The 55933-nt window shown below is 63.5% G+C and carries 53 protein-coding genes and 2 pseudogenes (2 of these 55 only partly in view); 19 read left to right on the forward strand and 36 right to left on the reverse strand.

The features are described from left to right. From AU381_RS21975 to AU381_RS21995, 5 genes are all read right to left on the reverse strand, one after another. Positions 1 to 1340 carry the 5' portion of a bifunctional sugar phosphate isomerase/epimerase/4-hydroxyphenylpyruvate dioxygenase family protein gene (locus AU381_RS21975; protein ID WP_064243838.1) on the reverse strand. 550 nt of this gene lie to the left of the window's left edge, so the window shows 1340 of its 1890 coding nt (coding positions 1-1340); its start codon is at positions 1338 to 1340; the stop codon falls past the left edge of the window. A gap of 259 nt (positions 1341 to 1599) precedes the next feature. After that, a complete protein-coding gene (locus tag AU381_RS21980; protein WP_064244191.1) occupies positions 1600 to 2460 on the reverse strand; it encodes a shikimate dehydrogenase in 861 nt (286 codons plus the stop codon). 79 nt (positions 2461 to 2539) lie between these two features. Beyond that, a complete protein-coding gene (locus tag AU381_RS21985; protein ID WP_064243839.1) occupies positions 2540 to 3556 on the reverse strand; it encodes a TRAP transporter substrate-binding protein in 1017 nt (338 codons plus the stop codon). 117 nt (positions 3557 to 3673) lie between these two features. Then, entirely contained in the window at positions 3674 to 4954 is a 1281-nt protein-coding gene (locus AU381_RS21990; protein WP_064243840.1) for a TRAP transporter large permease subunit, read from the reverse strand. Between the two features lie 10 nt (positions 4955 to 4964). Further along, positions 4965 to 5528 carry a TRAP transporter small permease gene (locus AU381_RS21995; RefSeq protein ID WP_064243841.1) on the reverse strand — a complete coding sequence of 188 codons (564 nt, stop codon included), beginning with the start codon at positions 5526 to 5528 and terminating at the stop codon, positions 4965 to 4967. A gap of 293 nt (positions 5529 to 5821) precedes the next feature. On the opposite strand from AU381_RS21995, the gene AU381_RS22000 reads away from it, so the two are divergent. Beyond that, complete coding sequence (locus AU381_RS22000; RefSeq protein ID WP_064243842.1) at positions 5822 to 6484, forward strand: TetR/AcrR family transcriptional regulator; 663 nt, start codon at positions 5822 to 5824, stop codon at positions 6482 to 6484. 231 nt (positions 6485 to 6715) lie between these two features. Here the strand turns inward: AU381_RS22000 and AU381_RS30820 are convergent. Then, positions 6716 to 6811, reverse strand: a pseudogene (locus AU381_RS30820) (type II toxin-antitoxin system VapC family toxin); the annotation flags it as partial. Between AU381_RS30820 and AU381_RS30115 the strand changes: the two are divergent. After that, positions 6768 to 6932, forward strand: a complete 165-nt coding sequence (locus tag AU381_RS30115) for a hypothetical protein (RefSeq protein ID WP_162273442.1) — start codon at positions 6768 to 6770, stop codon at positions 6930 to 6932. The pseudogene AU381_RS30820 and the gene AU381_RS30115 sit on opposite strands and share 44 nt — an antisense overlap. Positions 6933 to 7455: 523 nt before the next feature. On the opposite strand, the gene AU381_RS28905 is transcribed toward AU381_RS30115, so the two are convergent. The 3 genes from AU381_RS28905 to AU381_RS22015 are packed head-to-tail and all read right to left on the reverse strand — an operon-like array spanning position 7456 to position 8265. Beyond that, on the reverse strand, positions 7456 to 7704 hold the full coding sequence (locus AU381_RS28905; protein ID WP_082910276.1) for a hypothetical protein: 249 nt from the start codon (positions 7702 to 7704) through the stop codon (positions 7456 to 7458). A 43-nt stretch (positions 7705 to 7747) separates the two neighbouring features. After that, on the reverse strand, positions 7748 to 7966 hold the full coding sequence (locus tag AU381_RS30825; protein ID WP_082910277.1) for a hypothetical protein: 219 nt from the start codon (positions 7964 to 7966) through the stop codon (positions 7748 to 7750). An 11-nt stretch (positions 7967 to 7977) separates the two neighbouring features. Next, entirely contained in the window at positions 7978 to 8265 is a 288-nt protein-coding gene (locus AU381_RS22015; protein ID WP_064243845.1) for a hypothetical protein, read from the reverse strand. A gap of 616 nt (positions 8266 to 8881) precedes the next feature. On the opposite strand from AU381_RS22015, the gene AU381_RS31035 reads away from it, so the two are divergent. The 4 genes from AU381_RS31035 (at position 8882) to AU381_RS22030 (ending at position 10648) form a co-directional block, all read left to right on the forward strand. Next, entirely contained in the window at positions 8882 to 9004 is a 123-nt protein-coding gene (locus tag AU381_RS31035; protein WP_280137783.1) for a hypothetical protein, read from the forward strand. A gap of 157 nt (positions 9005 to 9161) precedes the next feature. Further along, positions 9162 to 9464 carry a hypothetical protein gene (locus tag AU381_RS22020; RefSeq protein WP_064243846.1) on the forward strand — a complete coding sequence of 101 codons (303 nt, stop codon included), beginning with the start codon at positions 9162 to 9164 and terminating at the stop codon, positions 9462 to 9464. Positions 9465 to 9832: 368 nt separating this feature from the next. Beyond that, the gene (locus AU381_RS22025; protein WP_064243847.1) at positions 9833 to 10048 is read left to right on the forward strand and encodes a hypothetical protein; all 216 of its coding nucleotides are present in this window, start codon (positions 9833 to 9835) and stop codon (positions 10046 to 10048) included. A 126-nt stretch (positions 10049 to 10174) separates the two neighbouring features. Beyond that, a complete protein-coding gene (locus AU381_RS22030) occupies positions 10175 to 10648 on the forward strand; it encodes a VOC family protein (RefSeq protein WP_064243848.1) in 474 nt (157 codons plus the stop codon). 129 nt (positions 10649 to 10777) lie between these two features. Here AU381_RS22030 and AU381_RS22035 read toward each other — a convergent pair whose 3' ends face one another. The 4 genes from AU381_RS22035 to AU381_RS22050 form a co-directional block, all read right to left on the reverse strand. Then, complete coding sequence (locus AU381_RS22035; protein ID WP_064243849.1) at positions 10778 to 12283, reverse strand: tripartite tricarboxylate transporter permease; 1506 nt, start codon at positions 12281 to 12283, stop codon at positions 10778 to 10780. Positions 12284 to 12293: 10 nt separating this feature from the next. Further along, on the reverse strand, positions 12294 to 12755 hold the full coding sequence (locus AU381_RS22040) for a tripartite tricarboxylate transporter TctB family protein (protein ID WP_064244192.1): 462 nt from the start codon (positions 12753 to 12755) through the stop codon (positions 12294 to 12296). A gap of 347 nt (positions 12756 to 13102) precedes the next feature. Continuing rightward, positions 13103 to 14080, reverse strand: a complete 978-nt coding sequence (locus tag AU381_RS22045; protein ID WP_064243850.1) for a tripartite tricarboxylate transporter substrate binding protein BugD — start codon at positions 14078 to 14080, stop codon at positions 13103 to 13105. Between the two features lie 404 nt (positions 14081 to 14484). Then, complete coding sequence (locus AU381_RS22050; protein ID WP_064243851.1) at positions 14485 to 15273, reverse strand: pseudouridine synthase; 789 nt, start codon at positions 15271 to 15273, stop codon at positions 14485 to 14487. Positions 15274 to 15474: 201 nt separating this feature from the next. On the opposite strand from AU381_RS22050, the gene AU381_RS22055 reads away from it, so the two are divergent. Both AU381_RS22055 and AU381_RS22060 read left to right on the forward strand, forming a co-directional pair. Then, complete coding sequence (locus AU381_RS22055; RefSeq protein WP_064243852.1) at positions 15475 to 16851, forward strand: DUF3300 domain-containing protein; 1377 nt, start codon at positions 15475 to 15477, stop codon at positions 16849 to 16851. 17 nt (positions 16852 to 16868) lie between these two features. Next, positions 16869 to 17816, forward strand: a complete 948-nt coding sequence (locus AU381_RS22060) for a DUF2950 domain-containing protein (RefSeq protein WP_064243853.1) — start codon at positions 16869 to 16871, stop codon at positions 17814 to 17816. Positions 17817 to 17986: 170 nt separating this feature from the next. On the opposite strand, the gene AU381_RS22065 is transcribed toward AU381_RS22060, so the two are convergent. After that, positions 17987 to 18463, reverse strand: a complete 477-nt coding sequence (locus tag AU381_RS22065) for an Lrp/AsnC family transcriptional regulator (RefSeq protein ID WP_064243854.1) — start codon at positions 18461 to 18463, stop codon at positions 17987 to 17989. A gap of 125 nt (positions 18464 to 18588) precedes the next feature. Here AU381_RS22065 and alr point away from each other — a divergent pair, with 125 nt between their 5' ends. Genes alr through AU381_RS22080 form a run of 3 tightly spaced genes read left to right on the forward strand, consistent with a single transcriptional unit; the run spans position 18589 to position 21412 of the window. Then, entirely contained in the window at positions 18589 to 19722 is a 1134-nt protein-coding gene (alr, locus tag AU381_RS22070) for an alanine racemase (protein WP_064244193.1), read from the forward strand. A 25-nt stretch (positions 19723 to 19747) separates the two neighbouring features. Then, on the forward strand, positions 19748 to 20998 hold the full coding sequence (locus tag AU381_RS22075) for a D-amino acid dehydrogenase (RefSeq protein ID WP_064243855.1): 1251 nt from the start codon (positions 19748 to 19750) through the stop codon (positions 20996 to 20998). 36 nt (positions 20999 to 21034) lie between these two features. Next, on the forward strand, positions 21035 to 21412 hold the full coding sequence (locus tag AU381_RS22080) for a RidA family protein (protein ID WP_064243856.1): 378 nt from the start codon (positions 21035 to 21037) through the stop codon (positions 21410 to 21412). Between the two features lie 104 nt (positions 21413 to 21516). Here the strand turns inward: AU381_RS22080 and AU381_RS22085 are convergent, their stop codons facing one another. The 3 genes from AU381_RS22085 to AU381_RS22095 all read right to left on the reverse strand — a co-directional run bounded on the left by AU381_RS22085 (position 21517) and on the right by AU381_RS22095 (position 24024). Then, positions 21517 to 22260: an SDR family oxidoreductase gene (locus AU381_RS22085; protein WP_064243857.1), complete on the reverse strand. Its 744-nt coding sequence runs from the start codon at positions 22258 to 22260 to the stop codon at positions 21517 to 21519. Continuing rightward, the gene (locus tag AU381_RS22090; protein ID WP_064243858.1) at positions 22253 to 23002 is read right to left on the reverse strand and encodes an SDR family NAD(P)-dependent oxidoreductase; all 750 of its coding nucleotides are present in this window, start codon (positions 23000 to 23002) and stop codon (positions 22253 to 22255) included. The genes AU381_RS22085 and AU381_RS22090 overlap by 8 nt, the downstream gene beginning before the upstream one ends. 131 nt (positions 23003 to 23133) lie before the next feature. Beyond that, positions 23134 to 24024, reverse strand: a complete 891-nt coding sequence (locus AU381_RS22095) for an aminotransferase class IV (RefSeq protein WP_064243859.1) — start codon at positions 24022 to 24024, stop codon at positions 23134 to 23136. 165 nt (positions 24025 to 24189) lie between these two features. On the opposite strand from AU381_RS22095, the gene AU381_RS22100 reads away from it, so the two are divergent. The 3 genes from AU381_RS22100 to AU381_RS22110 all read left to right on the forward strand — a co-directional run bounded on the left by AU381_RS22100 (position 24190) and on the right by AU381_RS22110 (position 28822). After that, positions 24190 to 24864: a GntR family transcriptional regulator gene (locus AU381_RS22100; protein WP_064243860.1), complete on the forward strand. Its 675-nt coding sequence runs from the start codon at positions 24190 to 24192 to the stop codon at positions 24862 to 24864. A 122-nt stretch (positions 24865 to 24986) separates the two neighbouring features. Continuing rightward, positions 24987 to 28028 (forward strand): D-2-hydroxyglutarate dehydrogenase YdiJ, encoded by a 3042-nt coding sequence (ydiJ, locus tag AU381_RS22105; protein WP_064243861.1) that lies wholly within the window; start codon positions 24987 to 24989, stop codon positions 28026 to 28028. Positions 28029 to 28096: 68 nt separating this feature from the next. Next, positions 28097 to 28822, forward strand: coding sequence for a FadR/GntR family transcriptional regulator (locus tag AU381_RS22110; RefSeq protein ID WP_064243862.1), 726 nt, complete (start codon positions 28097 to 28099; stop codon positions 28820 to 28822). A gap of 127 nt (positions 28823 to 28949) precedes the next feature. Here AU381_RS22110 and AU381_RS31040 read toward each other — a convergent pair whose 3' ends face one another. The 12 genes from AU381_RS31040 to AU381_RS22160 all read right to left on the reverse strand — a co-directional run bounded on the left by AU381_RS31040 (position 28950) and on the right by AU381_RS22160 (position 40907). After that, the gene (locus AU381_RS31040; protein ID WP_082910325.1) at positions 28950 to 29045 is read right to left on the reverse strand and encodes a GntR family transcriptional regulator; all 96 of its coding nucleotides are present in this window, start codon (positions 29043 to 29045) and stop codon (positions 28950 to 28952) included. Between the two features lie 18 nt (positions 29046 to 29063). Then, positions 29064 to 29687 carry an SDR family oxidoreductase gene (locus AU381_RS22115; protein ID WP_082910278.1) on the reverse strand — a complete coding sequence of 208 codons (624 nt, stop codon included), beginning with the start codon at positions 29685 to 29687 and terminating at the stop codon, positions 29064 to 29066. A gap of 175 nt (positions 29688 to 29862) precedes the next feature. Next, positions 29863 to 30804, reverse strand: coding sequence for a LysR substrate-binding domain-containing protein (locus AU381_RS22120; RefSeq protein WP_064243863.1), 942 nt, complete (start codon positions 30802 to 30804; stop codon positions 29863 to 29865). A 62-nt stretch (positions 30805 to 30866) separates the two neighbouring features. Next, positions 30867 to 31409 (reverse strand): NAD(P)/FAD-dependent oxidoreductase, encoded by a 543-nt coding sequence (locus tag AU381_RS31255; protein WP_425288629.1) that lies wholly within the window; start codon positions 31407 to 31409, stop codon positions 30867 to 30869. Beyond that, complete coding sequence (locus tag AU381_RS31260; RefSeq protein WP_425288630.1) at positions 31298 to 32071, reverse strand: NAD(P)/FAD-dependent oxidoreductase; 774 nt, start codon at positions 32069 to 32071, stop codon at positions 31298 to 31300. Before AU381_RS31260 ends, AU381_RS31255 begins: the two co-directional genes overlap by 112 nt. Next, positions 32068 to 32886 carry an NAD-dependent epimerase/dehydratase family protein gene (locus AU381_RS22130; RefSeq protein ID WP_064243864.1) on the reverse strand — a complete coding sequence of 273 codons (819 nt, stop codon included), beginning with the start codon at positions 32884 to 32886 and terminating at the stop codon, positions 32068 to 32070. Before AU381_RS22130 ends, AU381_RS31260 begins: the two co-directional genes overlap by 4 nt. Positions 32887 to 32899: 13 nt before the next feature. After that, positions 32900 to 34105, reverse strand: coding sequence for a pyridoxal phosphate-dependent aminotransferase (locus tag AU381_RS22135; protein ID WP_064243865.1), 1206 nt, complete (start codon positions 34103 to 34105; stop codon positions 32900 to 32902). Continuing rightward, positions 34105 to 35721, reverse strand: coding sequence for a hydantoinase B/oxoprolinase family protein (locus AU381_RS22140; RefSeq protein ID WP_064243866.1), 1617 nt, complete (start codon positions 35719 to 35721; stop codon positions 34105 to 34107). Before AU381_RS22140 ends, AU381_RS22135 begins: the two co-directional genes overlap by 1 nt. Positions 35722 to 35724: 3 nt before the next feature. Next, positions 35725 to 37797 (reverse strand): hydantoinase/oxoprolinase family protein, encoded by a 2073-nt coding sequence (locus AU381_RS22145; protein ID WP_064243867.1) that lies wholly within the window; start codon positions 37795 to 37797, stop codon positions 35725 to 35727. Next, a complete protein-coding gene (locus tag AU381_RS22150) occupies positions 37794 to 39470 on the reverse strand; it encodes a thiamine pyrophosphate-dependent enzyme (protein ID WP_064243868.1) in 1677 nt (558 codons plus the stop codon). Before AU381_RS22150 ends, AU381_RS22145 begins: the two co-directional genes overlap by 4 nt. A 33-nt stretch (positions 39471 to 39503) precedes the next feature. Then, entirely contained in the window at positions 39504 to 40091 is a 588-nt protein-coding gene (locus AU381_RS22155; RefSeq protein ID WP_064243869.1) for an SDR family NAD(P)-dependent oxidoreductase, read from the reverse strand. Between the two features lie 231 nt (positions 40092 to 40322). After that, positions 40323 to 40907 (reverse strand): winged helix DNA-binding protein, encoded by a 585-nt coding sequence (locus AU381_RS22160; protein WP_064243870.1) that lies wholly within the window; start codon positions 40905 to 40907, stop codon positions 40323 to 40325. Between the two features lie 104 nt (positions 40908 to 41011). Here AU381_RS22160 and AU381_RS22165 point away from each other — a divergent pair, with 104 nt between their 5' ends. Next, entirely contained in the window at positions 41012 to 44620 is a 3609-nt protein-coding gene (locus tag AU381_RS22165) for a hydantoinase B/oxoprolinase family protein (protein ID WP_064243871.1), read from the forward strand. Between the two features lie 168 nt (positions 44621 to 44788). Here AU381_RS22165 and AU381_RS22170 read toward each other — a convergent pair whose 3' ends face one another. Continuing rightward, the gene (locus tag AU381_RS22170; RefSeq protein WP_064243872.1) at positions 44789 to 46333 is read right to left on the reverse strand and encodes a flavin-containing monooxygenase; all 1545 of its coding nucleotides are present in this window, start codon (positions 46331 to 46333) and stop codon (positions 44789 to 44791) included. 134 nt (positions 46334 to 46467) lie between these two features. Between AU381_RS22170 and AU381_RS22175 the strand changes: the two genes are divergently transcribed. Together AU381_RS22175 and AU381_RS22180 are read left to right on the forward strand one after the other, a co-directional pair. Continuing rightward, positions 46468 to 46938 (forward strand): hypothetical protein, encoded by a 471-nt coding sequence (locus AU381_RS22175; RefSeq protein ID WP_064243873.1) that lies wholly within the window; start codon positions 46468 to 46470, stop codon positions 46936 to 46938. After that, positions 46935 to 48269, forward strand: coding sequence for a GAF domain-containing protein (locus AU381_RS22180; protein ID WP_064243874.1), 1335 nt, complete (start codon positions 46935 to 46937; stop codon positions 48267 to 48269). The genes AU381_RS22175 and AU381_RS22180 overlap by 4 nt, the downstream gene beginning before the upstream one ends. 15 nt (positions 48270 to 48284) lie before the next feature. Here AU381_RS22180 and AU381_RS31045 read toward each other — a convergent pair whose 3' ends face one another. Then, complete coding sequence (locus tag AU381_RS31045) at positions 48285 to 48410, reverse strand: hypothetical protein (RefSeq protein WP_280137784.1); 126 nt, start codon at positions 48408 to 48410, stop codon at positions 48285 to 48287. A gap of 93 nt (positions 48411 to 48503) precedes the next feature. On the opposite strand from AU381_RS31045, the gene AU381_RS22185 reads away from it, so the two are divergent. Beyond that, entirely contained in the window at positions 48504 to 50255 is a 1752-nt protein-coding gene (locus AU381_RS22185; RefSeq protein WP_244520107.1) for an adenylate/guanylate cyclase domain-containing protein, read from the forward strand. Between the two features lie 33 nt (positions 50256 to 50288). On the opposite strand, the gene AU381_RS22190 is transcribed toward AU381_RS22185, so the two are convergent. Beyond that, entirely contained in the window at positions 50289 to 51338 is a 1050-nt protein-coding gene (locus tag AU381_RS22190) for a GlxA family transcriptional regulator (RefSeq protein WP_064243875.1), read from the reverse strand. A gap of 158 nt (positions 51339 to 51496) precedes the next feature. Between AU381_RS22190 and AU381_RS22195 the strand changes: the two genes are divergently transcribed. Further along, on the forward strand, positions 51497 to 52573 hold the full coding sequence (locus AU381_RS22195) for a class I SAM-dependent methyltransferase (RefSeq protein WP_064243876.1): 1077 nt from the start codon (positions 51497 to 51499) through the stop codon (positions 52571 to 52573). 72 nt (positions 52574 to 52645) lie between these two features. Here the strand turns inward: AU381_RS22195 and AU381_RS22200 are convergent, their stop codons facing one another. The 4 genes and pseudogenes from AU381_RS22200 to AU381_RS22215 form a co-directional block, all read right to left on the reverse strand. Further along, a complete protein-coding gene (locus AU381_RS22200) occupies positions 52646 to 53524 on the reverse strand; it encodes an MBL fold metallo-hydrolase (protein ID WP_064243877.1) in 879 nt (292 codons plus the stop codon). 278 nt (positions 53525 to 53802) lie between these two features. Beyond that, positions 53803 to 54147, reverse strand: a pseudogene (locus AU381_RS22205) (cupin domain-containing protein). A 70-nt stretch (positions 54148 to 54217) separates the two neighbouring features. Beyond that, the gene (locus AU381_RS22210) at positions 54218 to 55129 is read right to left on the reverse strand and encodes a dihydrodipicolinate synthase family protein (protein ID WP_064243878.1); all 912 of its coding nucleotides are present in this window, start codon (positions 55127 to 55129) and stop codon (positions 54218 to 54220) included. A gap of 47 nt (positions 55130 to 55176) precedes the next feature. Then, a protein-coding gene (locus AU381_RS22215; RefSeq protein ID WP_064243879.1) for an SMP-30/gluconolactonase/LRE family protein crosses the window boundary here: on the reverse strand, positions 55177 to 55933 show its 3' portion. It continues 122 nt past the right edge of the window; the window shows 757 of its 879 coding nt (coding positions 123-879); its start codon lies beyond the right edge, outside the window — the gene reads right to left on this strand; it ends in the stop codon at positions 55177 to 55179.

Raw genomic sequence — 55933 nt, forward strand, 5'->3', positions numbered from 1 at the left:
TATTTGACCGTCTGGGCGACGTGGTCGATGGCGGTGAGGCCGGCGGGTGCCGCCGGGGCGTCATCGGTCACCGGATCGAATTCGATCTCCCAGATCTTCGCGAGCTCGGATTTGTCGTCGAGGAAATAGATGAGGCCGCCGCCGACACCGCGGATCGCCGGGACCAGGAGTTCCCCCGGCCCGACCGCCTGTTCGAAGGGCTCGGCGCCGAGCGCCCGCGCCCGTTCTGCAGTCGCTGCCGCATCGTCGACCAGCAGGCCGAAGGCGTAAGCCGAAGTGCCATGCACCAGATAGGAGGCACTGGCGAAGCCTTCGCGCTCGGTATTGATCACCAGGTTGATCGACCCCTGGCGGTAGACGAGCACCTGTTTCGTCCGGTGCCGCGCGGCCTTCTGGAAGCCGATCGTGCGGATCAGCGCTTCGAGCTCGACCGCTTCCTCTTCCGAGGCGGTGAACTCGACGAAGGCGACGCCCTTCACATCGACGCGCGGCGGCATCGCCGGAACCGGCAGCCGGATGTCCGGTTCGGCGCGCTTCACCTGGTCGCCGAGATAGATCAGCGAGCGGTAGCCGTCGACGGCGATCGCATTGGCGTTGCCGCCGCGGAACTGGTCGTTGAAGATTTCGAGCGACAGGTAGCCGTCATAGCCGGTCGCCGCCACCGCGCGGGTGAACTCGGTCACCGGCAGGTCGCCCTCGCCCGGCATGTTGCGGAAATGCCGGCTCCAGTAGAGCAGGTCCATGTCGATCAGCGGCGCATCGGCGAGCTGGACGATGAAGATCTTTTCCTTCGGGATCGAGCGGATCGAATTGACCTCGATCTTGCGCGACAGCGTATGGAAGCTGTCGAGGATCAGCCCGATATTCGGATGGTCGGCCCGCCGGACGATCTCCCAGGCGTCGCGGTGGTCGCTGATATGGCGGCCCCAGGCGAGCGCCTCGTAGCCGACGCGCAAGCCGCGTTTGGCGGCGCGTTCGCCGAGCTCGCGGAAATCGGCGGCGGCCCGGTCGATGCCGCCGAGTGCGGCCGGCGAGACGTTCGAGCAGACGAGGACGAGGTCGGTGCCGAGCTCCTGCATCAGGTCGAACTTGCGCTCGGCCCGGTCGAAGGTGCGCGTCCTCAAGGGTTCCGGCATGCCTTCGAAGTCGCGGAACGGCTGGAACAGGCTGATCTCCAGGCCGAAGTCGCGCACCATCCGGCCGACCTCGCGCGGGCTCTCGTCGAAGGCGAGGAAGTCGTTCTCGAATATCTCGACGCCGTCGAAGCCGGCCTTGGCGATGGCGCGCAGCTTGTCGCTCAGGTCGCCGCTCAAGGAAACTGTCGCTATCGAGGTCTTCATCGTCCTGTCCTCGCTTCTAGATTGCGATATCGGGAGGCGGGCGTGATACCCCCCTCTGCCCTGCCGGGCATCTCCCCCGCAAGGGGGGAGATCGCCGAGCTGCGGGCTCCCCGTTCCCTCTCATCGGCAAGGCTAGCCTCAGCCAGCCCCTTGCGGGAGTTGCGTTGGCGGCGGCGCCTCCTGCCAATCTCCCCCCTTGTGGGGGAGATGCCCGGCAGGGCAGAGGGGGGTGCCTCCGCGAAGCCAACCGATCAAATCCTCACCCGGTCATCGCCTTGAAATGCTCGAGCATGCGCGCCGCATCCGGTTCGAGCCCGGTGAACAGGCGGAAGGCGCCGACCGCCTGGAACACCGCCATGCCGCCGCCGTCGAGGGTGCGGCAGCCGCGCCGCCTGGCTTCCTTGAGCAGCGCCGTTTCGAGCGGGAAATAGACGATCTCGGCGACCCAGTGGCGCGGCGCGAGGAAATCGGCGTCGAGCGGCAGCCCGGGATATTTCGCCATGCCGGTTGGCGTCGCATGGATCAGCCCTGCCGCCTCCCGCATCGCCGCGGCGAGATCCGTGCCGGCGGTGATTTCGGCTTCGGGAAAGAGCGGTGCAAGCATCTCGGCGAGCGCCTCGGCCCGTTCCGGCTCGCGGTCGAAGACGGCAAGCTGGCGCAGGCCGAGCGAGAGGCCCGCATAGGCCGTCGCGACGCCGGCGCCGCCGGCGCCGAGCTGCACGGCGGCGGAAAGGTCGGCGTCCGGCAGGCCGCGCCTGAATCCTTCGGCAAAACCCCACCAGTCGGTGTTGTGGCCATAACGCCGCCCGCCCTTCAGCACCACGGTGTTGACGGCGCCGAGCCGCCGCGCGTCGGGGGCAAGCTCGTCGAGATGGGCAATCACCGCCTGCTTGCAGGGATGCGTGATGTTGAGACCGGCGAGCCCGCGGGTTTGCGCATCGGCGAGCAGCCGCGGCAGATCGCCTTCCGTGGCGCCGAGCGCCTGCAGATCGATCAGCTCGTACTGATAGCTGAGCCCCTGGGCGGCGCCCTCGGCCATATGCATCGCCGGGGTCAGCGAGGCCTGGATGCCGGCGCCGATCAGGCCGGCCTTCAAGGGTCTTACAAGCGTTTCGGTCATGTTTTCCGGTTCCACTTTGTCCATCCCGTCGCGCTTCGTCCGGCCCGCCCGTTGGACGGACCGGTAACTCGGCTGGTTGTTACTGGCCGCGTGCCGCGCCGATCTCCTTGAAGAGCGCCTGCACCGTTTCGGTGCCGATCTCGGCGCTGAACTTCTCGATCACCGGCTTGACGGCATCGCGCAGCTTCTGCGTCTCCTCGGGGCTGAGTTCGCTCACCTCCATGCCGGTCTTCTTGATTTCCTCAAGCGCCTCGGCGTCCTTTTCGCGCGAGACCTTGCGCTGGAAGTCGCGAGCTTCGGTCGCGGCCGACTGCAGCACGCCCTTCTCCTCGTCGTTCAGCCCGTCCCAGAACTTCTTGCTGACCAGCACGATCTGCGGGTTGTACTGGTGACGGGTCAGCGTCATATACTTCTGCACTTCATAGAACTTGGCGTTGAGGATGTTGGCGGCCGGGTTCTCCTGCCCGTCGACCGTTCCGGTCTCGAGCGCCGTATAGAGTTCGGTGTAGGGCAGCGGCACGGCATTGGCCCCGAGCGTGTTGAAGATTTCAAGCGGGATCGGCGACTGGACCGTGCGGATCTTCAGGCCCTTGATGTCCTCGAGCTTGGTCACCGGATGGCGATTGTTGGTGAGGTTGCGGAAGCCGAGCTCCCAATAGCCGAGCCCGACGAGGCCGGTATCGGGCAGCAGCTTCATCAGGCTCTCGCCGAAGGGACCGTCCATCACCTTGTCGGCTTCCTCGCCGCTGTTGAACAGGAAGGGAAGGTCGACGGCGCCGAACTGCTTGACGTTGTTGGCGAGGATGCCGGCGTTCAGCACCGTCATCTCGATGACGCCGCCCTGCAGCGCCGAGACCGTCTGGACGTCGCCGCCGAGCGTGCCGCCCGGGAACAGCTTGACCTCGATCTTGCCGCCGCTCTTTTCCTTCACCAGTTCGGCGAATTTCTCCATGCCGGTCACCTGCGGGTGACCCTTGTTGTTGGCCGAAGCGAACTTCAGCGAGTGTTCGCGGATCTCCGCGAGCGTCGGCCCGGCGGTCAGCAGGGCGAGCGGCAAGGCGATGCCCAATGCCAGTTTCGTCAGTCTATTCAACATGTTTTCCTCCCAGGGTTGGACCGGTACTCCCACCGGCCGTGTTGAATGCGTGAAAGTCAGTGTGTGTCCTGCCGCATTTGTGCGACGTCAGGTGATTTCACCTGACTGCAAAAATTCTCAGTGCCCGAACCAGGAGACCGGAACGGTCACCAGCTCAGGGAACAGCACGAGCAGGAAAAGAACGATCAGCTCGGCGACCAGGAAGGGCATGACGCCCTTCATCAGGTCTTCCATCGACAGCTTCGAGACGCCGCAGATGACGTTCAAGACCGTGCCGACCGGCGGCGTGATGAGGCCGATCGAATTGTTGATGATGAACAGCACGCCGAAATAGACCGGGTCGATGCCCGCCTGCTTGATGATCGGCATCAACACCGGCGTCATCACCAGGATGGTCGGCGTCATGTCCATGGCGGTGCCGACGACGACGATCAGGGCCATGATGGCGATGAGCAGCGCCGTCTGGTTGTCCATCAGTGGTTCGACGAGGGCGGCAAGCGCGCCGGGCACGTCGGCGACGGTGATCAGCCAGGCCGAGACCGCGGCGCAGGCGACCAGGAACATGACGACGGCGGTGATCTTGGCGGCCGCGACGAAGACGTGGAAGAGCTGGGCGGGCGGCAGTTCGCGATAGACGACCATCGCGACGAAGAGCGAATAGACGGCTGCAACGACGCCCGCTTCCGTCGGCGTGAAGACGCCGAACTTCAGGCCGACGATGATGATCACCGGCAGCATGAGTGCCCAGATGCTGTCGGCGAGGGCCTTGAGGCGCACCGCGCCGCTCTCCCTTGGCGGCAGCTCGAACTGCTCCTTGCGGGCGACGAGGAACCAGGTGATGCAAAGTGCCGCGGCGATCATCAGCCCGGGGAAGATGCCGGCGAGGAACAGCTTGGTGATCGAGACGCCGCCGACGACGCCATAGAGGATGAAGCCGATCGACGGCGGAATGATCGGGCCGATGATCGAGGCAGACGCCAGCAACCCGCCGGCGCGTGCCGCGTCGTGGCCGCTCTTCAGCATCATCGGCAGGAGCAGCGCGCCGAGGGCGGCCGCGTCGGCGACGGCCGAGCCCGACAGGCTGGAGAGAATGCAGGCGGCGAAGATCGCCACGAAGCCGAGGCCGCCGCGGATATGGCCGACCATCGCCATCGCCAGCGCGACGATGCGGCGCGAAAGGCCGCCGGTGTTCATCACTTCGCCGGCGAGCAGGAAGAAGGGCACCGCCATCAGCGGAAAGCTGTCGGCGCCGTTCAAGACGTTCTGGGCGACGATCTGCGCATCGAAGAGGCCGAGATAGAGCATCAACGCCACGCCGCTCAAGATGAGGGCGAAGGCGATCGGCACGCCGAGCGCCATGGGACCGAGCAGTGCGCCGAGGAAGATCGATACGGTCATGGTCGCCTCCTCAGTGTTTCGCAGAGACTGGCCCGAGGGCGGGCGAGGGAATTTCGTCGAGGGCAACCTCGTCCTCGCTGTCACGCACCAGTTCGGCGGTCGTCACGTCGATGCGGCCGGTGGCGATGGCGAAAGCGTCGGAAATGAGGATCAGGAAGGCCGGAATGCCGAAGGCAAGGCCCGCACCATAGAAGAAGCCCATGGAAAGGCCGGTCGCGGGCGCACCGACATGAAGGTTGATCAGCGTCTGCGCCCAGCTGCCGCTGATCATCAGCCAGGTCGCATAGAGCATCAGCGCGTGGCCCAGGAGCACGGCGACCTTCGCTCCGAACGGCGGCAGTCGCTTGATCAGCGTATCGACACCGAGATGGCCGTGTTCGCGCATGGCGACGACGGCGCCGAGAAATGTCAGCCAGACGAAGAAGATGCGCGACAGCTCCTCGGAGACCGTGATGCCCTGGTTGAAGGCGTAGCGCAGGACGACATTGCCGAAGACGAGCACGACCATGCCGGCCAGCAGCAGGGCGATCGTCACCTTCAGCGCGAAGAAATAGAAATCGATGATGCGGGTCATGCGCTCCTCCCAAGCGACAGGCGAGCTCTCGCAGACGTGTTTGCGCGAGCTTCTCTCTCCCCAATGCCGGGCATTCGCCCGGCGAGCCGACCCGCGCTCCTCCGCGTCTCCGGCAATATTCCTAAAATGTACTAACTAGTTCGGATGTCAAGTGACTTGCTATTGAAAGGACGGGCCAAGGTGAATATGTCTTGATGCATCGCCTGGGAGAGGGGCCTCCGGCTCGACCTGCAAAAGCGGGCATTAAGGTCGACGGAACAAGGGCTTGTGGAAGAGCGGGGCAGCGCGCGACGATGGCCGAACGGCAGATAAACGGCAGGAAAAACGATCCGGCGAGAACGCAGGAAGACATTCTCGAGGTGGCGACGGAGGAGTTCTCCACCCACGGCCTGGCCGGGGCGAGGGTGGACGCCATCGCCGAAAAGACCCGCACCTCGAAGCGGATGATCTACTACTATTTCGGCAGCAAGGAAGCGCTCTATCTCGCCGTGCTCGAGCGCTCCTACCGCAAGATCCGCACCCTCGAGGCGGATCTGGCGCTTGCCAACCTGCCGCCCGAACAGGCGCTCCGCACGCTGATCGCCACCACCTTCGACCATGACGAGGCCAATCCCGACTTCGTCCGCCTCGTCAGCATAGAGAACATCCACCACGCCGCCCACATGCTGCGCTCCGAGGCGATCCGCGAGTTGAACGTCTCGGTGATCCAGACCATCGATGCCATCGTCCAGCGCGGCCTTGCCGACGGCACCTTCCGCCGCAAGGCCGACCCGATCGACATCCACATGCTGATCAGCGCCTTCTGCTTCTTCCGCGTCTCGAACCGCTACACCTTCGGCACGATCTTCCGCCGCGACCTCTCCGAACCGGCGACGATCGGGCGGCACCGCACGATGATCGCTGATGCGGTGGTGAGCTACCTGAAGGACGAAGAGGGGGGCGAGTCGCGTCAATAAGACAGCAAGCGGTTGCCGCTCGACAGGTTAGTATCGTCCCGGGGGCGGCCAGTGTAGGCCGAGCATCGCCGCGGTGATGAAACGCTCTCGTGGCGAAGAACTGGGTTTTCGCTTCGGGTCCTGACTCTAACGCATGTCGCCCAAAAGTGCGCTGCGGTTTTGGGACGACGACATGCAAGAAAACAAGGACCTAAAGCGCGCCGCGTGAATACGTTTGAATGAGGACGCGCTTTAGAACTCCCACGGCGAAACGAGGTCGAGCCCGGTCGATCGAAAGTCCTCGATGTTACGCGTGGCAAGCCGGCCGCCGTTCACCCGTGCGATGGCGCCGGGCCGCAAGAGGAAAGCCGTGTCAATCCTCCTCGACGAAGACCTCCTCGCGCTTGGCCTCTGGCAGGAAGACGATGACGAGGACGGCGGCGGCGATGGCGATCTGGCGCGTCCATGACGCAAGGGGATTGCCACTCGGCGGGTTAACTCGGGACGCCCGCACGGCCTGCGCGGCATGTCACAGACTACGTCCGGCGCCCCTAAAATGTTACTGGACTCATCCAACCGCATGGCGGACGATCTGCTTTTAAGAAGACTCTTGTTAAAGGATCGATATTTAAGAATTCGCATGAACAATCGTGCCATGACAAAGCCCGCCATTTGGCGGGCTTTGTTTTGATCGCTCAAGCGTTCGAAATTGGCCTCACATGGAGCTGACTTTCTGAGATCGACTTACCTGTATGCTTGCTCCGATGCCTGGTCCTGACGGAGACAGAACGCCCGCGCGGCCGCGAGCAGCGTGTCTTCGTTCAATGGATAACGCCGGAACTCGCCCATCAGAAAATCGGCAAGCCCCTGAACCCTTGGCCCCGTTCGGGGAATTCCGAACTCGATACAAACCGTCTCGTATACGCGCCGCAGAGCGGTCACTTCGGCCTCGCTCAGAGCTGCAACGATATCATTCGAGTACCCGCGCATCGCTAATCTGAAGCCTCTTGTGGGTTATTGAGAATGCGCAGCGCTCGCGCTGCATTTTTGGGACTGAGGCCGACCATTTCCCAGGGGCCTATCTTTGCGGCCTCTCCGGTAAAGACATGATAGATCGTATACGTCCCGTCTCCCTCGAAACGGCGACCATATCGATAAAGCCGTCCAGATCTATCGGGAGCCCCACCTTCCGATTCCCAGACGCTAATGGTGAGCGCGTGTTCTTCGTGTTTGCTTTTCATCTTTGCTCTCCTCCGGGCGGCTCGCCTGTGCGACAAGGGCTCGTTAGTGAAGGGGCGTCATGCCCCATTCGATTGGCTCCAGATTGTCTTCAGTGCTCACGCGCTCTTGCCCGAGTTCATCATTGCGGAGCCGATATTGAGGCGAGTTGTCCCTCAACGGGAGTTTGGCGGTTATGCGATAGGTCTCCGCCGCGCGGGGCGAAATATTTTCTCGATCTCTAAGCCGAACTGACAGACCGATTGGGAATCGATGGTTGCGCATGGATTGTCGCCTTACAACTTGGGTGACGGTGCGTTAGCGGCGCTGTGACGGTCGACTGCGATGAGGCGTTCAAGCTCCTCGGGAGCGATTGCCACCAGACGCATTCGGTATTTGCTCTCGGCCGTGGCCGGCAGCTTGATAAACGTCGCTACACGGCGATAAGCCAGCCAGGATATGCCTTCGATCAACTCCTCGTCCTCATCGACTTCATAGTCGCCCGGAGGCACCATCTCGTCGAGATCTGGAATCCAGAACGGTTCATCGAAATGCACTCTTCGGTGTCTGGTTCGGGCAAACATGTTGCCTCCTTCCTGTCGCGAACGGGGTTCGCGGGTTCAGCCATAATCGGGCTGGGTTGGCTCCGGTGCAGGGAGCAGTCGCTCTGGCCCTTCGCGCATTGCCGCATGGCGGAAGCCTACGGCTCCTTTGCACTTGAGGATATTCAGGATCGATGATCGGTGAGTTTGGCGGGTCTGCAGCCTCTGACGAAGCAAAAAGCCAAGCTGGCCTTGGAACGACGCTCAATTTATATGCTGTGATTGTGGCTTTCGTGAGATTATTTTTAATTTAAAGCCCCACCTGCTGAAAAAAGTATCTGGCTGCGGATCGTCATTATATACAACGATAAAATATCTCTCGGAAAGAAAGGTTGTAGATGCGAGAAAATTACCCGTATTCCAAAGAAGTATATTTCGTCTGTAGTTTAAACAGTTGTTTACATTAACTATTTTAAGGTTCAGGGTGAAATATCGGATTGCCAGGGAGCTTCTGGTCCGAGCGCCGGCCTGCAACGATCCCGATAATCGTCTGGTCACCAAGTGCCGGAGGGCTCTCGACAAGTTCAGCCCGAACTGCAGCCGCTCATTATCCCGGAGGCGCAGCGACGCTGCGTTTGGAGTCACTTAGGAGGCTTCTGTGAAAAACTTCATTCCCGCCAGTTTCCAGAGCTATGATTACACGCGTGTGATCGTCTGGCTTGCCTTTATTCTCGCAATTGCCGTGGTTGTCTATTCCGCCCTGTTCGGAAGCATCCTCTAATCGTCTGGTCGATGCTTGTTTACAAAGCGGTGCCCGTCTCCGAGAACGCGGTTGCTATTTCGATGGCAAAGGCGCAAGGTCCAACCTTCAGTAGCATATGTCACGGGCGCTACTGCTTGAGGGCTAGACACCCCAGCCCCAACCGAAGGAGGACGTGATGTCTTCCACCGTCTGCTGCGTATCGCCTTCTGACCGTGAAATGATCCTTTCAGTCTTGGACGATGCTGGCTACGACGCCAGTGTCCTTGTCGAGGATCCGCGATTCTTTAACACGGCCGCATTGCTTGTAACGAAACTGTTCTTGGCGGGTGTCGACTCCCGATCGGGACTGGCGGCGAAGCTCGAATATCAACTGGGCAAAGCTGGCAGGCACAGACAACCGGGCACTTCGACGCTGCCGCGCTATGCAATCCAGGGTCTTCCTCTCGAGCTACAGTCGCAACTCCGCGAGCAACAATAAGGCTTGGGTTAGTCCGAGCTTGTCGATCACGCCGATCGGAAGTGGGCTGTTTCCTTTTCAATCCGCGAACGTGCTTTGTCCGCCCGCCGGAAGCGCTGTCGGCGGCCTGATGCTTTCGGCATAGTGCCGCTTTGATCGGACGGTTGCAGAACAGGAGGTCGGACTGGCGGCATGACTTAAATCCTACTGCATGTTTCCTAATCGTAGCCGATTTAAGGATAAGAACATGCAGCGATGCAAAGTGCTACAGTGTCCTTTGTGCGTCTGAAAAGACGCACGGCGCTGTAGGTCCGCGTCCATTCAACGTCCCTTCTGGCTATGACACATCCAAGCGCGGGGCGGAAACCAGCACAGACGAGGTCAAGCCTATGCAAAAATTCACAGTCGTCATCATGAAAGAGTTCGAGGCCGACACTGCCGAGGAGGCCGCCTTGCTCATGTATCAGGAACTGGCCACGGGGCCGGCACCTCTGCATTATTCGGTCACGGACGAGACAGGGAATGCTAGCGATCTGACGCTCGACCGCGCAAAGGCCGATGAGTTCGCCAGTGTCGATCACACGGCGGATCCGGGCAACTGGTGATCGACGAGGCGCATTCATGCTGCTGTCGTGTGCTGTGGCATGGGTGGAGAAAAACGCTTGGCTCCCTATTTCGCAGGGTAGCGGATGGGAAAAGGCCGAACTTCCTCAAAGAGAAAGGAACACGCAATGGCAAAGAACACGATTTGCCTCTGGTACGACAACGACGCCGAGGATGCCGCTCGCTTCTATTCTGAGATCTTCCCGGACAGCAGGGTGAGTGCCGTTTTCCGTGCGCCCAGTGACTTCCCGTCCGGCAAGGAGGGGGACGTGTTGACGGTCGAATTCACGGTCGCGGGCATCCCTTGTCTCGGCCTGAACGGAGGCCCCGCCTTCAAGCACAACGAAGCCTTCTCGTTCCAGATCGCAACCGACGATCAGGAGGAGACCGACCGCTACTGGAATGCCATCGTCGGCAATGGCGGTCAGGAGAGCGCCTGCGGCTGGTGCAAGGACAAGTGGGGGATCTCCTGGCAAATCACCCCGCGCGTATTGACCGACGCGCTGGCGGCCGGCGGCGACGAAGCAAAGCGCGCCTTCGAGGCCATGATGACGATGAGGAAAATCGACGTCGCCGCCATCGAGGCGGCACGGCGCGGTTGACGCTCCACTGCGGCCTGCAATCGCCGGCAGAGCCTTTCGGCTGGCCGCCGCTGGCCGATGGCTCTATAACAAAGCGGCCCCGCGTCTGGAAAGGCGCGGAGCCGCAATGGCTGTCTAGGAACCCTCTCCTCAATCCTCCTCGACGAAAACCTCCTCGCGCTTGGCCTTGACGGCCGGCAGGAAGACGACGACGAGGACGATTGCGGCGATCAGCAACAGTGCGGCACTGATCGGCCGGGTGACGAAGGTGGTCGGGTCGCCGCGCGAGAGAATCATGGCGCGCCTCAAGTTCTCCTCGAGCAGCGGGCCGAGCACGAAGCCGAGAAGCAGCGGTGCCGGCTCGCAGCGCAGCTTCAGGAGCAGGTAGCCGACAAGGCCGAAGAAGGCGACGGCATAGAGGTCGTAGACGTTGGAATTGACGCTGTAGACCCCGATCGAGCAGAAGGCCATGATGATCGGGAAAAGCACGAAATAGGGGATCTTCAGGAGTTTTACCCAGAGCCCGATCAGCGGCAGGTTCAGGACGACGAGCATCAGGTTGCCGATCCACATCGAGGCGATGATGCCCCAGAAGAGGGCCGGCTGTTCCGTCGCGACGTTCGGGCCGGGCACGATGCCCTGGATGATCATCGCGCCGATCATCAGCGCCATGACCGGGTTGGCCGGAATGCCGAGGGTCAAGAGCGGGATGAAGGAGGTCTGCGCCCCGGCATTGTTGGCGCTTTCCGGTCCGGCGACGCCGGCAATGGCGCCGCGGCCGAATTCCTCGGGCCGGTCGGAGATGCGCTTTTCCACCGTATAGGAGGCGAAGGCGGCGAGGATGGCGCCGCCGCCCGGCAGCACGCCGAGCGCCGAGCCGATCACCGTGCCGCGGATCACCGGTGCGAACATCCGCTTGAAGTCCTCCTTCGTCGGCAGGAGTTCGCTGACCCTCGCCATCAGCACTTCGCGGGTCTTCTCGCTTTCGAGGTTGCGCAGGATCTCGGCAATGCCGAAGACGCCGACCGCGAGCGCGACGAAATTGAGGCCGTCGGCATATTCCCGAATGCCGAGGGTGAAGCGCGGCGTGCCGGTATAGATGTCGGTGCCGACAAGGCCGAGCAGCAGGCCGAGCGCCACCATCGCCAGCGCCTTGACGACCGAGCCGTGCGCGAGCGCGACGGAGGAGACGAGGCCGACGATCATCAGCGAGAAATATTCGGCGGCGCCGAATTCCAGCGCGATCGCGGTCAAGGGCGGCGCGAAGAGGGCGACGAGGAAGGTCGAGACCGTGCCGGCGAAGAACGAACCGAGCGCGGCGATCGCCAGCGCGGTGCCGGCGCGGCCGTTGCGGGCCATCTGGTAGCCGTCGATGGCGGTGACAGCGGAGGAGGATTCGCCCGGCATGTTGATGAGGATGGCCGTGGTCGAGCCGCCATATTGGGCGCCGTAATAGATGCCGGCGAGCATGATCAGCGAGGAGACCGGCTCGAGCTGGAAGGTGATCGGCAGCAGCATGGCGATGGTCGCCGTGGCGCCGATGCCGGGAAGCACGCCGATCAGCGTGCCGAGCAGGACGCCGATCAGGCAGAAGAGCAGGTTCGCCGGCGAACCGGCGGTGGCGAAGCCGAGGGCAAGATTGCTGAAGAGATCCATGATTCGTCTCCTAGAACCGGGCCCAGGGGCCGAAGCGTTCGAAGGGCAGGTTCAGGCCGTAGCTGAAGACGACGACCGAGAAGATCGCTAGCCCCAGCGAAACGGCGATTGCCCAGAGCGGCTTCATGCGGTGCGAGGCGAAGCAGGCGATCAACGACGTCAGGAAGACGGCCGGCACGAAGCCCAGTCCGCGTACCGTCAGCCCGAAGAAAATCGGTGCCGGCAGGATGAAGAACATGCCGCGGATGGCGATCGGTCCCATCGGCTCGCCGTGAACGCGGGCCGACTGCACCAGGATGACGACGCCGAGCAGCGTCAGGACGGCCGAGAGCAGCAGCGGGAAATAACCGGGACCCATCCGGAAGGCGGTGCCGATTTCGAGCCCGAAGGACTGCCAGGCGAAGAAAAGACCGACGGCCGTCAGGATACTCCCGCACAGCGCGTTGGTGGTATCGAAGGAGATGGCTTTCATCTTGTCCCCATTTTTGTTGTTTCGGACGCGGCCGCGGCGTCCCGGTTTTTGGCGATGTCCTCGCTTTTTGTCCGGCTCGAGCTGCTGCACGTTTTCTTAAATCGGAGCCGGTTCAAGGATAAAAACATGCGGCATTGCAAAGTGCTACAGCGAACCCTTCTTGTGTCTGAACAGACGCGGGGCGCCGTAGCGGGGTCCTGCGGAAAGTTGACGGCTGTCAACTCTTAGGGGGCCACCGATCGATTTCTCCGACCGGCCGCTGCCCCACAGCGCGACCGGTCGGAGGCGATGCCGCTGCCGACCGCCCCTGTTTGAGAACGTATTTGGCAGCAGCTCGCGGGAGCCGATCAGTCGGCGTACTGGCCGGCCGCCTCGATCACCGGCTTCCAGCGGGCGATCTCGCTTTCAAGCTTGGCCTTCAGCGCTGCCGGGGTCGCATCGGCTTCGCTCGACGGCTCGGTGCCGAGTTCTGCGAAGCGGGCCGCGACGTTCTCGTCCTTGAGAGCCTTCTGCAGCGACTTGGACAGGCGATCGGTGACCTCTGCGGGCGTCCCCTTCGGCGCATAGATGCCGTGCCAGATGCCGACCTGGAAGCCCTGAAGACCGGCTTCTTCAGCCGTCGGCAGGTCCGGGAAGATCTTCAGCCGCTTCGGCGAGGTCACGGCATAGGCCTTGATCGTGCCGCCCTGGATCTGCTTCGTCGTGTTGGTCGTCTGGTCGCACATGATATCCACCTGGCCGCCGAGGAGATCGGTCATCGCCGGGCCGGTGCCCTTGTAGGGCACTGTCGTCAGCTGCGTGTCGATGGCGTCCATGAACATCATGCCGCAGAGATGCGAGGCGGCGCCGATGCCGGCATTGGCGACCGTCACCGTATCCTTGTTGGCCTTGGCGTATTCGATCAGCCCCTTGAGATCTGTCGGTTCGAAATCCTTGCGGGCGACGATGGTCATCGGCACCTCGGTGACGAGGCCGACATATTCGAAGGCGTTCAGCGTGTCATAGGCGAGCTTGCGATAGAGCGTCGCGCTGGTCGCCATGCCGATATGGTGCAAGAGGACCGTGTAGCCGTCGGGATCGGCCTGGGCGACGCGGCCCGCACCGAGCGTGCCGCCGGCGCCGCCGACGTTCTCGACGATGATCTGCTGGCCGAGGTCCTTCGACATGGATTCGGCGACGAGGCGGGCGACCGTATCGGTCGGGCCGCCGGCCGAGAAGGGCACCACCATGGTGATCGTGCGCTCCGGATAGGTTTGGGCGCTGGCCGAAGCGGCAAACAGGGAAACGGCGGCGACGGCGCCCAGAAGCGCGTTCAAAATTTTCATTTTTTCCTCCCGGATGACTTTGTCCACCAGCCGGCACGGTTCCTCCCGCCGGTCCTGGTTGCACCCATTAGCAAACGGGATTTTACCACAGACAACCGCCGTCTGCGGCGGTTTCGCGCATTTGTCGCGCGAGCGGCGGGGCGATGGGTGGATTCGGAAACAAAAGCGCGTGGCGATGGGTGGATCTCCACCCATTTGGCTCAGGCGTGGCAAGCCGAAACGCCCCTCCCCAACCCCTCCCCACAAGGGGAGGGGCTTCGATGCCGTGCCGACTCCCTCTCTTTTTCTTTACCTTTGGAGCCATTTCGTAGGAGTCGGAAAGGGAAGAGGGTGCCGCGAGTATACCCCTCCCCCTTGTGGGGAGGGGTTGGGGAGGGTCATGTTGCGTGCGAATCGGCTGCCCGTCAAAGTCCCGTGCGCCGTCTCAGATACTCGACCTCCACGTCCGTCAGCGGTCGGCTTGCCCCCTTCGGGAGGTCGCCGAGGCCGATCTCGCCGATCGAGACACGGATGAGCCGCAGGCATTCGAAACCGAGCGCGTCCAGCATGCGGCGAATCTGCCGGTTGCGCCCTTCCTGCAGCTCGACCTCGATCCAGGAGGTCTTGTCGCCGCTCCTCAGGCCGCGAACATGCGTGGCTTTGAGCACCTCGCCGCCCTCGCTGACCCCGCCCATCATCGCCTGTGTCGATGCCTCATCGAGAAGACCGCGAAGCTGGACGTGGTAGATCTTGCCGATATGGGTGGTGGGATCGAGGAGGCGCTGGGCCAGCACCGTATCGTTGGTGAAGAGCAACAACCCTTCGCTCGCCTTGTCCAAACGGCCAACCGGCGAGAGAAAGCGGGCATCGGCCTCGGCGAGACAATTGAACACCGTCGGCCGCCCCTCCGGGTCGTCGCGCGTCGTCACGACGCCGCGCGGCTTGTTCAGCATCAGGTAGACCTTCGCCTCGGCCGCGATCGCGGTTCCGTCGACGGCGATCCGGTCCCTGTCGATGTCGACCCAGTGCGAAAGGTCGGTCGTCTTCCGGCCGCCGACGCTGACGCGGCCCTCGGCAATCAGCTTTTCCGCCTGCGTGCGCGAGCAGTAGCCGAGCTTGGAGAGCGCCCGGGCGAGGGTGACGCGCCTGCCGGCCTCCGCACCGATCCTTGCTTCATCGACTCGCCTTTTCGCCGAAGGACGGCCCTGCTTCACCCGACTGTCTCCGCGTCGTTGCCAGAGTTCCATCTGACACAATCCGCGTTGCGGGACCAGAGGAGATAGCCGTCGATTGTCGTCGCTTTGAGGTGAAGACCACAAGTGGTAATCTTGCTGCAGACTTGTTTGAGGGGGGCCGTCTCGGAAAGGCACTTTAAAGCGGATGCCTTCTCCGATACCGAGGGGGAGACGCGGATCATGCGCAAGTCAATTCTAGGGGGCATGGCTGCCCTGGCAGCCTCGGCGCTGCTGCAGTTCGGGAACACGTCGCTCATTTCGCCGGCCCTCGCCCAAGAAACGCCCGCTCCACCCGGGCAGCAGCAGGCTGCGCCCGAACCGCTGAGCGATGAGGAGCTTGAGGTGCTCGTCGCCCCGATCGCGCTCTATCCGGATGAACTGGTGGCGCTCGTCTCTGCAGCGTCGCTCTACCCGCTGCAGATCGTCGAGGCGGAACGGTTTCTCGAAGCCCGCAAGAAGAAGCCCGAGCTGAAACCGAAGGAAAGCTGGGACGGCAGCATCATCTCGCTCTTGAACTATCCCGAGATCGTCAAGATGATGAGCGAGGACCTCGAATGGACGCAGGCCTTCGGCGAGGCGATCGCCAATCAGCAGAAGGACGTTTTGATCGCCATCCAGCAACTGCGCGACGAGGCGGTGGCCAAGGACATCATCGAGACCGACGACAAGATCAAGGTGGTCGAGGAGGGTGACAACATCATCATCCAGTCGGCGAACCCGGAAGTCATCTACGTGCCGCAGTATCCGCCGGAGATGCTTTACGAGCCGGACTACGCGCCGGTGCCGATCGATTACTATGACGACCCCTATCCCGCCTATTGGTATCCGGGCGCGGCCTTCTTCGCCGGCGCCGTCACCGGCGCGATCTTCGGCGCCATCGTCGACTGGGACGATTGGGGCGTGTGGGGTGGCCGCTGGGACGGCGACATCGATGTCGACTGCAACAAGTGCTTCAACGACATCGACTTCGACGGCAAGGTCAACTTCAACGACATCGACTGGAAGAATGTCGACCGCAGCAAGATCAGCTTCGATCGCGACCAGCTCCAGAAATTCGACCGGTCGAGCATCAAGAACAACATCAAGGCCAGGGGCGACAACAACCTGCGCAACCGCGCGGCCGCGATCAACCGCGATCGGCCGCAAGCGCGACCGGGCGGCGGGGGCGGTGAGCTCAAGGATGTGCGCAAGAGCACACTCGAGGGCCTGAAGGCCCAACCGAGACGCGAAGCCGCGGCACGGCCCGGCGGCCGGACGGCGGCGAAGGCAAAGGCTGGCGGCGGCAAGCCGAGCGTCAACCGTCCAAAGGGCCAGAAGTCTTCGGTCAACCGGCCGGCCGGCAAGAAGAAGATGGCGGCGAAGGCGCAGAACCGGCCCAAAAAGCCCTCGGGCCTCGGCAACGTCAACACCGGCCGGCGCGAGGTGGCCTCGTCGCGGCGCGGCGGCCACAGCATGGGCGGCGGCCATCGTGGCGGCGGACGGCCGCAGATGAGCCGCGGCGGTGGCAGACCGCCGATGGCGCGCGGCGGCGGCCGCGGTGGCGGGCGCAGACGGTGAGGGAGGGGAGCACGACGATGACCAGGCTTTTGCACGGACTGCTGCTCGGATCGGTCCTCTCGCTTGCGCTCGCCATTGCACCGGGCGATGCCGCGCTTGCGCAGGCACAGCCGCCGGACATCGATGACTATGCCGCGGCCGACGACCCGCCCGCCTTCGACGATCCGGCCAAGGCGGTGGAGGCCTTCAAGGAGCGGCTTGCCGCCAATGATTTCGACGGCCTTGCGAAGCTTCTCGGCCTCGACGCGGCAAAGGTCCGCACCGGCGAGGACGCGATGGAAACCTTCGCGCAGATTCGCGAAGGCGCGGCCCGCAATGTCCGGGTGCGCGAAATCGAGGGCCGCAAGGTTATCGAGGTCGGCGACCGGCTCTGGCCGCTGCCGTTCCCGATCAGCAAGGGCGAGGACGGCAAGTGGGCCTTCGATACCCATGTGGGGCTCGAGGAGATCGTCAACCGGCGTGTCGGCGAGAACGAACTCGAGGCGATCGAGACGGTGCGCGCCTATGTCGAGGCGCAGAAGGACTATGCATCTCGGGACCGCGACGCCGACGGCGTCCTCGAATACGCCCAGAGGCTGATCAGCAGCGAGGGCCAGACCGACGGGCTGTACTGGCCGGCCGGCGCGGGCGAGGAGACAAGCCCGGTCGGCGACGCGATCAACGAGGCGGCGCTCGAGAAGGCAAAGGCCGGCGAGGGCTATTTCGGCTACCGCTACCGCATCGTGACCTCGCAAGGCGACAACATCGCCGGCGGCAGACACGACTATGTCATCAACGGCAACATGATCGCCGGCTTCGCGCTGATCGCCTGGCCGGTCGCCTATGCCGAAACGGGCGTCAAGACGTTCGTCGTCAACCAGCAGGGCATCGTCTACGAGAGGGATCTCGGGGCCAGCACCGAGGCGATCGTGCCGTTCATCGACCGCTTCGATCCGGACGACAAGTGGACCGTGGTGAGCGATTAAATCAGGCCGGAAGCTGCTCCGCAGACTTGCTGCAAATTGCCCCTCTCCTCGGGTTTGACCCTGGGCTTGACCCAGGGCTCGACCCGAGGACTAGTGGTGGGCCTGGCGTGCGATTGACCAAATGATGCGTTCCCTCGGTAGGCTGTCCGTAGCCTATGCTGTCGTCGCGCCTATCGTCGCGTCGACTGTTTCGTTCCGGTCCGAGTCGCAAGCACGTTTCGGATCGAAAAGCTCGAATGGATGCGCGAAACCCCCGGAAGGGCGGAAAGGATCTCCTTGTGAATGCGCTCGAACTCGCCGGCATTGGCGACTTCGACACGCAGCAAATAGTCCGATCCACCGGTCATCAGGAAGCACTCCTTTATTTCGGGGTGCCTTCGCACGGCGGCCTCGAACCGATCGAGGTAGTCCTCCGTCTGACGATCCAGCGTGATGTTGATGATGACAGCAATGGTGGCTTCGACGTTGGATGTATCCACCAGTGCGGTGTAACCACGGATAACGCCGGCCTGCTCCATCAGCTTTATTCGTCTGAGACAGGCCGATGGCGAAAGCCCGACTTCCGTGGCCAGGCTGGCATTGCTGCGTCGCGCATCCAGCCGCAGGAGCCGAAGGATACTACGGTCTATCGCGTCAAGTGCATTCATTGCAGATCATGCCAATTCTTCTTCGTTTCCTTCAAAGATCATGGTTTGACGCAACGATCAATCACTTTTTCCTCGGCAATTTCACGATCGTTTCACTAAGCTCCCCGTCAACGCGGGAGGCCGGCATGGACGGGACTATACAGGCAGGCAGGCAAGGCGGGTCGACGGTCAGGGGCGGCGCATCGGGCTACCTGACCGTCGACCTCGCGGCCCTTGCTCGCAACTACGAAAAACTCTCGGGGGAGGTTGCCCCAGCTCGCGCTGCGGCAGTCGTCAAGGCCGATGCCTACGGGCTTGGTGCAGGCCAGGTCGGCGCCAAGCTACATGCCCAAGGCTGCCGGGATTTCTTCGTTGCCCAATTTGTCGAGGCGGTTCGGTTGCGACCGCATCTGCCCGGCGATGCGCAGATATTCGTGTTGAATGGCCTGCAACCCGGCAACGAACCCGGCTGCGCGCAGCAGGGCATCATCCCGGTCATCAATTCGATGGAACAGTGGCAGCGATGGTCCGCTATGGCACAGGCGCTGGGCCGCGCGTTGCCGGGCGTGCTGCAATTCGATACCGGCATGTCGCGCCTCGGCCTGCCGCAGGAGGAGCGGGCGGCCCTTGCCGCCGCACTTCGAGTTGGCGGAATGGTCGATGTGCTCTTCATCATGAGCCACCTCGCCTCCGCCGACGACGTCGAGAGCGAGCAGAACCTCAGCCAACTTGCCGAGATGACGCGCATCGCACGGCAGTTCTCCGGCTTCGACGTATCCTTTGCCAACTCGGGCGGCATATTTCTCGGTGGCGACTATCACGGCGTGGTTGCTCGCCCCGGCATCGCGCTCTATGGCGGCGCGCCGACTGCCGGCGTGCCGAACCCCATGGAACCGGTCGTGCGGCTCGATGTCGCCGTCGTGCAGACGCGCACTGTCCCGGCCGGCGCGCGCGTCGGCTACAGCGGCACCCATGTCGCAGCGTTCGAAACCCGGCTCGCAACCATCGCCGCTGGTTATGCCGATGGCCTGCCGCGCAGCCTGAGCGGCAAGGGGGCAGTCTACTGCGACGGCGTGCGCTTGCCGATTGTTGGCCGCGTGTCCATGGACAGCATCACCATCGATATCACTGGGCTTCCTGCCGATCGGCTCACGCTCGGCAGCCTCGTGGAGGTCCTCGGGCCCCATCAGTCGCTCGACGACCTCGCTCGCGACGCCGGGACCATTTCCTACGAAATCCTGACCGGCCTCGGTCATCGCTACGAGCGCCAGTACCGCTGACGCCTTCTTTCCCAGTGAGGACATCATGAAAGTCATCGTTCTCGGCGCCGGCATTGTCGGTGTCACCTCGGCCTACCAGCTTGCCAAGGCAGGTCATGAGGTGACCGTCATCGACCGCCAGTCCGGGCCTGCCTTGGAGACGAGCTTCGCCAACGCCGGCGAAGTCTCCTTCGGCTACTGCTCGCCCTGGGCTGCGCCCGGCATACCGATGAAGGCGATCAAGTGGCTGTTCATGGAGCATGCACCGCTGATCCTGCGTCCGAAGATCGATGCCGCCATGCTATGCTGGATGGTCAGGATGCTCTCGAACTGCACATCCGGGCGCTATGCGATCAACAAGAGCCGCATGCTGCGGCTTGCCGACTACAGCCGCATCTCGCTCGCAGCGCTGCGCACTGAAACCGGCATTGCCTATGACGAGCGCATGCAGGGCACGCTGCAATTGTTCCGAACGCAGCAGCAACTCGATGCGTCCGGTAAGGACGTCAAGGCGCTCGCAGCCGACGGCATTCCCTACGAAGTGCTGGACCGCGATGGCTGCATCCGCGTCGAGCCGGCGCTGAAGCATGTACGCGACAAGATCGTTGGCGGCCTGCTGACACCGAAGGACGAGACCGGCGATTGCTTCAAATTCACCAACGCCTTGGCCAAGAAGGCGGACGAGCTCGGTGTACGCTTCAACTACGGCAGCATCATTCGGGGTCTCGATGTGGAAGGCAGTCGCATACGAGGCGTCATCACCGCGCACGGAACGTTGCAGGCCGATGCCGTGGTAGTGGCGCTTGGCAGCTTCTCCCCGCTCCTCGTCAGACCGCACGGTATCCGTCTGCCGGTCTATCCGGTCAAAGGCTATTCGCTGACGATCCCGATCACCGACGCCGCACGCGCGCCGGAATCGACCGTCATGGACGAGACCTTCAAGATCGCTATTACCCGGCTCGGAGATCGCATCCGCGTTGGCGGCATGGCGGAGATCTCCGGCTACACCAACGATCTCGGCGAGCCCCGCCGCCTGACGCTCCAACACTCCGTCACCGACCTCTTCCCGGGCGGCGACGTATCGAAAGCCAGTTTCTGGTCGGGCCTTCGCCCGATGACGCCGGATGGTACCCCGGTGATCGGTCCGACGAAGGTCGCCGGTCTCTATCTCAATACCGGTCACGGCACGCTCGGCTGGACAATGAGTTCAGGCTCGGCCCGGGTAATCGCCGATCTCGTCAGCGGCCGCAAGCCGGAGATCGACGCCACCGACCTTGCGATCGCCCGCTATGCGTGAGCGGCCCTACTCAACCACTTATCGAGGAGACAAACGATGATCCAGGAAATCCACACGAACGACGCGCCGGGCGCTGTCGGTCCCTTCTCGCAGGCGATCAAGGTCGGCAACCTGCTGTTCGTCTCCGGCCAGCTCCCCATCGATCCGGAGACCGGCGAGTTCAACTCGGACGACGCAATCGCACAGGCCGATCAGTGCCTCAAAAACCTCGCCGCCATCGCCGCCGCCGCCGGTACAAGCCTTGCCAACACCGTCAAGACGACAGTTCTCCTGACCGATCTCGGGCATTTCGCGGAGATCAACAAGGTCTACGCGGGCTTCTTCGTCAAGCCGTTCCCCGCACGCGCCTGCTATGAGGTCAGCGCCCTTCCGAAGGGTGCGAAGGTCGAGATCGAGGCTATAATAGCCCTTTGAGTGGCTTGGACAACGTTGTTGTGCATACGTCGAAAAACGGCCATGACATACCCGCGCTGCGTGACTGGCTGTTCGAGCAGCGCCGGTGAGATCGCCAGGCCCATCTACGGCTGGGGGGCCTTTACCATCGTCCCCCCGCCTGCCGCCTGATCCGTCGGAAATACCTCGACGCGCGCCACGTCGACATGAGCGGGAAGATCGATGACGTCGGCGATGATCCGGGCGATATGTTCCGGTTCGATCGCACGATAGCCGTCATAGAGAACGGCATCGGCACGGTCGTCGGCGATGGCGCTGCGATAAAGCGCGGTACGCACGCGCCCCGGCACGATTTCGCTGACACGGACGGAGGTGCCCAGGAGGTCGCATCTCAGATTGTCGCAAAACAGGCTGAGACCCGCCTTCGAGGGACCATAGGCGCCCATGTTGGGATAGGCCGCCTGGCCGCCGCTCGACCCGATGAAGATCAGATGCCCGCGCCGCCGCGTCACCATCCCGGGGAGGAACGCCCTGGTAAGATGCATCGGCGCCTTCAGGTTGACGTCGATCATTGCGTCGATTTCGGCGGGCTCTATTTCGTGAAAGAGCGCCCGCGTCGAAAGGATGCCGGCATTGTTGACGAGAATATCGACATCGATGCCGGAAAGCGCCCGGCCGATTGTCGCGGTATCGCGTACGTCGGCTGTGATCGTTCGCGCGCCCGTCCCTTCCGCAAGTTCTGCTAGCGCACGCTCGTTGCGACCGACCGCATAGACTTCCAGACCGCGTGCCCGCAATGCCGGCACAATCGCCTTTCCAATGCCGCTGGTCGCACCGGTGACCAAAGCGACCCGATCACGCTCAGACATAGATGTAGCCTCCGCTCACGACCACATTTTCGCCGGTGGCATAGGTATTTCGGTGGGAAGCCATCATCACGATCCATTCGGCCATTTCGGACGGCTCGGCGGCCCGACCCAACGCGCTTGCCTTGGCAAGCTCCGGCAGGAAGCCGAGTTCCTTGGCACGGTCGGTGGCGAAACCGGCGGGAGCCACGGAATTGACGAGGATCTGGTCCTTTGCGCATTCCTGCGCGAAGGATTTCGTCAGGCTGACAACCGCTGCCTTGGTGGCAGCGTAGTGGGCGTTCTGCGGGTGCGCCTTGAAGGCATCGACGGAGGTCACATTGACGATGCGACCCGTCACCTCGGGGAGGTTCACATGTTCGCGCATATGGCGGACCGCCGCCACCATCATGTGATAGGTACCCTTGACGTTGACCGCGTTCTCGAGATCCCACTCTTCGTCGGTGATGTCGAGAATTGGCTTGCGCGGATAGATGGCTGCGGAATTAACCAACACGTGAACGCGTCCGAGCTGTCCGGCGATCTCGCCGAAACCCCGATGGGCAGTCTCGGCCCGGGAAATATCGGCGACGGCAGTGGCGACCTCTGCACCCAGTTCCTGCAATGCCCTCGCTGCCGACGCGAGAAGTTCGGGATTGCGGTCGATGAGTCCGATCTTGGTCGCTCCCTGCGAAATCATCAGCTTTGCCGTGACCAGGCCGAGGCCGGATGCGCCACCGACGATCACGGTCGTGAGATTTTTCATTGTTCACCTCGCTTCGCCCTCAGGCGATTTCCTGTGGTTGATCTGAATGACAATTCTGCCGAGGCGGCGTGTCCGACAGGCGCCGCCGCAGATTTCAGCGGGATGGTCAGGCGCAGTTTTCGCGCGCCCAGTCAGTAGATCCTCGTGAGTTCGCGGGTCAGGGGACCGGTCGTGCCGGCGCCGATCGTGTGGCCGTCGATCCGGGTGACCGGCGTCACGCCGCCGAGCGTTCCCGTGAGGAAAGCCTCGTCTGCGGAATAGGCCTGGGCCAGTGTGAAATCGAGCTGGCGCGCAGGCCCGAGATGGCGTGAGAAAAGGTCAAGAACACGCCCCCTCGTGATGCCGTTGAAGCTGTATTTTCCCGTCGAAGTCCATAGCTCGCCCTTGCGGACAATGAAGAAGTTCGTCGAGTTGCAACTTGCCACGAAGCCGAGCGGATCGAGCATCAGCGCCTCGTCGGCACCTGCCGCGATCGCCTGGATCAATGCCTGGATCAGATTGAGCCGACTGTGGGAGTTGAGGCGAAGATCGAATACATCAGGCGTACTGCAGCGATAGGAAGAGGTGAAGAGCGTCAAGCCCTTGTCCGACGCATTGAACCTGGGCGCCTTCAGTTTGGCAACGATCACCATCGTCGGCCCGCCGATCGTGAAACGGGGATCCTGGTTGGGTGTCGCCTTGCGGCCCCGCGTGACCATCAGGCGAACATGCGCACCATCGGCGAAACCGTTTCTGGCGCAGGTCTCCATGATCGCCGCCACCACTTCCCCGCGCGTCATGCCGAGATCCAGGCTGATGACCCTGGCTCCCTCGAAGAGCCGGTCCATGTGGAGATCCACAGACAGTAGCGAACCATTGACGAGGCGCAATCCCTCCCAGACCCCGTCGCCTAGCACGAAGCCGCTGTCGAATACCGATACCGACGCCTCGTCGCGGTGAACGAAGGCACCATTGAGATAGACCAGCACATCTTCGTTCCTGGCGTCGCCGCTATAGCCCTGCGCGCTCTGATAATTCTGCATTACCCCATGGCCCTCTTGTCGTCCTTCCTCCGAACGCTTTCGCATGCTATTGTTGACAATCGATCATCGACGCCGACAATGCAAGGAGATTTTCCTGCGCTTGCGATTTCCCTTTCCGAGCCGCTTCGGCTAAATGGAATTCGAAAGCCGAACCGAGGGCACCGCATGCGACCCGTCAAGAAACAGACCTTCCGGGAACAGATCGTCGATGAATTGAAGGCGGCCATCATGTCCGGCCGGATGGCACCCGGCAGCCCAATCTCGGAAGCGGATCTCGCGGTCCACTTCGGCGTCAGCCGCGGACCGCTTCGTGAGGCTTTGCGCCACCTGATCGAGGAGGGATTTCTTGTCGCCGTACCCTATACCGGCACGCGCGTGCTCGACCTGACCCTCGAGGACCTGCGTGAAATCTCCTCATTGCGCACCGAACTCGAGATCTTCGCTTTCAAGCTTGTCTGGCCCAGGCGGGATGCGGCCTTCGGTGCCGAGCTTGCCGCCCGATGCGAGGCGCTGAAGGCATGCAGCCGGGCGGGCGACGGAGAGGCCAGCATCGCGACAGAACTGGCGCTCCACTCCTTCGTCTTCGAGACCTGCGGCCACCGCCTGCTGCTCGATACATGGCAGCGGTTGAAAGGCCGCCTGCAGCTTTACTGGGCGACCCATCATCGTGCCCACGATCGGCGCGTTCCCGAAATCGATGCGCATGACCGCTACGTGGCGCTGGCGATCGGCAACGACTTCGATGCCCTAGCGGAGGAAATCCGCAACCATATGAAGCAGGGCCTCGAGCGCACCGAACGCTTCGTCATGGCGCAATTACCCGCACACAGGAGCGCCTGAAGCCAGGACGCGGCAACTCCCGTCTGTGGTAGCGCCAGTTCGCCCAAACAAATGGGCTTGGCCTTCTCACAACATATATGTTAGCACTTGTATTCTAACTTTCGACTGAGTGGTCGTGCGCCATGATTCCACGCCTTACCTCCACCGCCGCGATCGCGCTGCCGGAGCCGGACCTGTTCGGCGCCTTGATCGAGGGCGGCTTTTCCGGTGACGTCGACGGGCGCGCCGGCGGGCGCATCGTGTCGGCGACCGACAATTCGATCTACCAGGTCACGCCGATGGGGATCCTGTTTCCCAGGAATGCGGAGGACCTCTGCATCATCGCCCGGGTCCTGAGCCAGCCCCGCTTTCGGCGGATCGTGATCGCCCCGCGCGGGGGCGGCACCGGCACCAACGGCCAGGCATTGACCCCGGGTGTGGTCGTCGATTGCTCCCGCCACATGAACCGCATCCTCGAGATCGACCCGGTCCGCCGCGTGGCGCGCGTGGAGGCCGGCGTCGTGAAGGACCAGCTCAACCGGGCGCTAGAGGAGCACGGCTTGTTCTTCGCGCCGGAACTTTCGACATCCAATCGTGCCACGATCGGCGGCATGATCTCCACCGACGCCTGCGGCCAGGGTTCCTGCCTCTACGGCAAGACCAGCAACCATGTCCTGGGATTGCGGGTGGTACTGATGGACGGCACCGATATCTGGTCTCGCCCGATGGACGACGCTGCCCTGGACGAAGCCTGCCGGCGCAGCGACCGCCTTGGCGAGGTCTATCGCACCGTGGAGCAGATAACCCGCGAGAAGCGTGAAGAGATCGCGAAGGTCTTTCCCGATCTCAACCGGTACATGACCGGATACGACCTCGCCCATGTGCGGCGCGGCGATGGCAGTTTCGATCTGAACGCCGTCCTCTGCGGTTCCGAAGGCACGTTGGCGATGATCGCCGAGGCGGAGCTGAATCTCCTGCCGATCCCTAAGCGCTCCGCGCTGTTCAATATCCGCTACGACGACTTCAACACCGCACTCGAAGACGCACGCACGCTCACCGCATTGGGTGTCGCCTCGGTCGAAACGGTCGACGAGAAGGTGTTGCGGCTCGCCAGGGGCGACATCGTCTGGGCCGGCATATCGCGCTTCTTTCCCGACGATGCGGGCAGTCCCGCCAACGGTATCAACATCGTCGAGGTGCTCGCCGACGATGCGAACGAACTGGACCGAAAGATTGCAGCCGTGACGCGCGCGCTCGACCATGGAGACATGCGGCACAAGGGTTACACGGTCGCGCGGGAGAATGCCGAGGTGGAGGCGATCTGGTCGATGCGCAAGCGCGCGGTAGGCCTGCTGGGCAATGTCGACGGGCCGGTGAGGCCGCTTGCCTTTGTCGAAGACACCGCCGTGCCGCCGGAAAATCTCGCACCCTATATCCGCGAGTTCCGCGCGCTTCTCGATGCCGAGGGTCTCTCCTATGGGATGTTCGGCCATGTCGATGCCGGCGTCCTGCATGTCCGTCCGGCCCTCGACCTCACCCGGGCCGAGCATCAGGCGATGATCCGCCGCGTCAGCGATGCCGTGGTCAAGCTCACCCGCAAATATTGCGGCGTGCTGTGGGGCGAACATGGCAAGGGCGTGCGTTCCGAATATGTGCCCGAATTCTTCGGCCCGCTCTATCCGGACCTGCAGGCCATCAAGGCCGCCTTCGACCCGGAAAACCGGCTCAATCCCGGCAAGATCGCCACACCGGACGGCACGCCGCTCCTCAAGATCGACGAAGTGCCGTTGCGGGGGGCGTTCGACCGGACGATCGGCGACGACATCCGCAACGCGTTCGACAATGCAGCCTATTGCAACGGCAACGGCGCCTGCTTCGACTTCGACGCCACAAGCCCGATGTGTCCTTCCTACAAGGCCACGCGCGACCGGCGCTACTCCCCCAAGGGGCGCGCGTCGCTGATGCGCGAATGGCTGCGCCTCCTGTCGGCGGCAAGGATCGACCCGCGCAACGAGGCTGCTCGCCAGACGACCGCCAGGAGCATTCTCACCCTGCCGCTCCGCGCCTGGAACACGCTCAATCCGGCCAATCGGGACGATTTCTCCCACGAGGTGCGGGCGGCCATGGACACATGCCTCGCCTGCAAGGCCTGCGCCGGCCAGTGTCCGGTGAAAGTCAGCGTACCCGCGTTTCGTTCGAAGTTTCTGGAGCTTTACCATGGCCGTTATCTTCGGCCGTTCAAGGATCCTGTCGTGGCCACGATCGAGACCATGCTGCCCCTGATGGCGAAGGTCAGGCCATTTTACAATTTTGCTGTCGGCTCGGCGGCCGGGCGATATCTGCTGCACCGGCTCGGCCTGACCGCGCTGCCGGCGATGCCAGCGCTCTCGCTCGAGCGGGAAGCAAAGGCGCTCGGCGTCGAGGTCGCGACGGTGGAACGCATCGCGGCTCTTCCGGCCGAGGCGCGGGCGAGAGCGGTCGTCCTTGTCCCCGACGCCTTCACCGCCCGTTTCGATCCGGGCGTCGCCGTTTCAGCACTGAATCTCGCCTGCAAGCTCGGCCTGACACCCTATCTCGCCGCTCGGCATGACAACGGCAAGGCACTGCATGTTCATGGCTACCTCCGGGCGTTCCGCAGGACGGCGTCCAGGACGGCGGCATATCTCGACCAGCTATCAGGTCTTGGGGTGACGCTCGTCGGTCTCGATCCGTCGATGACACTGACCTTTCGCAGCGAATATGCCGCCTGGCAATGCACACGGACCAAGGCCCGGGTCCTGCTGCCGCAGGAATGGTTGCGGCAGTATCTTTCCCGGATTGATGCTGCGAAACCGGCCGACCGAAAGCGCCTTCTCTTACTCCCGCACTGTACAGAGCGCACCAATGCCGCGGCCAGCCTCGCGGATTGGCGCGCAGTGTTTGATGCCGCGGGCACGGATCTCGAGATCGCCGAGACCGGCTGTTGCGGCATGGCTGGCACATTCGGACACGAAGTTCGAAACCGCGACATGTCTGAAAGGCTTTACGCCATGAGCTGGAAGCGACATGTCGACCGGACAGGCGGGGACCAGGTAGTGATGGCGACCGGCTATTCCTGCCGGTCTCAGGCCAAGGAAATCGACGGCAAGGCGCTGGTTCATCCGATCTCCGTTCTTGAGTCCATCCTCGACAGGACAGAGGATTGAAGGGGAATCGGGCGGCAAGCGCCGGTCTTATCTGATAAGTGACACAGGGAACCTCTGCAGGAAGCGCCATGACCATCATCGCCCCACGCGGCAATCTTGCTCAGATCGTTGTCGGCACTCTGACCGAACGGCTGGATTGCGGCGTCTACCCGCCTGGGGAAAAGATGCCGTCGAGCGCCGAGTTGTGCGAGGAGTTCGGCGTTTCCCGCACGGTCATGCGGGAAGCTCTCGCCTCATTGAAGATCGCGGGGCGCGTCGTGGCGCGGCAGGGATCCGGCGTCTTCGTACTGGAGCGGGACAGTCGCGCCATTCATTTCGATGCCGGCCGGATCGAGGACATCCGGTCGGCGATGGATATCCTGGAACTGCGGCTTGGCGTCGAAATGCAGTCGGTTGCCCTCGCGGCTGCGCGGCGTACGCCGGAAGCGCTTACGGAAATTGCCCGCACGTATGATGCGATGACCGTCCTCGAATCCGACGAGGTCGAATCAGAGGCCAAGGCCGACTTCGCATTTCACATGGCAATCGCGAAGGCAACGCGCAATCCGCATTTCCCGCGCTTGCTCGAGGCACTCATGGGGGAAATAAACTCCGAGCTGCTGATGAAGCTCAGGCAGTCCGGCGGGTCGCGTTCGAATTTCGTGAACAAGATCAAGCGCGAGCATGCGATGATTCTGTCAGCCATAACCCAGCGCGATGAAAAGGGTGCGCAAAGTGCCCTCTACGACCATCTCGCCACCAGTCTTAACCGGTACCGAACCTTGCTAGACGAGGCCAACCGCGAACCGGCCTGAAGCAGCATTCGATGACCGTCCTTGACCGGCAGCACTTGCTCCTCGCGGGCATTTCAATCGAAGCAATGCGCCAATGAGATATTATCTCATTGCAATTCCAGACCACGAATAAACCATCGAGATTTTTTCAATCCCGGCGACCCGCCTCTCGAATGACCGTCCGGCTTACGCCCAGCTCAGCGGCCAATTGATTGAGCGCAGGCAGCCGGTCGCCGGCCGGGATTCCGCTGGAGGGCTGCTGTCAGTCCCTGATGGGATTGCCGCGCATATAGGACGCGTACGGAGCCTGTACCAGCCAACCTGCATCCACCGGCAGCATCACGCCTGTGATCGATGCCGCTTTTTGTGAACACAGGAACCAGGCCGCCTCTGCGATATGCTCCGGTTCGACGAAAGCGCGCAGGGCCGTGGTCGCCTTGATCTCCTCGGGATTGCGCAGGCCCTGGGCGATCTTGTCCCTGAGGCCATCCGACATCGTATATCCCGGCGCGATCCCGTTGACTCGCACCCCGTGGGGGCCGAGCTCGGCGGCAAGCATCTGCGTCAGGGAAAGAACGGCCGCCTTGCCCGCCGTGTAGGCCGGCAATGACAGTGGCGCAAAGCTTGCGAGCGAACCGATGTTGAGGATGGCTCCCCGACCTGCCGCCTTCAGTGCGCGGCCAAAAACCTGGCAGGCGATGAGCGTGCCATTGTAGTTCGTCTCCCATAGGCGACGATGTAGTAGGGCATGGAGAACTGCAGGCCGAGTTCGGTATCGCGCGAGAAGGTCCCACCCGAAGACTTCAAAGTTAAATGAGAGCGCGCTGCCCCGAACTTCGCGGAAACCACACTCGCCCCACCCTTTGACCGTTTGCCTAAAAATCAGGGCCGGTTCTTCTGCGCGGAGCGGACTAGATCAGAGGAAAATCGCGCCTCCTCACTGCGCTACGAGAGTGCAACAGACGACGGATGGGCGAAATCAAGAAAGGGTGCGAGATAGACAAGATTTGCTTTTCGCCGGCGCCGCGCAGCCCAGGAGGCGGGAGGGGCGACGAGACAGATCAGGACCGCGATGTGGACGGCCCGGTCCTTGTGGTAGACGTCCAGTCTTCCCTGCTGATCCAGTCACAGAATGCGGAGATTATCTTCACGCGCTTATGAGAGCGCGGCACGACAAGATAGAACCCCGGGACATCCTTCTCGCTCATCGATTTCAATGCGTCGATGCCGAAAGGCGCCACGAGGCTGCCATCCCTGATATCGGCCATGGCGTCCAATACCGAGACGAGCCCGACGCCGATGCCGGAGATGGCGCCGCGGCGCATGGTGGCGGCGTCGTGGAATTCGATTTCGCTTGCGATCTCCGGCGCTTCCAGCCCCAGATGCTGGAGGACCTTGTACCAGAGGTCGCGCGCCATGACGGGATGCAGCAATGTCAGCCGGGTAAGATCGGCGGGAGAGCTGATCTGCTTTGCGAGATCCGGCGAGCAGCAGATTATCTTGGGATCGCGCATCACGAGCTTGACGTCGTAGTCTTTCCAGTTGCCGAAGCCCCACTGTATGGAAACGTCCACCTCGTCCGCGGCAAAATCCCGAACGCTGATCATGGTGGTGATGCGGATATCCGCCCCCGGCATCAGTTGACGGAACTTCTCCAGCCGTTCCATGAGGTAGCGGGTGGCGAAGTAGGGGCTGACATTGATGTTGATGCGATTGCGATAGGTGGAATTCGTGACCCGCCGGATTCCCTCGGTGAATTCGTCGAAGCCCGCCTCGATGAAATGCGAGAGGACTATCGCCTGTTCCGTCGGCTCGATCACCCGCGCCTTGCGCTCGAACAGCGGCACGTGGAGGATGTCCTCGAGCAACTTGATCTGCTGGCTCACGGCCTGAGGCGTGACAAGCAACTCGTCCGCTGCGCTTCGGAAGCTACCCTGGCGCATGACTGCCCAAAACGCTCGAAGTGCGTTCAACGGCGGAAGCCGGGTGTGCTGTCCGGACAAGCTGCTCTCCAACTACGATTTCGCATGCCGTGGACCACCTGCGAGAGGTGGGCCATAGCCGGTTATATCACAGCCTTCTCGATGAAAGGACGGTTCTCGACGATCCGCTCATAACCCACTTCCCTGAGATCGAGCGACCGATACTCGTCGTAGATGATCAGTTCGGAGACGCCGCGTCCGGCGGCCGGCCCCTGCTGGAGCCCGTGGCCGGAAAATCCGTTGGCAAAGACGAAATTCCTCACTTCGGGATGACGCCCGACGACCAGGTTGTGGTCGAGCCTGTTGAAGTCGTAGTGACCGGCCCATTGATTGATCACCTTGACGGCCTCGAAACTAGCCGACCGTTCTGCGAGTGTCGGCCAGATGATATCCTCGAACTCTTCGTAACGGGGCTCGAAATCGTCCCAGTCGACCGCCGGATCCTCGACCGGAGCGCAACCGGTCAGGAAGAAGCGGCCCTCCGGGCGGCAGAAAACGCCCGTCGGGTCGATCATCAGCGGCAATCGGCCGTGATTGACGTTCGCCGTGCCTTCGGGAGACTTCGCGCAGTCGATGACGAACAGGGTGCGCTTCCGCGGTTCGACCGGAACGTCGAGACCGGCCATGCGGCGGTGAGCGCCGCACGCGGTCCCGAGCAGTTGACGATCGTGCCCGCCCTGACCTTCTGTCCCGACTTCAGCGTCACCGAGTTCACCCTGTCACCCGCGCGACCGATGCCGACGACTTCGTCGGTGACATATTCCACACCGAGCGACCGCGCCTTGTTCTTGAAACCGTACATCAGGCCGGTGTTGTTGAACCAGCCTTCGCCTGAGCGTCCGTAGGATGCAAGCTCGATGTCGCCGACATTGAGGTGCGGGAAGGCGTCGGCAAGTTCGGCACGGCTCCAAAGCACGACATCGGCGCCACAGGAAATCTGCGCGTCATGGTTTTCCTTGAGGATCTGCGCCTGTTCCTGTGTGTTGGCCAGGAACAGATAGCCGCCGGAATGAAAGGCAAGATCAGGCTTGTCGTCGCCGACCTGCATCAGATCGCCGAAATTGCGGATGACGTCGGACCCGTATTGGCTGATCTTCACGTTGATCGGATTGGAGAACTGTGTCCGGATCGAGGAGGACGACAGGGACGTCGACGCCTTCAGATAGGTCGGATCCCTCTCGACCACCAGGACCGAGCCAGTGAAGTCCGGGTTGGCGCTGAGATAGTAGGCAACGGCGGAGCCGATTACGGCGCCGCCGACGATTATCACGTCATAGCTTTCTTTCATTTCGATGCCTCGTCGTCGGGATGGCCGATATCGACGAACCACCCACCCAGGTAAAACGCAGCTGGAGCCTTCGGGTCGAGCGGGGGCTTCTGCGCTTCGACCGCGGCGCGGAAACGCTCGGTATTGTCCTGCGGCAGGTAGCCGAGATGACCCGCCTTCGAATTGTCGACGGGCTTCAGGCTGTTGTCGGACATTCCGAAGCTGATCGTATGGCCGACGCGCGGCGCGGTCAGGCTCGCGGTCACCAGGCGAACACAATCGTCGAAGGAAAGCCAGGACCACAGCATGCGGCGGTCCGCTGGCTCGGGGAACGAGGAGAAGATGCGCAGGCACACGCTCTCGAGCCCGAACTTGTCCCAGTAGAACCGGCTCAGCGACTCGACGAAGCACTTCGAGACGCCATAGAGGCTGTCCGGCCGAACCGGCGCGTCCGTATCGATATGCGCCTCGAGCGTATGGTAGCCGATCGCATGGACCGATGACGCATAGACGACGCGTCTCGCGCCGTTCTTCCGCGCTCCCTCGTAGATATTGTACGAACCGCGAATATTGGAGTCGAGGATCGTTTCCCAGGCGGTTTCGAGCGGCGCGCCACCGAAATGAACGATCGCATCGACGCCTTGCGTGGCCTTCAACACGGCATCGGCGTCGGCGAGGTCGAACACCATGGCCTCTTCGTTCGGCTGCAGGTCCCGGACTTCGGTTCGATCGGCGAGGCGCAATCTGTTCGCCAGGGGAGCGAGGCCCCGGCGAAGTTCGGTTCCAAGACGCCCGGCGGCGCCGGTGATCAGAAGGGTATCGTAAGGTTTTGTCATTCTTGAGTTCCCATCAGGGCCTGAGTTCTGCGACGGCGACCCCTATGCGCTTCACCGCCTCGGCCAGCGCGTCTTCGGACGTGGCGGTCGATATGCGGAAGAACGGGGAAAGACCGTAGGCAGTGCCGGGAACAGCGGCTACATGACCGACCTCAAGAAGATACTTCGCCACAGCCACGTCATCCTCGAGGGTCTGACCTGAAGGCGTTTTCGCACCGATAAGCGCAGCACAGCCGATATAGGCGTAAAACGCGCCCTCCGGCGGATCGAGTGTCAGCGCGTCGATCCTGGCGATGCCCTCGACGACGAGATTGCGCCGGCGCTCGAAAGCGGCGCAGAATTTCGACACATCCTCCTGAGGTCCCTCCAGCGCCGCGCGCGCGGCGATCTGTGCCGGCGCGGATACGGACGTGCAGGATTGGCTCTGGATGGTTCCCATCGCCTTGATGAGGTCCTTCGGGCCCGCCGCATAGCCGACGCGCCAGCCGGTCATCGCATAGGCCTTCGACATGCCGTTGACGATCAGCGTCCGGTCGCGCAGGTCCGGGCAGGCGGTGCCGAAGGACACAAACTTGCGGCCATCGAATATGATGTGCTCGTAGATCTCGTCGGAGAGGATCATGACGCCGGGATGCTTCGCGAGCACCGCGCCCAGTGCCTTGAGCTGCGCTTCGCTGTAGACCGCACCGGAGGGATTGCCAGGCATGTTCAGGAACAGCCAGCGGGTCTTTTCGGTGATTGCGTTTTCCAGAACTTCCGGCGTGAGCCTGAAACCCGCTGCCGCGGGGCAGGCCGGGGTCACGGGAACACCGTCGAAGAGCTTCACCATTTCCGGATAGGAGACGAAGTAGGGCGCGGGAAGAATGACTTCGTCACCCGCCTCGACAGTCGCCATCAGGGCGTTGAAGATGATCTGCTTGGCGCCGTTCGCCACGGCGATCTCATCGATTGCGTAGTCGAGTCCGTTTTCGCGCTTGAACTTGCCGGCAATGGACTTCCTGAGGTCCGGAGTCCCGAGGGATGCCGTGTAGAGCATTCGCTCGCAGCGCGCGGCCTCGAATGCCGCTTCGGTTATATGCGCGGGAGCCGGAAAGTCCGGCTCTCCGAGGCCGAGGTCGATGACATCGACACCTGTTGCCGCCAGATCCTTGGCAGCCTGCGACACGGCCATGGATGCCGATGGCTTGACCGCCGAAAGCCGGCTTGCGATATGGCTCATCACTTCTTCTCCGTCATGTATCCCTTGGACAGATCCTCGGCCCTGGCTTCGGCCGAACGCTCGGCAGGATTGCCGAAGCCGCCGCCGCCCGGCAGTTCCAGCACCAGGCGGCGACCGCTCGGTACATGTTGCCAGCCCTTGGGCCTGAGCTTCGTGCCGTCGTCCAGCCTGGCTGAACCCGGCGCGCCGTTCTCTCCGCCGTTCCGGCCACGCGCCGGCGTCGAAATGCGATCGAACATTGCCGAGAAGTCGAACTCGTGGCCATCGGCGGGGGCGATTTCGATGATCTGCCCGAGACCGCCGCGATACTTGCCCGCGCCGCCGGAATCGGGCCTGAGTTCCTTGCGCCAGACAACGATCGGGCCGGTCTGCTCGGTTGCCTCGATCGGCATGGTGTGAACGCCGGAGGGAAAGGCCGTGGACGACAGCCCGTCGAGGCCGGGACGCGCACCCATGCCGCCGGAGTTGAACATCAGCACCTCGGCACGCCGGCCCGTCTGTCCGGCGACGGGGCGCGCGGAAATGTGAATGTTCCACAATGCGGCCGCCCCTTCGGCGAGAATCTGCCCGGGAAGCGCCTGGGCAAGCGCGCCCAGGACAAGGTCGGGCACCATATGGCCGATGACGTGTCTCACGGAAACCGGAGCCGGACGCTCCGCGTTCAGGATATTGGTCGGCGAAGAGACGTTGAATGCAGCCAACGATGCGGCATTGTTGGGAATGTCAGGCGCGACGACACATTTCAGCGCATAGGACGCATAGGCCTTGGTGTAGATCAGCGGGACATTGATGCCCCAGCGGCTCATTGGGGCGGTGCCGGAGAAATCGACATTGATGCCGGTGTCCGTGATGGTGACTTTCGCGGCGAGCCTGATCTGCTCGTCATAGCCGTCGGTCAGCATCTCGTTCGACCAGGCACCCTTGGGCAGGCCTGCGATGCGTTCCGCCGTCGCGGCGCGGGTGCGCGACAGGATGAAGTCGCCGAGCGTGTCGAGATTGTCGTAGCCGACTTCTTCGAGCATCTCGAGCAGCCGCTTGTGACCGACGTCGTTGCAGGCGGCGAGCGAGAAGAAGTCGCCGATCACCTGGTTGGGTTCGCGTACGTTGAGGCGCAGGACCTTCAGGAGATCCTTGTTGACGACGCCGCGTTCGGCAAACTTCATGATCGGGATCTGAATCCCCTCTTCATAGACCGACTTGCCGTCTGCGCCGAAGCCGCGGCCGCCGACATCGACAACGTGCGCCGTGCAGGCGAAGAAGCCGATCAGTTCGTCACCCCTGAACGACGGCGAGACCATCGTGATGTCGTGCAGGTGACCCGTGCCCTTCCAGGGATCGTTGGTCACATAAGTGTCGCCCGGATACATTTCTTCGCGAGGAATCTCGTTGATGAAATGCAGTACGGCCTCGGCCATCGTGTTGACGTGACCGGGCGTTCCGGTCACGGCCTGCGCGAGCATTTCTCCCGTGGCATTGTAGACCCCCGCCGACAGGTCGCCTGCTTCACGCACCGAGGTCGAGAATGCTGTCCGCAGGAGGGTCAGCGCCTGTTCCTCGACAACCGAGATCAGGCGGTTCCACATGACCTGCATACGGATTTCATTGATGTCGCTCATGGATCAGCGCCCTTTCCGGACAAGTAGGATTGTGCCGTCCGCCTGGATGACGGCGTCAAAGGGCGACGTGACGACGGTCGAGGTTTCCCGCTCGGCGATCACGGCAGGACCGGCAACGCGGGCGCCCGGCTGCAGCGTGTGGCGCGGCACGATGGCGGTCTTCATTTCGGCGCCGAAAGCCGGATCGAACACGGTGCGCGTCGAGGGAACGTCCCCTGGAGATCCTTCCGTTTCCAGCGAGAAGGTCTCGCCTTCGGGCCGGACATCCTGCGCCTTTACCGACCAGGTGACGAACTGGATTTCCGGGCCTTCGACGGCGCGGCCGAAAAACTGCGCGTAGCGGGTCTTGAACGCTTCCTCGATCATCCCGCGGTCCGCGGTCGTGAACTCACGATCCGGCAGCGGGACCGGGATTTCCCAGCCCTGGCCCGCATAGCGCATGAAGGCGGTCACTTCGCGAAGGATCTCGCCGTCCGTACCGGCGCGGACAAAGCCTTCTGCCGTAGTCTTGAGGTCGTCGAGCATGGTGTTGATCGCGCAGACGTCGAATTCCGACAGCCCGATGATCTTGGTGGCGAGTGCCTCGTAGCCGAAGGGCGCTTTCAGGAAGCCGATGGCCGACCCGACCCCAGCTCCCTGCGGGATCAGGCACTGGTCCACGTTGAGCTTCTCGCACAGGCGCGCCGCATGCAGCGGCGCGGCACCGCCAAAGGCGATCATGATGTTGTCGGAAATGTTCTTGCCATTTTCGACCGCATGCACGCGGGCGGCATTGGCCATGTTCTCGTCGACCACCTCGACGATGCCGAAGGCGGCAGCCTGCGGGGCGAGCCTGAGCTTCTCGCCCACGTCCCGCCCGATCGCCGCGACGGCGTTTTCCACGGAAAGCTTGATCTTGCCGCCGGCGAAATTGTCGGGGTCGAGCTTGCCGAGCACGAGATCCGCATCCGTGATGGCCGGACGCGTTCCCCCGCGCTGGTAGCAGGCGGGGCCCGGCTCGGAAGCCGCCGACTCCGGTCCCGCCTGGATGCGGCCCATGGCATCCACCCAGGCGATGGAACCGCCGCCGGCGCCGATTTCGATCATCTCGATCACCGGAATGGAGATCGGCATGCCCGAGCCCTTGCAGAAGCGATAGGTGCGCGCCACCTCGAAGGTGCGCGCCGTGTGCGGCTGATAGTCCTCGATCAGGCAGATCTTGGCGGTCGTGCCGCCCATGTCATAGGACACGACGCGGTCGAGGCCGAAACGCCGCGCGATATCGGCTGCGAAGATCGCGCCGCCTGCCGGCCCGGATTCGACGAGACGCACCGGGAACTCCGAAGCCGTCTCGACGGATATGAGGCCGCCGCCCGAATGAATCATGAAGACGGGGCATCCGGCACCCATCTCCTTCAACCTGACCTGCAGGCGCGAAAGGTAATCGGCCATCTGGGGGCGTACATAGGCGTTGGCGCAGACCGTGTTGAAGCGCTCGAATTCCCGCATCTGCGGGGAAACCTCAGACGAGATCGAGATCGGGATGGAGAGCTTCCGCGACAGGATTTCGCGAGCGCGCTCCTCATGTGCCGGGTTCATGTAGGAATGGATGAAGCCGATCGCCACCGCGCCGAAACCGCGTTCGGCGATGACATCCGCCAGGGCTTCCAGCGCCGCTTCGTCAAGTGGCTGAAGCTCCCTGCCCTGCGCGTCGATGCGGCCCTTGACCGGGAAGCGATCCTCGCGCGGGATGAGTAGCGTCGGCAGCACGAGACTCAGGTCGTACTGCTCGAAGCGGTTCTCCGTGCGCATCTCGATGACGTCGCGGAAGCCTTCGGTGGTGACGAGCGCCGTCCTCGCGCCACGGCGCTCGATCAGGGCGTTGGTTGCCAGCGTCGTTCCGTGGATGACGATGGCGATGTCCTTCGGCGCTATGCCCGCATCCCTGCAGACAATCTCGATACCATCGAGGATTGCCTGTTCCGGAGCGGAATAGTTCGTCAGCACCTTGGTCGAGAACAAGGTCCCCCTCACGTCGAGCGCGATGTCGGTGAAGGTGCCGCCGATATCGGCCCCAAGGCGAATGTCTTGTGTCATGCTGTTTCCTTTGCAGAAAGCGCGGCCTCTCGCATCTGGCTCAGCGTCTGGCGTGGGGTGAGAGCCTCGGGCGAGATGTCCAGATCGAGCAGTGCCCCTGTCCTGGAAGCGCGAGCGCGCTCGAAAGCGGCGGGGAAATCGGCCGTTGAGCCAACCCGCTCCGCGTGAAAGCCGTATGACTTTGCAAGAGCCACAAAATCCGGGTTGATCATCGTCGTGCCGGAGACGCGTGCGGGATAGTGACGCTCCTGGTGCGCGCGGATCGTCCCGTAGATGCCGTTGTTGAGCAGCAGGATGATCGGCTGCGCATCGTGCTGGAGCGCGGTTGCCAGTTCCTGGCAGTTCATCTGGAAGTCGCCGTCGCCGGCAAAACAGACCACGGTGCGCTCGGGATGGGCGACCTTGGCGGCCACCGCGGCCGGAACGCCATAGCCCATCGCGCCCGATTGCGGGGCGAGAAGGCGCGCCTTGGGGCCGAACCTGAAGAACTTGTTCGGCCAGACCGTGAAGTTGCCAGCGCCATTGGTGAGGATCACGTCATCCGGCAAAATGTCGTTCAGGAGGGCCGTGACCTTGCCCATATCGACCGGCGAAGGCAGGTCGGGGAGATCGAAACCCTTTTCATAGGCAAGCCGTCCCTCGGCGCGCCATTCCGCCCATCCGCCCTTGACCGGTTCGAGAGCGCCCAGCGCTTCTGCGAAGGCGTTCGGGCCTGCATGAATGCCGAGCGCCGGTCGATAGACCTTGCCGATCTCCAGGTCCGAACCGTGGACATGAACGATCTGCTGGCGAGGCTGGGGCACCTGGAACAGAGTGTAGCCGTCCGTGGAATTCTCCCCGAAGCGGTTGTTGATCGCGAGGACGACATCGGCGGCGCGCAGCAGTTCCTTGACCGAGGCAACCATGCCGACGCCGGCCTCGCCACAGTAGGTCGACGAGGCGTTGTCGTACTGGTCCTGGTAACGGAAGACGGAGACGACAGGAATGTCGGAGGCCTCGGCAAAGCGCTGGACCGCAGCCATGGAGCCCTCGGACCAGTTGCATCCGCCGTACATGATGACCGGCCGCGTGGCGCCGGCCAGCATCTCCCGCAGGCGTTGCATGGCCGAAGCAGACGGCGCGGGCTCGGAGAGTTCGATTGGACCGGCAAGAGGCTCGGCCCCGGTGAGACACGTCAGCATGTCCTCGGGCAGCGCGATCACGACGGGGCCGGGACGGCCCGAAACGGCCATGGTCCAGGCGCGTGACATGATTTCCGGAATTCGATCGACGTCGTCGATCTCGACGGCCCATTTGGCCATGGTGCCGAAAACCGCCTTGTAATCCACTTCCTGAAAGGCTTCGCGCCCTTTCATGTCGGTGCCGACCTGGCCGACGAAGAGCAGCATCGGCGCAGAATCCTGCATGGCCGTATGGACGCCGATGGAGGCATTGGTGGCTCCCGGGCCGCGCGTGACGAAGCAGATCCCGGGCAGGCCGGTCAGCTTGCCGTAGGCGGCGGCCATGAATGCCGCTCCGCCCTCGTTGCGGCAAAGGATGTAGTCGAGACGACCAGCGGTGTCGTGCAGCGCGTCGAGCACCGCCAGATAGCTTTCGCCGGGCACGCCAAAACTCTTCGTCGCACCAAGCGCCAAGAGGCATTCGACGAGAAGCTGCCCTCCATTACGTTGCATCGTTGTGTTCCTGTCTATCGCGAGTTCGAATGGTCACGGTTTGGGCACGGGCTGGAATCCCGATCCCGACAAAAGTGAAAGCGCTTCTTCGCCCAACTGCTGGGACGTGTGATTTTCAAAGGCAAGGTAGTGAACCGAGACACCGGTGTTCGAAATCTCGCTCCGGAGCGCGTGCGCAAGGCCATTGACGGCCGATGCGACGGTTCTCTCAATCAGGCTTGCCGCTCCGGATTCCTCAGGCGAAACCATGAGAAGCGCGCCTTGCCGACGCGCAATCATCGAAGGCAAAACGGCCCGCGTCAGGTGGATCGTCGCGGAAAGGTTAACCTCCAGGGCCATGTCGATGTCCGCTTCCGAAAGATTGAGGAAGCGCGCTTTGTCGGGCCATCGAAGCGCGGAGTGAACAAGCACATCCGGTTCCATGCCTTCAACGACGAAGCGCACATAGTCGCGGTCGGTCAAATCCATCGCCATCGGAACGATGCCATGATTGGCACGCATTTCCTCAAGCACGACTCGATCACGCCCGAGAGCATGCACCTCCCATCCCGCGTCAGCGAGCGTGGCCGCGATCACGCGCCCGGGGGCCCGCGTCGCCCCCGTAACAAGTGCTTTGGTCATCACACGAACTCCCATGAGGCGACTGAAGAATGACAACAGGCATCGCCGGGAGAAATCAAGAAATTGCGCCGTTCGGCAAGTTCTGCTTGTCCCTCTGCTCATGCCTTGGCTTTCAACGAAAATTGTTCCATTTCCCTCCGGCGTGTTTGTTGAGGTCTTCGGGACGACCAGCAGATGCGCCGCCGAGGTGGCCGGCAGGCCGGATGGGGGGCTGATTGCCGCGCTCTTGTCCTACAGCGTCGTCGCGGCGCGCGCCGATTGCTCGTAGGCGCCGGAGAGGAAGCGCAGCACGGCGGCGATTTCCGAGAGGGTTTCTTCCGAGGGGCGGGCCTTGGCGGTCGAGGCGACCAGCAGGCGCTCGCGGATCTGCGCGTAGCGTCCGCAGGCTTCGGCGCCCTTCGGGGTGATGCGGACGGTCTTTTCCTTGCCCTGTCTGCCGGTCGTCACCAGGCCGGCCGCCTCGAGCTTGCGGATCGCATAGGCCGCGACATGCGTGTCCTCGATGTCGAGAACGAGGCAGATGTCGGAAAGCTTCTTTCCACGGTCACGGTGACGGATGGTGTGCAGGATCATGATTTCCATCGGCGAGAGGCCGGGAATGCCGGCGGCCGCCATGCAACGCGCCATCCAGCGGTGGAAGGCGTGCGAAGCGAGGATCAGGCCGTATTCCACTTCGGAAAGCCCCGGCGAGCCGCCTTCGGCAAGGTGAGCCGACGAAACGATCGGGCCGATGGCGGAGACCGGCTTCAGATGGTCGGGCAGTCCGGTCTCGGCCCAGTCCCGCTTTTCGTGGTCTTGCTCCCGCTTCCTGCTCATCGGCACACTCCTGACCTGCTCGACGACAACATTTTATCGACAAATTGTCAATAAAATGCTCTTATCGGCTCGTGCGGAAAGTTCATTTGAGCGAGGAGAGACGGATGGCCGGCACTTGGGACTTCTGGGTGGACCGCGGCGGCACCTTCACCGACGTGATCGGCCGCGATCCCGAAGGCCGATTGCACGCCCTCAAGGTGCTTTCCGAGAATCCCGGCGCCTATCGGGACGCCGCCGTCCACGGCATCCGGCTGCATCTCGGCCTTGCCGCCGGCGAGCCGGTGCCGCCGGGGCTGATCGGCGAGGTCCGGATGGGTACCACTGTCGCCACCAATGCGCTGCTGGAGCGCAAGGGGGAGCGGCTGGCGCTCATCACGACGCGCGGCTTCCGCGATGGTCTGAGGATCGGCTACCAGGAGCGCAAGAAGATTTTCGCGACCGAAATCATCAAGCCGGAGGCGCTCTATTCGGACGTCGTCGAGCTCGACGAGCGGGTGCTTGCGGACGGGACGATCGAGCGACCGCTCGACGAAGAGGCGGCACGGCAGGCGCTCGAAGCTTTGAAGGCGAAAGGATACAGCGCGGTCGCGATCGTCTTCATGCACGCCTACCGGTATCCCGATCACGAGGCGGCCGTCGCCCGCGTCGCCCGCGCCATCGGCTTCGAGCAGGTCTCGGTCAGCCACGAGGTCTCGCCGCTCGTCAAATATGTCGGCCGCGGCGACACGACGGTCGTCGACGCCTATCTCTCGCCGGTGCTCGGCCGCTATGTGGCGCAGGTGTCGGAGGAGCTCGATGTTGCGCGATCCGGCGCCCGGCTGATGTTCATGATGTCGTCCGGCGGTCTGACGGCGGCGGACCTGTTCCAGGGCAAGGACGCGATCCTTTCCGGGCCGGCCGGCGGCGTCGTCGGTCTTGCGAGGACCGGCGAGGCGGCCGGCTTCGACCGGGTCATCGGCTTCGACATGGGCGGCACCTCGACCGACGTCGCCCATTTCGACGGCGAATACGAACGCGCCTTCGAGACGGAAGTCGCCGGCGTGCGCGTCCGGGCGCCGATGATGCTGATCCACACGGTCGCCGCCGGCGGCGGTTCGATCCTCCATTTCGACGGCGAACGCTTCCGCGTCGGGCCCGATTCGGCCGGTGCCAACCCAGGCCCGGCCTGCTACCGTAACGGCGGGCCGCTCGCCGTCACCGACGCCAATGTCATGGTCGGCAAGCTGATGCCGGAGCATTTTCCGGCGATCTTCGGGCCTGAGCAGAACCTGCCGCTAGACGTCGAAACGGTCCGGGCGCGTTTTGCCGCGCTCGCCGCCGAGATCGGCGACGGCCGCAGCGCGGAAGACGTCGCAGACGGCTTCATCCGGATCGCCGTCGCCAACATGGTCGAGGCGATCAAGAAAATTTCCGTGCAGCGCGGCTACGACGTGACGCGCTATGCGCTGAACTGCTTCGGCGGCGCCGGCGGCCAGCACGCCTGCCTCGTCGCCGACGCGCTCGGCATGAGGAGCATTCTCCTGCACCCGATGTCGGGGCTGCTCTCCGCCTACGGCATGGGTCTCGCCGATATCCGCGCGACGCGGCAGAAGGCGCTCGGCGTGGCGCTCGACGATGCCGCACCGCAAGCGCTCGCCAAACTCGGGGCGGAACTGCAGGTCGAATGCCTCGCGGAACTTGACGCCCAGGGGATTGGCCGTGACCGTATCCGCACGCATCTGCGCGCCCATATCCGCTACGCCGGTACGGATACGGTGCTCGCCGTCGCGGCGAGCTTCCCGGACCATGACGATGCGCCGCGCCTGCGCGCCGAATTCGAGACGCTGCACAGGCGCCGCTTCGGCTTCGTCGCCGAGAACAAGCCGCTGGTGATCGATGCCGTCGAGGTCGAGACGGTGGGCGGCGGGGCTGCGCAGATGGAGGCGGACGGTCTCCCGACCATCTCCGGGGAGGGGGCCGTTCGCCGGAAAACCCGCTTCTATTCGCAAGGCGAATTCCATGACGCGCCGGTGGCGCTGCGCTCGGAGATCAAGCCGGGGCAACGGCTGGCGGGACCGGCGATCATCGTCGAAGCGAACCAGACGATCATCGTCGAGGATGGCTGGCAGGCCGAGTTGACGGCCAGGGACCACATCGTGCTGAAGCGCATCAAGCCACTGCCCGAGCGCACGGCGGTCGGCACCAGGGCCGACCCGGTGATGCTGGAGATCTTCAACAACCTCTTCATGTCGATCGCCGAGCAGATGGGCGTGACGTTGCAGAACACCGCCTATTCGGTGAACATCAAGGAGCGCCTCGATTTCTCCTGCGCGGTCTTCGACAACAAAGGCAATCTCGTCGCCAACGCGCCGCATATGCCCGTGCATCTCGGCTCGATGGATGCGTCGGTCGCGACCGCGATCCGCGAGAACCCGGTGATCCATCCGGGCGACGTGTTCCTGATCAACGCGCCCTACAACGGCGGCACGCATCTGCCGGACCTGACGGTCTGCACGCCGGTCTTCGACGACGAGGGCCGCGCGATCCGCTTCTGGGTGGCAAGCCGTGGCCACCACGCCGATATCGGCGGCATTTCGCCCGGTTCGATGTCGCCGCTCGCCACCAATATCGAGGAGGAAGGCGTCTATATCGACAATTTCAAGCTGATCGACCGGGGCCGCTTCTCCGAGGAGGAGCTGGAGACGTTGCTCAACGGCGCGCGCTACCCGGTGCGCAACATCCTCCAGAACGTCAACGACCTGAAAGCCCAGGTTGCCGCCAACGAGAAGGGGGTGGCGGAACTGAAGAAGATGATCGCCCTGTTCGGCGAGGACGTCGTCGAGGCCTATATGGGCCACGTCCAGGACAATGCGGCCGAAAGCGTGCGCCGCGTGCTCGACCAGCTGAGCGACGGCGAGTTCTCCTACGAGATGGACCAGGGCTGCCGGATCGTCGCGAAGATTACGATCGATCGCGAGAGGCGCGAGGCGACGGTCGATTTCACCGGCACGTCGGCGCAGCGTTCGGACAACTTCAATGCGCCGGGGCCGGTGACCCGCGCGGCGGTGCTCTATGTCTTCCGGGTGCTGGTCGAGGCCGATATCCCGATGAATGCCGGCTGCCTCAGGCCGATCCGTATCGTCATCCCCGAAGGCACGATGCTTTCGCCGCGCTATCCGGCGGCCGTCGTCGCCGGCAATGTCGAGGTGAGCCAGGCGGTGACCAATTGCCTGTTCGGCGCTGTCGAGGCGCAGGCCGCAGCGCAGGGGACGATGAACAACCTGACCTTCGGCAACGCGAGCTACCAGTATTACGAGACGATCTGCTCCGGCGCGCCGGCCGGGCCAGGCTATAATGGCGCTGACGCGGTTCACACCCACATGACCAATTCGCGGCTCACCGATCCGGAAATCCTCGAGACGCGGTTCCCGGTGGTGCTCGAGGACTTCCATATCCGCAAGGGCTCGGGGGGGCGCGGCCAGTGGTCGGCGGGCGACGGCACCGAGCGGACGATCCGGGCGCGCGAGCGGCTGGACTTCGCCATCCTCTCCGGCCACCGGCGCATCCGCCCCTTCGGTTTGAAGGGCGGGGAGCCGGGCGAGCTCGGTCGCAATTCTGTTCGGCGCAACGACGGCCGGATCGAAGACCTGCCGGGCTCTGCTCACACCGTTCTCGAGGCCGGCGAGGCCTTCACTGTGGTGACACCGACCGGCGGGGGTTACGGGAAGGCGTAGGTGAGGGTCTCCGATTCTCCCCACGAGCGATCCGCACCAGGGCGAGGGGAAGCGGCGCCGCGAGTCGCCTTCTCCCCGTCAAAACGGGGAGAAGGTCGCGGCAGCGGGATGAGGGGCGGATTCGACCAGGACTCGCCGCCCTTTCTTCATTCTGCGCGGCCGGGCCGATCAGGCGGCGGTCCGTGCCGTGCGCGGGCCGATGAGGCGCCATAGCGCCTCCTCCTCCGGCGTGAAGCGGTCGTCCTCGATGGCGCCGAAGGCGGCCGCCGCGGCAAGCGTCTTCGCGGGGGCGTCCGCCTGGGCATCGGGGCCTCTCAAGCGGAACGAAACCGGCGACAGCGGTCCGAACAGCAGCGACCGCTCGAGCTCCGGCCATTGGTCGAGATCCGGTTCGATGCCGGCGTTGCGCGCGAAAATCAGCGCGGCGACATGCATCGGCAGGCTCGGCGGGCCGGAGCGCATCGCGCGGGCCTCTTCGACGCCCGCCCGCATCGCCTCGGGCGACGGCAGCGGCAGCCGGCCGGCGAGGCAATAGGCGATCCAGCGGGCCTGCAGTTCAAGGACCGGGAAATAGGGTCCGATCAGGTCATAAAGACCAAGGAAGGCAAGACCCGACAGGTCCGGATGGAAGGTGTGGTGGTGGAGGTCGAGACGGCTTCCGTCGTGGCCGATCGTCTCGGCAATCTCTTCGGAGAGCCAGGGCAGCGACAGGCGGTAGCCGGTGCCGAAGAGAAGCCCGTCCGCCTCGGCGGTCGAGCCGTCCGAGAAACGCACGGTACGTCCCTCGATGCGCTCGATCCAGGGGCGCGTGGTGATGCGCCCCTCCGCCACGGCGACAAGGAAATGCTGCGACTGGGAGATGCCGGCGGCGAAGATGTTTTCCGCCGCTGCCGGCGCGCCGAACTGGTCCGGCCTGCCGGCGGCCTTGACGACAGTAGACCTCATTCCGGCCGCAAGCTCTTCCGGCGGCAGGACCTCGCCGAGAAGGGCGGCGGCGCGGGTGAACATCACATGGTCGGTTGGCACGCCGGCAATCAACTTCGGCAGGATATAGCGCTGGCGGCGGTTGGTGGAAACGACCTCCCCGGCGCCGGAGAGCGCGAGGTCAGAGGCGATTTCGAGCGCGCTGATCGAGCAGCCGGCGACCACGACGTTTCGGCCGCGGTATCGCTCTGCGCCGGTGTATTGGGCGGTGTGCGAGATCCCGAGCGCACCGCCGAAGGACTTGAGGCCGGCGACGTCCGGCACGTGAGGAAGGTTGTGGCGGCCGGTCGCGACGACCACTTGCCGGAAGATCTCGGTCCGCGTCTCCTCTTCGGAGACCGAGCGGATCAACCACGCCCCTTCCGCCGCCCGCTCGAGCCGCTCCACCCGGGTGCCGAGGCGCAGATGCGGCAGCAGCCCGAAAGTGAAGGCATAGCGCTCCAGGTAATTCAGCATCTCCTCCTGCCGGACATAGGTGGGCGTGCCCGGAGCGTGGTCGAGATCGGAAAAGGCGGTCATGATGCGGCTTGTATTGGTTCGCATGCCCGGCCAGGTGGCGCTCGTGGCGGATGCGGAGTTCCACTGGCCGCCGAGGCGTGGAGCGGTCTCGAAGATTACCGGCACCAGGCCGTGGGCGCCGAGCCAGCGGCTTACGGCAAGGCCGCCGGGGCCGGCGCCGATCACGGCGACGGCGTTTTCGGGCATTTTCACTTTTCGATCGTCTTGCATAAACAGCCTCCTTTGCTGCCGTCTTTTCTAATCGTGTTGCGGGAGGTCGTTTCCTAAAACCTTCCTAAAGGGTGGCCTGGAACCCTAAAACCTGCCTAACTGCTGTATGGGTAAACCATGGGGGACGAATGCCGATGATTGAGGAAGACTTGGCCAGTTTCATCGAGAGCCCGGTGATGCAGATCGTCGGGACGGCCGACGAGGCGCTGAAGCCGGAAATCGGGCGCGGGGCGGGGGCCTGGGCGTCGGCCGACCGGCGCAGGGTTTTTCTGGTGCTGTCGGCCTGGCAATGGCCGGGAACCGTGGCCAATCTCAAGGCAAACGGCCGCGTTGCCGTCACCTTCGCGCGTCCAGCGGACTATGTTTCCTATCAGGTCAAGGGTGCGGCGACACTCCAATCCGCCGTAGCCGACGAGATCGATCGCTCCGCCCGCTACCTGGCCGAGATGGTCTCTACGCTGATGCGACTCGGCATTCCCGCGGAGGTCATTGCGCCGTGGCTGTCGAACCGCGATCCGTTCCTCGTCGGCATCGAAGTCTCCGACATCTTCCTGCAGACGCCCGGCGCGAAGGCCGGCACCAGACTTTGGAGCGCCACCGTTTGACGCTGAGCCTGTTTGATCTCGAAGCCTGCTTCGAAGGCGTCGTGCCCTCGATCATCGCGACCGCCGACGGCAACGGCGTTCCCAACATCTCCTATCTCTCGCACGTCGCCATGGTGGACAGCGAACACGTGGCGCTTTCGAACCAGTTCTTCGGCAAGACATCCGCCAATATCCGGATGAACCCTCAGGCGACGCTGATCGCCGTGGACGCCGGGACCGGCGTCCAGTTCCGCTTGGAGCTCACCTTCGCCTATTCGCTCGATGCCGGGCCGCTCTTCGAGCATCTGTCGCTGCAGCTCGATGCGACCAGCGCTCAGGTCGGCATGGCCGGGATCATGCGGCTGCGCGGCCTCGATGTCTTCCGCGTCCTCAAGATCGAATCCGTCAGAGCGACGATGGAGCCCGAACGAAAAGCATCGCCACAGCGCGACCGGTTGGCGGCCGCCGCCCGTGTCGTCGAGCTGATTGCAGCCGAAACCGACGCGGAAGGTATCGTCGATGCGACGCTGAACGGTCTCAAGACCTGGCTCGGCTTCGAACATGGACTCTTCCTCGAGCTTTACGACGAGCGACGACAGCTCGTCACGATCGGCAGTCTCGGCTACGCGGCCTCCGGTATCGGCTCGGAAGTCGAAATCGGCGACGGCGTCATTGGCGCGGCCGCCGCCAGCGGGAGCATCGTCAAGGTCAGCGACATGAGCCGCGTTCGGCGTTTCAACGCGGCGGTCCGCAATTCGTCAAGCGACGAGAACCGTACCCGGTCGATCGTCCTGCCGGGCATGCCGGACGCGATGAGCCAGATCGCAGTGCCGCTCGCCGTTGCCGGCAGACCCCGCGGCGCGCTGTTCTTCGAGAGCCGGGCGCGGCTTGCCTTCACGCGGGAGGACGAAACGGCGCTGTCGATCATCGCCCGACATGCGGCGCTGGCGCTGGCCTTCAGCGAGCGGACTTCCGAGGAGGCGGAGTCCGATCGTCGGGCACAGCCCGCGTCGACGGCTACCGACCGGGGCATTCACGTCGCCCATCACCGCTTCGACGACAGCGTCTTCATCGACGGCACCTATGTCATCAAGGGCGTTGCAGGACGTTTGCTTGCCTGGATGCTCGAGCAGCATCTGGCAAATGGACGCAGCGAGTTCACGAACCGGGAGATCCGCCTCGACGGCGGGCTGCGGCTGCCAGACTTCAAGGACAATCTCGAAACGCGCCTGCTGCTCCTGCGCCGCAGGCTAGAGGAAAAGAGCCTGCCCATACGCCTCCTGCGTCTTGGCCGGGGCCGGATTGCCCTTGAGGCGGAAGGCTGCGTACGGCTGAGCAGGGAAGGTATTTGAAGCGCTGCCTGGCTTTCAGAGCGTCCCGAGCACCGCGGAGGCTGGCAGGTCGGCAACCGCCCGTTCGGCCCGGTCGCAGAGCCTTTGCCAGCCGATCTCGTCCTTCAAGGCGAAGCCCGCGGGTGCGCGAGGCGACGTCAACGAGGAGATGCGCGCCGGAATGCCACTTGCAGCCTACACTTTCGTGGATTCTCGGCCGGCAATCCTCTACATTCTCCCTGGGAGGATACGGTTTTGGAACGCCGCCTCGCCGCCATCATGGCATCCGATGTCGTTGGCTACTCGCGTCTGATCCGGGCCGACGAGGAGGGCACGCTCGCGGCGCTGAAATCGCTTCGTACCCAGCTGATCGGCCCGAAGATCGCGGAGCATCACGGGCGTATCGTCAAGCTCATGGGCGACGGCTTGCTCGCGGAATTCCCGAGCGTGGTGGAGGCGGTGCGGGCCGCCTGCGAGATGCAGCAGGCGATCGCTGAACGCAATGCCGGTCTGCCGGAACGGCAGCGGGTCGAGTTCCGCGTCGGCATCAATCTGGGCGATGTGGCAATCGACGGCGACGACATCCATGGCGACGGCGTCAATGTCGCGGCCCGCCTCGAGGCACTAGCGGAGCCTGGCGGCATCTACATCTCCGCGGCCGTTCATGACCAGGTGCGCGATCGCCTCGAACTTAGGTTCGAGGATCTCGGAAGACAGCAGGTTAAGAATATCGATCGTCCGGTGCGCGTCTGGCGTTGGCTGCGCGGTGGCGTGGCGGCCATCGACAACGACGTTCGGCCGGCGAAATCGCTTCCGGACAGGCCATCGATCATAGTGCTCCCCTTCAACAACATGAGCCGCGATGCCGATCAGGAGTATTTCAGCGACGGAATCACTGAAGACATCATCACCGATCTCAGCAAGGTCTCCGGCCTGTTCGTCATCGCGCGCAATTCCGCTTTCGTCTACAAGGACAAGGCGTTCAACGTCCCTCAAGTATGCCGCGATCTCGGCGTCAGGTTCGCCCTCGAAGGCAGTATCCGCAAGGCAGGAAATCGCGTTCGGGTCACCGCCCAGCTGATCGACGGATCGAGCGGCGGCCACGTCTGGGCCGAGCGCTACGATCGGCAACTAACCGACATCTTCGAGGTCCAGGACGACATCACGCAGCAGATCGTGAGCGAATTAAAGGTCACGCTCAGCGAAGCGGAGAAATCGCGCAGCGCCGAAGCGGGGACGAGGGATGTCGGCGCCCATGATCTGTTCCTGCGCGGCCGGGAATTGCTTCGCGGGGTCAAGAAGGATCGCGAGATGTTCGAGGAAGCGACGGCCTGCTTCCGGCGGGCGCTCGCGCTCGACCCGAACTATGCCGCCCCTTATGCGGGTTTGGGCATGGCCTATACCCTCGATTACCAGAACCATTGGAGCGCCGCGCCCGAGACCTCGCTCGACGAGGCGGAGCGCTATGCCGAGGAGGCAATCGGCAAGGACGACCAGGATCCCTACAATCACTTCGTGGTTTGCCTCGTCGCCATGTTCCGGCGTAATTATCAGCGGTGGGCGCAAGAAGCCGATCGCGCGCTGGCGCTCAGTCCCAATTTCGCCTCCGCCCTGAACATTCTCGGGGTGCTGTCGATCTATACCGGGGAGCCGAAAAAGGGGATTCCCTATATCGAGAGGGCGATGCGCCTCGATCCGGCCGTGCAGCAGCAATATCTGCACTTCCTCGGCACCGCCTATTTCGTGGCCGGCGACTACGAAAAGGCGGCCGCCCTGTTCAGCGACAGGATCGAAGTCAATCCGACCACGGACCTGTCACGCGCCTTTCTCGCCGCCACATTGGGGCATCTCGGCAAACGTGACGAAGCCCACCGGATCTGGCGCGAGCTCATGGAGATCAATCCGAAATATTCGCCCGCGGAGCATGTTGCGCGCCTGCCGTTTCGGGATCCTTCCGACGCCGAGAAAATTACCGAAGGCCTGCGCAAGGCGGGTCTGGTGGAGTGATTGGCGTCGTTCGCGCTCACGAAGCCGGTGTGCTCAGCTGCCCCGGCGCGGCTGGGCGAATTCCGGTATCTTGAAGCGCCGGCGGTAGCTTCCCGGTGTCACGCCGGTGACGCGTTTGAAAAGGCGGCGGAAGAAGGCTGGTTCCTCATAGCCGACCTGCCAGCTGATCTCATCGACCGGGGCCTCCGTTCGCTCGAGCCGACGCTTCGCCTCCTCGATCCTCAGGCGCTGCACATAGGCGATCGGGCTCAGGCCCGTCGCGCCGGTGAACCTACGCTTGAAGGTGCGTTCTGCCAGTCCGGTCAAGCGGATCATTTCCTCCAGCGGGCTGGCGACCGAGAAATGCGTTGCGAGCCAATCCTGCGCGGCGCTTATCGTGAGGTCGCCGTGGTCCTTGCGTCCCTCGAAGGTGATGTAGGGCGCCAGCCCATCCTGGTGCCATTGCAGCGCGAAGAGCCGTGCGACGGCCTGGGCGGCGGTTGCGCCGGCATGACGGGCGATCAGGTAGAGGACCAGATCGTGCCAGGTCATCGAGGCGCCCGAACTGATCAGTTCCTCGCGCTTGCCGGAGACGACCAGCACCTGCTCGGGCCGGACAGGCACCTTCGGAAAGACCGACCGGAAGGCGCTTGCATAGCCGAAATGCACCGTCGCGTCGACGCCGTCGAAGAGCCCGGTTTCGGCGAGCAGGAAGATCCCCGAGCAGGCCGAGCACAAGAGCGCGCCGCGCCGGTGCATGGCCTGGAGCCACTCGACCAGCCCCGGGTGTCGGCCCGTCCGCCAGCCTTCCGGTCCGAGCAGGATCGACGGGACGATGACGATATCGGTCGCCTCAAGCGACGCGATGCTGCGCTGGACCACGATCGGCACATGGCTGGCGAGCTGCAGCGGACCCTGTTCCAATCCGACGATCTCGACCCGAAAGGGCGGCGGATCGAGCGGCGCAGGCCCGAGCGGCGCCATCACGGCAAAGGCATTCATCACGTCGAAGATGCCGGTCAGCGTGGAGACAACCGCCTCGGGAATGGCGACGAGGCTGACATGGACGGGGTCCGGATCGGTCTCGGCTCTCTGACGTGGCATATCGGATCCCCGGCGTGATTACGTCGACGTGTAAACAGGGCTCGTCGCATGGCCTAAACGGCCCGATTGTGGACTGTTCGGCTCTGCCGCTCAACCGCGATCGCTGCGATGTTCAGCCATGGCCGAAATATCTCGGCGCCCGTGGAGGAGAAACGAAGATGCAACAGACCCAAAGCAAGGGCGTGGACGCCGCGAAACTCGACGCCTTCGTGGCGCGCGCCATCGGAGACCTGTCGGCCGGATATGGCGGCGTGATGGTGAGCCTCGGCCACCGGCTCGGCCTCTACAAGGCGCTGGCGGAAGCCGGCCCGCTCACCTCGCGGGAGCTCGCGAGCCGCGCCGGCTGCGCCGAACGCTATGTGCGCGAGTGGCTGGGCTCCCAGGTCGCCGGCGGCTATGTCGGCTACCATGCGATCAGCGACACCTACGAGCTTGCGCCGGAACAGGCCCTGGTGCTTGCCGACGAGGACAGTCCTTACTTCATCCCGAACGCCTGGGCCGTTCCGGCGTCGATGTGGTCGGACGAGGAGAAGGCCGTGGAAGCCTTCCGCAGCGGCAGGGGCATTGCCTGGGGAGACCATGACGGGAGGCTCTTCTGTGGGGTCGCCGCCTTCTACCGCAATGCCTACAAGGCCAGTCTGGTTTCCGAATGGCTGCCGGCGCTCGACGGCGTCGTCGACAAGCTTCGGGCCGGCGCGCGCGTCGTGGATGTCGGCTGCGGTCACGGCCACTCGACCGTGCTGATGGCCGAGGCCTTCCCCGCCTCCGAGTTCCGCGGTTTCGACAGCCACCTGGGCTCCGTGGCGGAGGCATGGAAGGTCGCCGCATTGGCAGGCGTTGCCGAACGGACCAGCTTTGCGACCGCCCGGGCCGATAATTATCCGGGTGCGGGCTACGACCTCATCTGCTTCTTCGATTGCCTGCACGACATGGGCGACCCGGTCGCCGCGGCCGCGCATGCCGCGAAAGCGATCGCACCGGGGGGCAGCGTGATGCTGGTCGAGCCCTTCGCCCACGACCGGGTCGAGGACAACGTTTCGCCGGTGGCGCGGATCTATTATGCCGCCTCGACGACGATCTGCTGCGCCCACGCGATCTCCGACGGGGGCCGTCTGGTGCTCGGCGCCCAGGCCGGCGAAGCTCGCCTGGAGGAGGTGTTCCGCAAGGCCGGCTTCAGCCGCTTCCGGCGCGCCTTGGAAACGCCGTTCAACCTGATCCTGGAGGCGCGGCTTTAGGGCCGCGCGCCGGGCATCAAAACCGTGACCGGGGGCCTGGCGCCCGGCGCATGCCCGCTGCCTTGGACAAGTTCATATCGCAGACAGGGCGGCGATGTTCTTCCGATGCACCGCTTCATAGGGTTCGAAATACGAAACGGCTCCCGACGCCAGGTCCTGAGCGATGAAATCCTTCAGGGATGCGGTATCGGCTCGGGCCTGCTTCACCGCATCCATCAAATGCTCGAGGTAATGCCGGTTGGCATTGATCAGGCTTGCTTCATATCCGCCCGTCGCAATCCGGTCCGGATCGCCGTGGTTCGGCAGAATGTGATGGACGGGCCAGGTCGCCAGGCGCTCCAACTCGCGAATATGCTTCGCCGTGTTTTCCGCTTCCGAAACATAGGTGACCGTATCTTCGAGCGTATCGCCCGCCAGTAGAATCCTCTCGTCCGGCAGCCAGAGGACATTGCCGTCGGCGCTGTGGATGTCGAAGTGGTGAAGCTCGACACGGCGCTTTCCGACTTGAAGGTCCAAACGCGTTTCAAAGAGCCGGTTGGGCATGACCAGCGGGGCGATGGGCGGCACGCGAGCGGCGATCTGCTCACGATTGGCATGGAGCGCATCGGCGGTCAGATTCAGCGCGATGATTTCGCAATCGGCGAAGACCGCATTGCCGGCGATATGGTCGTTGTGCCAATGGCTGAGGACGACGCGGATGGACTTTGCGCCAAGCTCCTCCAGATGGCGCCTGACGGCTTGCGCATGGGCGAGCGAGATATGCGTATCGTAGACGAGCGCCTCGCCTGCATCAAAGATCGCATAGGAGGCGACGCCCAAGCCGTAGGCACCGTCGTCGAGCCAATTCGGCTCTGCACCATGAAGCCTCCGCCCCTCGACGCGGCCGTCGTAATAGGCAAACACGCCCGGATGGGGTTCAAAGGTTCTCAGCGTCGAGGTCATGTCTGTCATGCGGGACTCTTAGGCTAATCTGGCTTCACTCATTGCTGCGACGGTGGGACCTACAGGCTTCAGGAATTCTCGGAGCACCGGCGCATTGTCCCGGTGCTCTACCACACCTCTGTCCGGCATGCATATCAAGCTTCGCGGCCCGATGGCTTTCCTCTCAATCAGCGGATCCTCGACGGCCGGTCATGCCGCGCGGGCAGGCGAAACCGCCCGTGCGGGAGGGGAAAATGAAATCGACGACATCTTTGCCGTGGGTCGACGCAACCCGAAATCCCGGTGATCTAACGTCCGCTCACGAACTCGGCTCGAAAGGGGGTGAAGGAATCGATCAGCCGCCCGCGTTCGAGAGCCCTTACGCCATGGATCAGGTCGGGCGGGACGATGAAGCTGTCCCCCTATTCGAGGATCCCGGATTTTCCGTCGATTACCACCTCGAACCGGCCTTCCGCCACGTAGCTCGCCTGGACATGCGGGTGTGAATGGAGCTGTCCGACAGCGCCCTTTTCGAAGACGACCTCGACCATCATCATTTCCGGCACGTAGCTCATGACGCGTCGGGTTATGCCCGGTTCGGGGCTGGTCCAATCCGCCCCGACGGCCGATACGAAGAGACCGCTCGAACTCATCCTTGTCACCTCTTTTCAGGTCTTCGGCTTCTGTTGGACGGAGCTACACCCTGGCCTGGTGAACGCCGTCCTACGCCTCCGTTTTCGGTTCCCACGTCTTGAGGAGCCCGGCAAGGATGACGCGGTCTTCGGCATCGAGCTGCGGCAGCCCCGGCAGGCGCACGGCACCAACGGCGAGGCCGGTCATGCCCACGGCTTCCTTGACGACCGTCACATTGGCGCCGTTGCGGTATTTCGTGCGCATGCGCTCGAAGGGCTCGATGAGGGCGAGAACATCCCGTGCCGCCGCGAAGTCACCACTCTCCAGAGCCGCATGGACGCGGAGCGAGAGCTGAGGGGCGACATTGACAAGGCCGGAGGTGAAACCCCGTGCGCCAGCAGCGGTGAAAGCCGGAGCCCAGCTTTCCGCCAGACCGCAGACGAAGAGCGCTCCCTTCGGGTCGCTGGCGGCAATCGCGCGTGTCAGAAGCATGATATCGGTGGTGGCGAATTTGATACCCGCGATATTGGGGTGCCCGGCAAGCGTCACCATGTCGTCGAGGCCGAAGCCCTCGGCACGCACATAGGCAATCAGCGGCAGCGGCGATTCATCGGCGACTGCCCGGAAATAGCCGATCTGCGACTGGGGGGCCGCAAAAGGATCGACCGGCTGGTGCGACATGACCGCCGAAGCCCCCATGGTTTTCGCGGCCCTGGCCATGGCAACGGCTTCCCGCTGCGAACGGCCGACGGCGGCCGTGACCGGCGCCCTGCCGTCGACGCCGGCAACCGCCGCTTCATGCACGATCCGGATTTCGTCGGGGGTCAGCGCATAGAATTCGCCGGTGTTGCCGGCCGCTACGATGTTATGGATCCCGGCCTCGGCCACGCGCGCGTAGACCTTCGCGGTGATGCGGGGATCGACCTCGCCATCCGCGTCATAGGCCGTCACGGGGACGCCGGATACGCCGCGCAAGACCTTGCGCAAATCCTGAATGTTCATGTCCTTCCCTCTCTGGTTTTCCTTGTCGCCGGGCGGATCGACCCGGCTCACAATGCGAAGCGATGGACGGGCGTGCCTGCGACCGGCGCTTCGAAGGCGAGCAATGTTCCGGCCTGGAGCCGGCCGGAGCGGTCGCTCTCGAGGCTCGTGACATACAATGTCTTGAGATCCGGGCCGCCGAAGCAGGGCATGGTCGGCGCGCTCACCGGGAGCTTGTAGATCTCGATGATCTCCCCCTCGGGCGAAAGGCGGTTGAGGCAACCGGCGGAGACGCCGGCGCTCCAGTAAAAGCATTCGGCATCTGTCGCGCCACCGTCGGGCCTGCCCTCCTCGGAGGTGAAGTCGCGCAGTTTGAGCGCTTCGCCGATCGCGCCGGTGGCCGGATCGAAGTCGAAAGCCTGCAGGAACTGCCAAGTGCTGTCGGAATGGTACATGCGACGGCCGTCCGGGCTCCAGGCCAGGCCATTGGAGGTTTTCAGGCCGTCGGCGACGCAGGAAAATGTGCCGTCGGGCGAAACCCGGTAGAGCCGGGCATTGCCGGTTTGCGGCACCGCCTCGTCGCGCGTGCCCACCCAGAAATGTCCGTCCGGCCCGACCTTGCCGTCGTTCAGCCGGCTGTCGGGGCGGCCGCTGTCCGGGTCGCAAAGGAGCTTCAGCGAACCGGTTTTCGGATCGAGGATGTGGACGCCGCTCTGGAGCGCGACCGCCACGTCGCCGCTTTCGCAAAGGGCAAGGCAACCGATGGCGGCCGGCATGTCGTAACGATCGATGCGGCCACCGGACCGGAGGCACATCGCGGCCGGC

Source organism: Sinorhizobium glycinis, from assembly GCF_001651865.1.
In the GTDB taxonomy this organism is placed as follows: Bacteria; Pseudomonadota; Alphaproteobacteria; order Rhizobiales; family Rhizobiaceae; genus Sinorhizobium; species Sinorhizobium glycinis.

Bases quoted from the DNA above. Each gene is read 5' to 3' on its own strand.
- AU381_RS21980 (WP_064244191.1), bottom strand. From the start codon at position 2,460: ATGACCGAAACGCTTGTAAGACCCTTGAAGGCCGGCCTGATCGGCGCC.
- AU381_RS21985 (WP_064243839.1), bottom strand. From the start codon at position 3,556: ATGTTGAATAGACTGACGAAACTGGCATTGGGCATCGCCTTGCCGCTC.
- AU381_RS21990 (WP_064243840.1), bottom strand. From the start codon at position 4,954: ATGACCGTATCGATCTTCCTCGGCGCACTGCTCGGTCCCATGGCGCTC.
- AU381_RS21995 (WP_064243841.1), bottom strand. From the start codon at position 5,528: ATGACCCGCATCATCGATTTCTATTTCTTCGCGCTGAAGGTGACGATC.
- AU381_RS22000 (WP_064243842.1), top strand. From the start codon at position 5,822: ATGGCCGAACGGCAGATAAACGGCAGGAAAAACGATCCGGCGAGAACG.
- AU381_RS30115 (WP_162273442.1), top strand. From the start codon at position 6,768: ATGTTACGCGTGGCAAGCCGGCCGCCGTTCACCCGTGCGATGGCGCCG.
- AU381_RS28905 (WP_082910276.1), bottom strand. From the start codon at position 7,704: ATGAAAAGCAAACACGAAGAACACGCGCTCACCATTAGCGTCTGGGAA.
- AU381_RS30825 (WP_082910277.1), bottom strand. From the start codon at position 7,966: ATGCGCAACCATCGATTCCCAATCGGTCTGTCAGTTCGGCTTAGAGAT.
- AU381_RS22015 (WP_064243845.1), bottom strand. From the start codon at position 8,265: ATGTTTGCCCGAACCAGACACCGAAGAGTGCATTTCGATGAACCGTTC.
- AU381_RS22020 (WP_064243846.1), top strand. From the start codon at position 9,162: ATGTCTTCCACCGTCTGCTGCGTATCGCCTTCTGACCGTGAAATGATC.
- AU381_RS22025 (WP_064243847.1), top strand. From the start codon at position 9,833: ATGCAAAAATTCACAGTCGTCATCATGAAAGAGTTCGAGGCCGACACT.
- AU381_RS22030 (WP_064243848.1), top strand. From the start codon at position 10,175: ATGGCAAAGAACACGATTTGCCTCTGGTACGACAACGACGCCGAGGAT.
- AU381_RS22035 (WP_064243849.1), bottom strand. From the start codon at position 12,283: ATGGATCTCTTCAGCAATCTTGCCCTCGGCTTCGCCACCGCCGGTTCG.
- AU381_RS22040 (WP_064244192.1), bottom strand. From the start codon at position 12,755: ATGAAAGCCATCTCCTTCGATACCACCAACGCGCTGTGCGGGAGTATC.
- AU381_RS22045 (WP_064243850.1), bottom strand. From the start codon at position 14,080: ATGAAAATTTTGAACGCGCTTCTGGGCGCCGTCGCCGCCGTTTCCCTG.
- AU381_RS22055 (WP_064243852.1), top strand. From the start codon at position 15,475: ATGCGCAAGTCAATTCTAGGGGGCATGGCTGCCCTGGCAGCCTCGGCG.
- AU381_RS22060 (WP_064243853.1), top strand. From the start codon at position 16,869: ATGACCAGGCTTTTGCACGGACTGCTGCTCGGATCGGTCCTCTCGCTT.
- AU381_RS22065 (WP_064243854.1), bottom strand. From the start codon at position 18,463: ATGAATGCACTTGACGCGATAGACCGTAGTATCCTTCGGCTCCTGCGG.
- alr (WP_064244193.1), top strand. From the start codon at position 18,589: ATGGACGGGACTATACAGGCAGGCAGGCAAGGCGGGTCGACGGTCAGG.
- AU381_RS22075 (WP_064243855.1), top strand. From the start codon at position 19,748: ATGAAAGTCATCGTTCTCGGCGCCGGCATTGTCGGTGTCACCTCGGCC.
- AU381_RS22080 (WP_064243856.1), top strand. From the start codon at position 21,035: ATGATCCAGGAAATCCACACGAACGACGCGCCGGGCGCTGTCGGTCCC.
- AU381_RS22085 (WP_064243857.1), bottom strand. From the start codon at position 22,260: ATGTCTGAGCGTGATCGGGTCGCTTTGGTCACCGGTGCGACCAGCGGC.
- AU381_RS22090 (WP_064243858.1), bottom strand. From the start codon at position 23,002: ATGAAAAATCTCACGACCGTGATCGTCGGTGGCGCATCCGGCCTCGGC.
- AU381_RS22095 (WP_064243859.1), bottom strand. From the start codon at position 24,024: ATGCAGAATTATCAGAGCGCGCAGGGCTATAGCGGCGACGCCAGGAAC.
- AU381_RS22100 (WP_064243860.1), top strand. From the start codon at position 24,190: ATGCGACCCGTCAAGAAACAGACCTTCCGGGAACAGATCGTCGATGAA.
- ydiJ (WP_064243861.1), top strand. From the start codon at position 24,987: ATGATTCCACGCCTTACCTCCACCGCCGCGATCGCGCTGCCGGAGCCG.
- AU381_RS22110 (WP_064243862.1), top strand. From the start codon at position 28,097: ATGACCATCATCGCCCCACGCGGCAATCTTGCTCAGATCGTTGTCGGC.
- AU381_RS31255 (WP_425288629.1), bottom strand. From the start codon at position 31,409: ATGGCCGGTCTCGACGTTCCGGTCGAACCGCGGAAGCGCACCCTGTTC.
- AU381_RS31260 (WP_425288630.1), bottom strand. From the start codon at position 32,071: ATGAAAGAAAGCTATGACGTGATAATCGTCGGCGGCGCCGTAATCGGC.
- AU381_RS22130 (WP_064243864.1), bottom strand. From the start codon at position 32,886: ATGACAAAACCTTACGATACCCTTCTGATCACCGGCGCCGCCGGGCGT.
- AU381_RS22135 (WP_064243865.1), bottom strand. From the start codon at position 34,105: ATGAGCCATATCGCAAGCCGGCTTTCGGCGGTCAAGCCATCGGCATCC.
- AU381_RS22140 (WP_064243866.1), bottom strand. From the start codon at position 35,721: ATGAGCGACATCAATGAAATCCGTATGCAGGTCATGTGGAACCGCCTG.
- AU381_RS22145 (WP_064243867.1), bottom strand. From the start codon at position 37,797: ATGACACAAGACATTCGCCTTGGGGCCGATATCGGCGGCACCTTCACC.
- AU381_RS22150 (WP_064243868.1), bottom strand. From the start codon at position 39,470: ATGCAACGTAATGGAGGGCAGCTTCTCGTCGAATGCCTCTTGGCGCTT.
- AU381_RS22155 (WP_064243869.1), bottom strand. From the start codon at position 40,091: ATGACCAAAGCACTTGTTACGGGGGCGACGCGGGCCCCCGGGCGCGTG.
- AU381_RS22160 (WP_064243870.1), bottom strand. From the start codon at position 40,907: ATGAGCAGGAAGCGGGAGCAAGACCACGAAAAGCGGGACTGGGCCGAG.
- AU381_RS22165 (WP_064243871.1), top strand. From the start codon at position 41,012: ATGGCCGGCACTTGGGACTTCTGGGTGGACCGCGGCGGCACCTTCACC.
- AU381_RS22170 (WP_064243872.1), bottom strand. From the start codon at position 46,333: ATGCAAGACGATCGAAAAGTGAAAATGCCCGAAAACGCCGTCGCCGTG.
- AU381_RS22175 (WP_064243873.1), top strand. From the start codon at position 46,468: ATGATTGAGGAAGACTTGGCCAGTTTCATCGAGAGCCCGGTGATGCAG.
- AU381_RS22190 (WP_064243875.1), bottom strand. From the start codon at position 51,338: ATGCCACGTCAGAGAGCCGAGACCGATCCGGACCCCGTCCATGTCAGC.
- AU381_RS22195 (WP_064243876.1), top strand. From the start codon at position 51,497: ATGCAACAGACCCAAAGCAAGGGCGTGGACGCCGCGAAACTCGACGCC.
- AU381_RS22200 (WP_064243877.1), bottom strand. From the start codon at position 53,524: ATGACAGACATGACCTCGACGCTGAGAACCTTTGAACCCCATCCGGGC.
- AU381_RS22210 (WP_064243878.1), bottom strand. From the start codon at position 55,129: ATGAACATTCAGGATTTGCGCAAGGTCTTGCGCGGCGTATCCGGCGTC.